Source organism: Bradyrhizobium sp. 141 (assembly GCF_023074055.1).
GTDB lineage: Bacteria > Pseudomonadota > Alphaproteobacteria > Rhizobiales > Xanthobacteraceae > Bradyrhizobium.
Genome location: NZ_JADPKR010000019.1, coordinates 1 through 51,858, shown reverse-complemented (window position 1 = coordinate 51,858; position 51,858 = coordinate 1). Strand labels below are relative to the sequence as shown.

Genomic DNA, 51,858 nt, shown 5'->3' with positions numbered 1-51,858 from the left:
CTTGGCACCGTCGGGGCGAGCCCGCGCGAGACCAGGTTGTCCAGCAGGGCCTGAACCGTTGCGGCATTCTCGGTCGCCCCTTCCACCAGCGCCAGCGGACGCTTGTTGCCTTCGCCGTCAACCCCGATCGCGGCGACCAGCACGAGATCGTCGCCGAGATGCAGCCCATCGATTTGGACCACCAGAAGGTCGAGCGCGGACAGGTCGGCAGCCATGAAGTCGGCCAGCCGCGCCGCCGACAGCGCTACGAACCTCCGCGAGGCCGCCGACTTCGAAACCCCCGATCCGGGCGGTGCCGGCACGTCACCCTCGCCAAGGCCGAACACGACGAGGCCGGCGCCGGGCCACAAGATCTATCCCTATCTATTGCGCAACTTGCCGCGCGGCAATTTGGGTGGAAGCTCCCCACCCAGATTGTCGCGCTATACGCAACTTGACGATCGACCGGACAAACCAGGTTTGGGCGGCCGACATCACGTATCTGCCCATCCGCCGCGGCTTTCTTTATCTCGTCGCCATCATCGACTGGGCGAGCCGTGCGGTTCTGGCGTGGCGATTGTCGAACACCATGGACGTCTCGTTCTGCGTGGCGGCTCTGGACGAGGCGCTAACGAAGTACGGCACGCCGGAGATTTTCAAAACCGACCAGGGCAGCCAGTTCACCAGTGCGGCCTTCACCGGCGCGTTGGCGGGTGCACGGATCAAGATCTCCATGGATGGCCGCGGTCGTTGGATGGACAACGTCTTCATCGAGCGGCTGTGGCGGTCGCTCAAGCATGAGGACATCTATCTCAAGGGCTATACCGACGGCCGCGAGGCCAAGGCAGAGATCGCGAGCTGGATCCGCCTTCTACAAATGATCGTCGCCTTCATCAGGCGCACGGCTATCGCACGCCGATGGCGGTCTGGCGCGAACGGATGCGGGCTGCGACGGCTGTGGACATAATGATCAACCCTGATGCGTTGACCACATGCCCATCTGTGGACGCCCCGGTGGATGCGAGAAGAATCTTTCAATCAGGTGTTGCGCGTAGTCGGGTGCTGACATCTGTCCGGCCTTTATTGCGACCGTCATATGTCGCGGGCCTGTTGGGAGTTCGCGGATCAGGTCCATATCACAGCGGCGTACTTGGAAGCACCTGGGCATGTACTGGTTTTCCTGACCCCGTCTCATCGACTGTTGCGCCGTACCTTCCGTTTGACCTTCCTACCTCCTCGACGACCTCTGGTCGGGCGGACTAAGCGATTAAGCCGCTGCGACCGGAGCTTTGTAGACCCCCGCCGTTGACGATCAACGCCCAAACGGTACGGGCCATCTTGTTGGCAAGAGCCACCGCGACAAGCATGGGCGGCTTACGAGCGAGCATGCGCTCCAGCCATCTCCCTTGCGATGCACCGCGTCTGCGAGCCAGCTTCACCACCGCGCTCGCTCCGATGATGAGGAGACGCCGTAGTGTTCGCTCACCCATTTTGGTATTTGGCCGAGCTTCTGTTTTCCACCAGTGGAACGTTGCAGCGGCGTCAATCCCAACCACGCGGCGAAATTCCGGCCACGTTTGAAGTTTTCAGGGTCAGGCGCTAGCGCCATCAGAGCCGTCGCCGTGATTGGGCCGATGCCAGGAACCGTCATAAGCCGCCGAGCAACTTCCTCCTCTCGGGCTCGTCGCGTGATCTCAATATCGAGCTGCTTGATTTGCTCTTCAAGCACCCTCAGCATCTTGACAAGGATATCGAGCGTCGCGTGCGCCGCTGTTGGCACGCTGCTCCCGGAAGCTTGCGCGTGCTCAACCAGCGCGGGGACATTGGACGTCCCCTTTGCAACGACTAGGCCGTATTCGGCGAGGTGACCTCGCAACGCGTTTATGATCTGAGTACGTTGCCGGACCAAACGATCGCGAGCGCGAACCACGACCGCGCTCGCTTGCTGGTCCTTACTCTTCACGGCGGCAACGCGCATGGTGGGGCGTTGGGCCGCTTCGCAAATCGCTTCTGCATCGGCCAGATCGTTTTTCTGGCGCTTAACAAAGGGTTTTACATAGGAGGTGGAATCAGACGCACTGTGTGACCCAGCTTGCCAAGCTCACGAGCCCAGTAATGAGCGCTGGCGCAGGCTTCCATCGCTACCAGGCACGCAGGCTGCTGGGCAAAGAAACCCCAGCACTTTGTCACGACGCAGCTGTTTGCGGAAAACAACATCGCCGCCAGCGTCTGCGCCATGTGCCTGAAAAACATGTTTCGCCAAGTCTAGTCCAATCGTGCTAACTTCGTTCATGGACGCTTCCTCATTTGTGACGGTTCAACACCCTTCACTTTGGCACATCGAAGCCGTCGAGGGGCGTCCACATGGGGTAATCGCAGGAGCGAGTTGCCCTAAAGAGAATCAAAAGTCTTGGAGGGTGGCTGTTCCCCGATAGGATGGAATACGGGCTCACAACTGGACGCCGGGCCCAAGCATGGAATGGAGAACAGCCATGGAAGAGTATATCGGTCTCGACGTGTCGATGAAAGAGACGGCAGTCTCGATCCGTCGAGCAGGTGAACGGATCTGGCGCGGCAGGTGCGCATCTGATCCCAGTATTATCGCCGAGCTCATCCGCAAGCGGGCGCCGGCCGTGAAACGCGTGGTGTTCGAGACCGGACCGCTGTCGGTATGGTTCTATCATTCTTTGCGCACCGAAGCGGTGCCGGCGATCTGCATCGATGCGCGCCATGCTAAAGCGGCGCTCGATATGGCGGCGAACAAGACGGACGCGAACGACGCCGATGGTCTGGCGCAGCTCGCAGAAGTCGGGTTCTTTCGTGAGGTGCGCGTGAAGGGATTCGACAGCATGCTGACCCGCACACCTGTCGCGGCGCGCACGCGGCTGGTCCGGATCACCACCGAGCTTTCCAACCAGATCCGCGGCGTCATGAAAACCTTCGGTCTGCTTGTTCCCGCCGGAAAGGGAAGCACGTTCGAGAAGAACGTCCGGAACCTTCTTGCTGATCAGGACGGACTTGCATCCATCGTGCTCCCGATGCTGGAAGCCTGGCGTGGCATTCGCATCCGCGCCGCTGAACTCGGTCGCCAGTTGGTTCGGGACGCGCGCCACAGTCAGGCTTGCCGCATCCTCATGTCGATTCCGGGCATCGGTGCGATCACCGCAACCTCTTTTGCCACAGCTATTGAGGAGCCGGACAACTTCAGGAAATCCCGATCTGTTGGCGCGTGGATCGGCCTGACAACGCGCCGCTACAATCCGGAGAAGTCGATTATGACGGCCATATATCCCGACGTGGCGACCGCCATTTGCGAGGGCTTCTCTACGAAGCGCCGGTCATTCTGACGCGCAGCTCAACCGACAGCACTCTGCGCACGTGGGGACGGCAGCTCCGGGAGAGGATCGGCTTCAAAAGAGCTGCCGTGGCTGTGGCACGCAAACTGGCGGTGATAATGCATACGATGCTTAAGACCGGCGAGCTGTTCAATCCGAATGCCGGAGCCGCCGCATAGGTCCGGATAACGTTCAGAACCTGAAAGCCTAAGGTGTCCCTGCCGGGACGTGAGCCGAGCCATTTCGCTAATGGGGTTGCACTGCTGATTCAGCAAAGTGCGTCGTCCACATTGAAGGCTCGTCCCGCGAAGCTCCATCATGCGGCGGCCAATGTCGACCGCGAAGACAACCATGCACCCGGCAGCGTCTCTTGACGAAACTAAATGCTTGACGTCCCAGCAGCGATTAGACAACCCCATCACAGCAGCTGCAGCAGACAGAGTCTGTGGCAGCGTGATAGAAAGGGATCAGGAGCAGTCAGTTTCCACCTAACAAATCGGTTCAAGCGGTCCCGCTCCGCGGGTCCATTTCAAATATCAAGGGCTCCGGCTCCGGAAGATCACCTGTCTGGCTTTCGAAGATACGCTTCAGTATGCGATCGGAATAATAACGGACCTTATGCAGTTGCAGAGGTGGCTGACCCTTAATGAGAACGATCTGGCGCTTGTCATCGAGCAGGCGCACTTGTTCGGCGCGCAATAGAGGTGCTCCTTGATTAGATATCTGGATATTGTAATCGAACCTTCGCCATTCGCTATACGACGTCGAGCGCGCCTGAAACGTATGTTCACCGATCGCTTTCGAAATATAGGCAGGCGTTTCGTCATCTGCCGTAGCCATGAAGACTTGCAGACCGGTATTGCTAAGGAAGTTTTGCTTGCCTGCCTCCTCGTATGTTCCTGTCAGCGCCGAGAGCCCTTGGATAATGAACATAAAGCGGCCTTTATAGCCTGCGATGGTCGTAATCGCCGTCTCAACGGCATCCAACTTTCCCAGATGCTTGAATTCGTCGAGCAAGAACAGCACCTCGTGCGTCTCATCTTTGCAAGGCAGTGAACGCTGCAGAATGGAAATGACCTGCTGAAACAATAAGCGCATGAGAGGCGCAAGCACCTCAAGATCGTTTGGGCTGACGCACAGATAAACGCTGGTCATTTTACGGCGCAGATCGTACGTTGAGAAGTCTGATCGACTTGTCGCCGCTTTGACCAGTGGATCGGCCCACAAGTTGAGCCCGCCATCGCCTAACACTGAGGTGTACGACGTTAGAATCTTTGTATCGTTGCCCGCCATGTTGTCAAAGATGCGCTGAGCCTCGTTGTTCCGGGTCTCCTCCGCGAGTCGCGCGAAAAGATTGTACTTCTCCCCCGGCTGAGCAAAGAGGTCGTATACGGCTCCAATCGTTGGCGTGCCGCGCTCGATGCACGCAAGGATGCCGGCAACAAAAAGGTCTCGTGCGCCATCGACGAACCCCTCCGCGTTCTTCCCTTTGGTTGTAATCAGGTTCGCAGCCAGACGACGCGCCTCGGTGAATTGTCGCTCTGAGGGGCGCGCCACGATATCCAACACCGGGTTATAGCAATGCGTTCGCCGCTCTGGGTCTAGCGGAGCGAACTTGAACACGGCGTTGCCACAGACCTTGCGTGCTCTCGATGTGAGTTCAAAAAGCTCCCCTTTGACGTCGAGGGCTATGACTGAGCCCTTAAACGTCAGTAGCGTTGGAATGACGATACCCACGCCCTTGCCTGCGCGGGTCGGCGCGACAACGAGGCTGTGCGGCTGCTCGCCACTGGTCAGATAACGGCCACACCAGAAAGGGCCACGCGTCTTCCCAAATACTGGACCGCTGATGCGACTGTAGCGCTGAAGATAACCTGCGCGGCTCAATTCGTCGAACCGCGCCCACCGTGCTGTGCCATGATGTTCGCGATTGTGCGAGCGTAAGATCAGCTGAATTAGGAGGACGAGTCCCGCGCTTGAAACGACGACCACGGCTCCGCGATAGAAGACGGGCGTTGAGTAGCCCAAATAGAATGGTGTCTCGTACCAAAACGCGAGGACACTGAACTTCGCCACGGCTTCACCGCTGAGTCCGTGCCGGAACGTTGTGTACAGACTTGCTGCACAAGCGCCTGCGGCCAGCGAACAAATGATGCTCAGAATTGCGGTTAAGCGCGTCGTTTTGCTTGCATTCATCGTTCTACTGTGACTGGCTCGGGTTGTCGCGCCGTGCGCTAATCGTGTTCGTCCCGTCCATAATGTCCTTTACACTGCTCGCTTTCGGATGATTGCCTCCGCGTTCCACCCTGTCTTGAGGGTCGCGCACTAGTTTTGGTCCGCCCACACAGCTCGTACTCTCGCTCTGCTGAATTCCTCCATCATCCGAGACCCGCCCCTCTCTAAAGACAAGAGCCAACGATCCGGGGCGACACCAATTTCACGACAAGGTTATCGGTCCATGTCCGCACCTCGACCGCGCTGGCGGTCATCTCGCGTACGCCAGAACGCGTTCGTGTCATCGCGCGCGATGAACTTGGCAAAGGCTCCCTCTGCGCCTTCCGGCACCCTGCGATTATAAGCGCGCTCCGTCATATAGGTGTTGTCGGCACCCTTAAGCCACACTTTTTCTGCGCCGAATGTTCGCGTCAGACTCGTTAGCGTTGTTACGTTATTCAGTTTTGGCCAAATGCCCACAAAGCCACCGCTGTCATTTTGGATAAGAATGTCTGGATTGAAGGTACCTGCTTGTCGTGGGAATCTGTAGTTGTGGAGACAGGTTCTCCTCCCGCCTGGCATCTCATAAGAGAGTGGCCCGTCCGCTCTTCGTTCACTAAATGTTTGGTGAGAGAGTTCGCACATGTCCATTTTCTCGCCGTATCCCCGCGGTCCAAGTCGCAAATACAACTCGCTTCTGCGCACGTCGCTACTCCCAGGACCGCCTATCTTAATCAGCACTGACTTGATGTCGTACTCATTCTTGGTCAACCATCTTCCTGTCCTGCGATAATGCTGCTGAGGGGTTTCGAAGAGCATCGCGTGATTCCCTTTCGGCTCCGACTCGTGCCCAATCAGTAGATTGTCGCCGCCGATCTCTATGCATTCGATGGCCTGTCCTGTACTAGATCGAAGCGTTGCTTGGCTTGGTAGACCAGACGTGATGGCATCGGGCCTTTCCATTTGTCGTCGATTTTTGCTTTACCTTTATCGAAGGACCGCTGCGCTTCCACCTTCCTCAATAGTTCGTCGCACTCCGCCGAATCGGCGTCGGTGAAATCGCTGAGATAGTCATGATGCGCCTCTGACGTAGGCGTGCGACCGATATGGCTGGCGCCAGATGACGATGCCGCAACGGTGTTGGCCCCTTCACCTCGTCCGCTTGATCGAGGCGTTGCTTGTCCAGGCGAGTCAATGGTGATGGCGGCCCGTCTTTCCATTTGAACGTCGATTTTTGCTTTACCTTTATCGAGGGACTGCTGTGCTTCCACCTCCCTCAATAGTTCGTCGCACTTTGCCCAATCGGCGTCGGTGAAATCGCTGAGATAGTCATGATGCGCCTCTGACGCAGGCGCGCCACCGATATGGCTGGCGCCAGATGACGATGCCGCAACGGTGTTTGCCCCTTCACCTCGTCCGCTTGATCGAGGCGTTGCTTGCCCAGGCGAGTCAATCGTGATGGCAGACCGTCTTTCCATTTGAACGTCGATTTTTTGCTTTACCCTTATCGAGTGAAGCTGTGTTCAGCTCGTCCCACTTCGCCCAATCAGCGTCGGTGAAATTACTGAAGTAGTCATCAAGCATCGTCTCATCGAACGCTCGCACGCCATCAATACGGCTGTGCGCGCGTGGTGACGCCGCACCGGTGTTCGCCCTTTCACGTAGTCCGCTCGATAGACTCCCTTCATGGACGCTGGCACTCCCACGAGATTCGTTTTCCGACACACCCGCCACCTCCTCGTCATTCCTCGCTGGCAGCCCCACAGTTTCCGACGTGCGCCCCTTACCATCTCTCTGTTCCATATCGTGCGCCCAGCATGACTCAAAGGCTATATACCGTCGTGTTCTGATCAAGGTCGACATCACCGTTTCTTCGTTACATTTGCAATCAATGCAAACTCTATACGTCGCTAAACACAGTCAATTCCCACTCGCCTTTCGCTGCACAATACTTCAAACAAACGGATGTACGACACCACCCCTCCATCTTCTTTTCACGACAAGGGTCGGACGACACATGAAGCTTATAACGTGTTGCTCTTTCAAGGGAGGCGCAGGCAAGACGACAGCGCTCATGGGACTGTGTGCTGCCTACGCGAGTATCGGTAGACGCGTCGCCTTGTTCGAAGCCGACAACAACCGGCCCCTAACGCGATGGAAAGACAACGCACTACGAAGCAATGCCTGGGATCCGAGGTGCGAGATTTTCGTCGCAGACGAAATGTCGCTTCTCGAGGCCGCATACGAGGGAGCAGAACGTCAGGCTTCGACTATGCATTAGCCGACACCCAGGGCGGCTCTAGCGAACTGAATAACACTATCATCGCGAGCTCGAACTTTCTGTTGATTCCGACCATGTTGACCCCGCTGGATATCGACGAAGCGCTTTCCACCTATCGGTATGTTATTGAGCTTCTGATGGGCGAGAACTTAGTGGTCCCCACAGCCGTGCTGCGCCAACATGTACCGGTTGGTCGCCTCACCACCTCGCAGCGCGCGATGTCGGATATACGCATGCCTGTCACCGCGATCAGCCCGAACAAGGTATGATAGGTCCATCGGCGCAGCCCGTCCGCTGGCGGCAGAGCCAGCGCTGCCGTCAGCAACGCATCGATCTCCGCGTCGCTGTAGACATAGGGCTTGGCGCGCTTCCATCCGGGCAGCATGCCGACGGGCGGTACCTCCGTTCTCGGATCGAAGTTGGCGACATGGCGCGCGAACCCGCGCACGTCGCTCAATCGCAGCGCCCAAGATGCATGACTATCGGGCGGCAGCGTTGCCCATTCCATTGCCAGCTTCGTCGTGATGATCCTTGCTTTGCGCTTCTCCATGAAGGCGACGAAGTCGGCGAGCCGACAGGTCTGATGCTCGTACTTGTAGCCAAACCCCTTGCGCATGCTCAGGTACTTATCGAGTGCGGCGCGCAGATTGGTCATTGCACGCCTCCCGGCCAGGGCAGGCTCGATGTTCTCAACGCATCGATATCGACCTTCGCGTAAATCCGGGTAGTGTCGTGGTTCTCGTGCCGCAGCAACTGTCCGATCTCCGACAAGGTCGCGCCAGATCGGAGAAGCTCGGTGGCGAGACTGTGTCGAAAGATATGGGCGCCGCGGTGTGCGCAACCCTCGATTCCAACGCGATCGAGGGCGGTCTTGGCGATCATGGTGATCGCACATCCGGAAGCAAACCCGATGTGCGGCGCGAGTGTGCGGACGAACAACCGTCGGAACGCAGACTTTGGGCGGCCACTGCGCAGATATGCAACGATGGCCGCGCCAACGTCTGGCGGTATCGGCATCCGTGCACGCTGTCGGCCCTTGGCGCGAACGAGTATCGCCGCGCCGTCGACGAGACGGCCCGCGGGCTCTGCAAACTCTCCAGAACGATCTTGAGCTTCTCATCATCGGTCCACCGACGCCGTCGGCCAGTCTCGACAACCTCGAACCGCTCGACCTGAGCACTGCACTTATTGCTGTCCATAAGGGCTGTTACACAGCACTCGTCTCAACCTGACAAGGCGGCCGTCACCGGAGGGAGACTTCGATTCAAGATTTCGCCGATCGGCGGATCCGCTTGAAAGCTTCACCGGTTGCGTACCATCAGGTTCGGACTTATCTGTTCGAAGCTGCGAACGTCCTACTGACCGTTGTCAGGCGAGGTTCTGCGCTCAAGCGCTGGGGCAGCAAGCTGACTAAACGAATCGGCGCCAAAAAGGCGAAGGTTGCCGTGGGTCGCAAAATGGCCGTCATCCTCCATGCCATCTGGACCGATGGTACTGAGTTCCACGCAGAGATGGGCGCCGCATGAACCAGCCTTAAACTGACCCAGATCAGCCTTTGGCGGAAAAAGCGTCCCTGCCGGGACGAAGGTGTTGGCAATCTCGAAGTCGTTCCTGCGGGCGTTACGCACCGCGCTCTTCACATCGAGATGCACACCTCTTGAACGCCATCATGCGGATCACTTTTGTCTATCGGGGTTGACCGTGCCCGCGATTAAAGAACGAACGACTAACGATTGCCGCTCCGTGGGCATTGGAGCCGAGCCTTCTCTCGACGAGCGCTTGCGTTCGATCGAGCATCTAACTCCTCGTACTAGAGCCACATTGCCGAAAGCAGCATGTTGGATGCAATTGTTATGTAGGTCGCCAATGTGCTGCCGAGACAGACATCTACGTTAGCGTCGAAGAAATAGCCAGCACGGCGGGCAGTCTTAACCAGACGAGGGTTCGCGGGATCAGCCTCCAGCTTTCGGCGCAAGCGCAAAATGAGCACGTCCACACTCCTATCATACACCTCTTCTTCACGCACTCGGCTTGCAATCAAAAGCTGCTCTCTGGAGAGTACGTCACGTGGCTTTTCCAGGAAAGCGACCAAAAGATTGAACTCACCTGCCGTCAGCCGTACCTCGCCGTGCTGTTCTGACGTTAGTCGGCGTTGCCTAATGTTAAGCGTCCACCCGGCGAAATAAAAGCAACGTCGGTCTTTTGTTCGTAGACCGATGTGTGGCTCGCGTAGAGCTACACGAACGCGCGCCAAGAATTCACGCATGCCGAACGGCTTGGCAAGAAAATCGGTCGCTCCAAGCTCTAGTGCGACGACTTTTGTCGGCCTCCTCAAGACGATAGCCACTGATAATAACGATCGGAATATCGGATTTTGATGCCAGATCACGCACAATTTCGAGTCCATCCTCACGGCCTAAATTAAGATCGACGACCACGAGATCGACCACATCACACGAGAGCACGCGATTGAAGTGTCTATTATCTGCTACTGTAGTTACCTTAAAGGCATGTATCGTAAGATAGTCGGCGATTAGGTGCCGCATGGCGGCATCGTCATCGATGACAAGGACGTGTTTCAAAGACTCACCTCTCAAGATTGCGCGGCTTGCGCATCGCTTTGTCGACGAGCATCCTCGGGGCGCGTAAATCTGCGACGTTGTGGGCGTCGCTGCAATAGGGCGGCCCTCCCCGCCGCCTGGCATAGCGGGCGTTATAACGGCTGATGATCCCACCGATGACGGCGTGATAAGCAGCGAGACCATGGTATTCGGGAGATGCCGCCGAGGAGCACCGCATCGTCGATCCTCCGTTTGAGATGGCCGCGCGTACCTGAATTGCTCGAGTCTTGTGGGAGATCGCGATTGTTTGCGGGAACGGCTGCACGCCGTGGTGCTCTAGTGTTCGCCACCGTGGTGATATAGCCGCGCCGCCTAGTGTGGTGCAGGTCCACCATTTCCGGTCACACCGACTCCGTAATTTACATAGAACAGTGGTGAGAGTACTTGGTACATACAATGTGACGCTACGTGCGATTCAAGCCCTTTCGGGAGCTCGTCTAGTCGGCCGTTAAGAAGCCGGATTGAGCTGAGTTGGACAGTCCAGCGTCCGCCAGAGTGAGACCAGCAACAGGCACAAAAGTTCTCTGAGCCAGGCGAGGATGCGGCGAAAGTTGTGGCCGACGACTGAGAGGACGACGTTGGCAGCATCGCCGGCGCGGCCTTTGAGGTAGCAGCGGCCGAGGTGTCCTTCGGCCTTCAGGTGTCCGATGATGGGCTCGATGGCGGAACGGCGGCGCAGCTCGCGCTTGATGGCGCCGAAGACGCCGCGCTTCTGGCCGGCGATGAAGACGCGGCGGGGATTTTGCGCTTCGTGGCCGCGGCATCCCTTATCGACATAAAGCCGCTCGATCGCGCAGCCGGTGAGTGTCTCGGTGCGTTCAATGACGTCGCGTAATGTGTGACCGTCGTAAGGGTTGTCGGGCAGCGAGCTGGCGTGCAGCACGAACAGACCGCCGGGAGCCCGGCAATTGTTAGTGACGATCGAGGCCTTCACGCCAAACTCGTAAGGCGCGGCGGCTTTGCCGAGCACACGCATAGCAGTGGCGCGGGCTCTCACCAAGTCGCGCATGGCCTCATGCGCCGCATCCGGAACCCACACCGCCGTCAGCTCGCCGCTCCGGTGCAGCTTGGCCAGCATCGCCGCGTCGCGCCGGTCGGTCTTAACCCGATCCCCAGTCCCTTCAGTTGTCGATGCAGGCCATATCCGCAGGGGCCGGCTTCGTAGCAAAAACTTACCTGCCGGTCACCCTTGCCAAGCTTCTTCGCCAGCTTGTCGATCTGATCAGCGCGATTGGGGATGATCCCCAAGTTACGAACTTCCCCGCCGCGCATCCCATCGGTCACCGCAACCGAAATCGTCGCCTTGTGCACATCCAGCCCTACGAAAATGCTATCGTTCATCAGGCCCGCTCCCCATGCTTGAGGCTCGGCGCCGGACCATCCGGCGCAACCCTCGATAGGAGCTTGCCGCGGGCGGCGGGCCGCCCGACACCTCAGAGGGCGAACATAGGATCTAGTGCTGGTCAAGAAGATCGGCCACGGTCTCTCCTCGTCGGCGTGCGTCGGCTGCAAGCCAAATCTCGCCCACCTCGTAGACTGTGCCGTAGGCACGGAACGGCACAATGACATCGATAGCGGCTGACAGCATATCAATCAGCGTACGATCTTCTAGCCCAGCTCCTTGCGTGCTGCTCTTGACGAGCGAAAATAGCTTCTTGAATCCTTGGACTGGGTTGGCCCCATGGATCGTCGAAATTGATCCTGGATGGCCGGACACCACTTCGCTGAGATAGGCCCATGCGGCATCATCGCGCATCTCGCCGAGCAGTATTCGATCGGGCCGCATGCGGAGGCTGGCTTGGAGAAGTTGCTCTGCACTCACCGCACCTAGTCCGGCAGCATTCTTAGAATAGAGCAGCCTCACATGGTTCTCGTGCGGAATAACGAGTTCGAGCGTATCTTCGATGGTGATCAGCCTTTCCTGCGACGGGATGGCGCCGATCAAGGTCTTGCTCATCGTTGTCTTACCGCTACCCGTGTGGCCACAAAGTAGCATCGTCAGCCGGCCAGCGACGCATGCGTGCAGAAAGCCTTCCAGATCGCCCCGGTCGTAGTGCTGAAGGATCTTGTCGTCCTGCTGCGATTGACGTGTCTTGCGCGAGCCCCACTGGTTCCATCGCGACGCGTCATAGCGAGACGACACCTCTTTGAGCTGCGAAACACGGTTACCTGGACGTCGAATTGTCAAGCTGACGGTGCCTAGCGGCACCGTCGGCGGTAAACAGATTTGTAGCCGTTCTCCATTTGGCAGCTCGGTGGCGCAGAGAGGACTTCGTGGTCCAACATCTTGCTTTCGTAAGGCTCCCGCTAAAATGGCGATGTCTTCGAGATCATCGTAGGAGAGAGACAAGGGGCATTTTGTAAAAGCGCCGACCTGGCGGACGAACGCCTCTCCAGGTCTGTTAATCGCAACCTCTTCGGTCCTTGGATCGTCAAGCCATTCCAGAATTGGCTTCAGGAGGAGCCGCAATTGCGGATCTGCTTCGGTTTGCATTCAGGTCTCCGATCTTCATTTCCGTTCAGCTTACCTCGGCATGGAGTGTCGACTCCGCCCTGTCGGGGCCTGACCCATCATCCGGAGCTGGTATATATTTGAGAAATCGAGATCCTGTGCGACAAATATGGATACCGTCTCGCCCTGGTTTTTCTTCAGAGTTGGTGGAATGTTGATCGTTGTCCTTAGTGCCGTGTCTGCGGCTTGTTCACCATTGCTCTGGAAGCTGTTGAAGCTGGTCCCTCCACCTGTGTTGCCAGCATAACTACTGGCCGCCTGGAATGCACCCTGCATGACGCTCAAGAGCACAGCTCCACCAAAACGTTCCCATAGATGATTATCGACCGTGCCTGGCAGTCCCGAGCGGCCGAGTTCGTCAGCTCCCGGGGACGCGAGCGAAATTAAAGCATGGTCTGGTGTCTCGGCGCGAATCCAGAGCACAAAGACGCGCGCATCTCCCTGTTGCAGGCCACGCTGAATCTCTCCGACCACTGTCGTGCCACGATCCAAGAGCACAATGTGGTCTGTTGTCCCGCGCACATCCTGGGGCAGTATGCATTTCACATAGCCTGCTAAATTCGTATCGATCGCTGTTTGTAACACGCAGGAAATTATCGTTCCTTGGGTAATCATGAAGTCCGGGTGCGGCAGGAGTGTCGCCTGATTAGGCTGCAGCAGAGTTGGCTTCATGCGCATTGAAAGATCATTCTCGGTTGACGCCTGGCTCTTGGGGTTTTCCTTATCTCTTTCGTGCTCGCCGCGAATGCCCGCCTGCTGAACCGGCTTGCCGGCGCCCTGATCACCGCCGCTATAGGCAAAAATCGGCGTTTCTTCAGGCGGCGGGCCGTGGGGTTCCGGCTGGCTCGGTGCTGGTGCGGGCACTGCCGACTGCTGAGCCGGCGGTGCTGCTGGTGGACCAGGAACGACATCAATCGGCGCAGGGTTAAAAGGGTTGGTGTTGGTGGCGATTACGGTTTGTGGTGGAGAGACCTCGTGATCCTTCTTGGAAGGTCCGCCGAGCCAGATGAGGCTTAAGGATAGCGCAAGAATGAGGCCTGCAACGATTAGCTTTTGCGATCTTGGAAGACGTCGGCGATGCGCGCCAGAGACCAAGGATCCAGTTGCATCTACATCGTGCACCGATTGTGGTTTGACGTCCTCCATCAGCTTGCTCCCCTTAGAACGCGCCTGACGTCGGGTCTTACTGTCCCGGTATCTGGCTTTCGTCCAACGGGATTGTATGCGGTATTCCAGATGCACAAAACTGTGCTGCCGTCCCTCAGACGCCATTCACGAGAGACCACAGACACCTCGAGATAGTCCCCTTTGACCGAATAGTTCGCGGTTGCTTCCTTGCCATCTGGATTGATCGTGTAGATCGAGGGTATGCGCACGTTGCCCGGGAAGCGGAACACCGTGGTAAATCCATTATCAAATACCTCTATCGGTAACAGTGAACGGTCCCCCTGAGCCACATAGTGCCAATTGTCGCTGGCAGGATCGGCGGCCGGCCGCTTCAATACTTCCAGAGTTCTCTGTTGATACTCTACTTCTGCTCGGCGTCGACGGGTGGCGGCCTTTTGTTCTGCTTCCTTGCGGCGAGCAGCAGCCTCATCGTCCGGATAACTGAACTGTACGCTGTAGTAGAGATCCGGCTGCTCCTGATCGAGACGCGACATGGCCTTGGTCGAGATACTAAAAACGTAGCGTCGCATACCCGCATCGCTCGCAGTCAACACGATGACTGGTTGGGACGGGAGGATCTGGCTAGCCTTGAAGAAGAGATAATTGCCGCGCGGAAGCGCCGCGAGGTCCTTACTATTGGACACGGCGACCGCAGTCACAGTCTCACTGGATCCGAACCTAATAACCAATGTCGCTCCGACAGCGGTCGAAAGGCGCACCACCTGATTGGGGTCATAGGCGAGCGAGCGCATGCGCGGATCTAATTTACCAGCCGTCGGCGTGTCCTCCGCACGTACGCCAACTGCAAAGAAAAGTAACCAGGCCAGCGTCATAAAGCATTTCTTCGTCATTGTTCGCTGCGCCCCGCATTCGAAACGGTGTCTTCCGACGTACCGTAGGAGCTAACAACTAAGCCCCCGGGGTTGGTCAATCTCAATCGACCTGGCAGGCTATTCACCCTTTCATAGCGAACTGTCGCCGTCCAAGTCGTCACGACAGGTCTCTGCCCTTCCAGGATGAAAGAGCGTTTGTAGCGAATCTGTTGCACACCCGGCGCGATGTCATTTGAGGCGATGTGCTCAGCCTCTACCCGACCGCGCTTGCCAATTATAACTTGCGGTGACTGTGGATTCGGGTAATTGAAGAACTGCTGATACTCTTGCCGCACGATCGGCGCGCTGAAATTCGATACGAGATCATAGGCGTATTGAGCCGTGTCGGCCGTATAGCTTTCGCGCAGACGGACATATTCCCAGAGTGCAGCATTAACAACGGCCTTCTCCTGGGTTGCTGGCAGTCGAGAGACTGACACCTCGCTGTCGACGGTCCCATCCGGCCGTATCCAAAGATACACTGGAACAAGCTTGCTCAACGGCATCATGGTGGCGATCGTGAAGGCCTGCGCAACATTCCCCAATACAGCAACTGCGGCAATGGCGCCCGCGATCTTGGAAAGACGCCCCGCCGATCTCGCGCGCGCGATTTGAAAGGCTTCCACTTCCTTATAGTGATCCGCCAACGCTTCTCTGTTCACCAACAACGCGTATTCATGGCCTTTCATTAAGTGCTTCCGCATTTCTAAGCTGAAGATCGGATTGAGTGGGTTGCCATCGATCCACGTTCAACGGGAACACCGGCCCCTCGCAGCTCGCTAGCCTCTCGGTTGACTGGCAGGCGCCTAAGGCGAGGGTCAGCAATAAGAGACAATATTTCACCGGCTCTCTCCATCCCGTATCTTTTAGAGTGATCCTAGCGACGCACAATTTGGACGACTTGGCGATTGAGGCTTCTAGGCGCCTGGGTCATGCCGCTCCAATATGCGCCTCCAATATTGCCGGCGATCGCTGGTAGCGCGACAATTAACGCATCACCGGTCAGAAACAACATGTCGAGCTCGTACAAGCCGATGATCTTGGCCGCAGTCGTGCCAGCGAATTTGATTACGCCGAGTATCGCCAAAACACAGGCCGCTTCTGTCGCGACGACGATCGTCGCCACGATATTCAGCAAGAGCAGAAGTATCCCGTAGGTAAGGAGTTGTCCGACCCATTTCGCAGCGCTCTCTCGCGTGCGATCAAAGAGATATCCGACAAGGATCACCGGGCCGATCGCCAACAGCACTTTCGTCAGGATCGCGGTCCCATCGTAAATCGCGAACGCCGTCCAAAGCGTGCCGTACAAGACCCACTGAGCACCTTCAAGGGCAAGGATGTCTTGGCCGTTCATCGGCCCTATCTCGGACGCGACCCGCTGAAACGTCGCTTGAGCTGCGGCAAATATGAAGTCAAGTTTCATGGGAACATTAATCACCCCTGGACCACTGCCGCTGACCCCATGGACAAACTGTGGGATTGTGTCCTCGAATACCGAAACCACGTAATCATGATAGTTCGCCTGCCCAACGACGAGTGCAACGACGATTGATACCGTCATCACTTTCGTTATCCCAGCCCGAGCATCAATTGCACCACGCATCACCAGAATGCCCTGGACCATGATCCAAAGCGTGACACAGGTCACCAGAGGCGCACTAACTGCGCTCTGGATCTTCTCAAGGATAGTGCGCAATCCGACAGAAAAGGCGACATCGAAGATTTCATGTATCGCCGAAAATGGCGCGGGTATCCTGAGAGTCATTTGTTCTCCCTCTTGAGCACGCCTCTTCTTCGCCGGGCGTGGCGGCCACTTGTAGCGCTGCAGCACTTAGGGGCGGAATAGATCGGCGGTCGCCTGGTGCTCTCTTCGCTGGGCCACAGCCTCTTCTGCCTGATGGAGGCCTGCCTGTGCAACGGTCATCGTTAGCAAACTGGTCGCTTGGGCGTTCTGGATGACCGCATCGTGGATCTGCTTGAGAACGAGCCCGTTTGTAACCGTCGCATGCATAATGTTCCCTGAACGCGACAGCTGATTTGGCGTATTGGCATTCTCTGCCAGGCGATGATCCAACGCATTCAGATTGTTGGCAGCAAGACCCGCAGCATTAGCAGACCCTACAATCTGATCATGTAGCAGTGTCGCTTCCGCATCGCTGCCCTTCACCGTGCGACTCGCATCTGATACGATCTCATTCGCAGTGCCCGCGGTTGGTCGCTGCCCAGCAAACATCTGCCTTTCGAGCTGATTGCTGGCTGGGTACTGGTTTGGCTGATTAAGTGAGCCTAATAGGCCGGACACGCCAAATGACGTAGTCAGCATCGATACCATTGCAATTGTCTGTTCCAGGTTCGCTGCAGTGCTGGCTGCCACTGCGATTGTCTTTTCCAAGTTCGCCGCAGTATTGACTGCAGTTGCAGCCGTTTGGGCTTCCACCAAGACATCGCTAACCACGAACTGCGCTCGGGCCGGCCCCGATCCAATGACACAAATCGCCACTACTACTGCCTTGAGTTGAGTACGTTTCATTTGATTTCCTTGTCAATCTTGCGCTTCGTGGTAACGGACCATGAACTTGTCGAGCCACGCAGACGGCTCTTCTCCGTATGTTTCGCGCAGCTGATCGGCAAAGCGCACCGTATTGGCGCGGCCAGACAGCACCGCAACATACTCGTGCATCTCACGAAGATCGAATTCGCAGATCACGCTCCCGCTCTCGCGCTTGAGCAGAAATTTCCGCCTGCCAATCGTCATATCCTCGCGGATCGCGCGAAATTCCTGCTCGGTACATTTCAGGCCTTCGATATAAGCCGACCGCTCAGCCGTCGGGGATGGATAAAGGATTTTCGTCTTACATTGTGCCACGAGGCTGGCACCTAGGCTCGATTCCAGAACATGCTCGGGCTGCTGCGTTGCTAGTATCAACATCCCATTGTTCTTGCGAATGGTGAGCAAGAATTTGTCGACGATCGCCGAGAACCGTGGGTTCAGCAGATAGGCGCGAAATTCATCGCAACTCATGACGAAGCGACGTCCGTCGACTACAGCTCCGACTCGATGCAGTAGATATGTTGCGGCGGGTGCGCAGACCTCCTCGTACTCAAGGATATGCGTCATATCGATGCCCGTTATGAACGAATCGAGCTTTACTTCGTCACGCTCTCCATCGAATGCCCAGCCGAGTGCATTACCTTGGCACCAACGCTGCAGCCGCGCTCCAGCACCTTCGGACGGGCCATGCAACAGGAATTCGCGCAAGCCCGCGAGGGACCGCATATGTGGCTCGAACGAAAGCTGCCGACGAATACCGCGCTCTAGCCGCCGGTCCTCTTCCGGTGAAATGCCTCCACGTCCATCGCTTTCAATCAGCGCCACGACCCATTCGCGGAGAAAATCCCGCGAGGCTGCTGTATTGTCCAGCCCGCGGAGCGGCGCCAAGCCACTGGCCACGCCTCTTCGTAGCGTCAGGTATGTCCCTCCAGTGGCCCGTACCATCAACTCCCCACCACGGTCCTTATCGAAGAAGACGATCGCGCCGCTGCGGTCAGCCATGCTCTGCTCGAACATTGCAAGTATGAACGCCATAAGCGTCGTTTTGCCCCTGCCGATGGGCCCAAATATCGCCGTCATGCCGACGTCATTCTCATGCGGAACATAATCGAATGCGGTCCCACCGTTGCTGCGAAAGCGCGCAACTGCGTTACCCCAGTGACCGCTCATCTTGCCACTGGGAAAGTTCTCGAACGAGACCAACCCGGCGAAATTCCTTGAGGTGATCGCCCCCGGACGCGTGCGCCACTTGTTGTTGCCTGGAAGTTGCGACCAATAAGCAGCTTCCATGCCAATGCCTTCTTGGACTACGACGGCCCCTGCGTCCATCAATCGCGTGCGGGCGCGCGCACCGCGATCCGCGAGGCTGTTAAGATTGTTGGCGTAGACACAGAGGCTCAAATGATGCGAGCCCATGACAAATTCGTTGCTTGCCAGTGCATCCTCTGCCTCGGCTAGTTCCCCTATCTGGGTGATGGCCTTGTCACCGGCACTTGTCATCTGGCTGGATTTAAGGCTGAGCTTCGCATGAGCCTGCGCACGAGTAAGAAAGGAGAAGCTTTGGCTCAAGACGAGCGGAAAATCGGCAGACAATAGGGTGTTGAGCATGCCAGGCCTCGTCTTGGCCGGGTATTCGCGAAATGAAAACATCGCGCCGACGTAACTCACTTGTGGCGTTTGAATCTCTAGCGCCCGCTTGCCGCAAATGACTCGGTCAGTATAGATCGACGCTCCCAACGAGCCGCTAACAAGCGGTACTGGCGTGAAACGGCACGTCACCACCAGTCGGAGTGCTTCCCCGATCTCCGTGAAAAGCACATCATTCTTCTCGCGAAAGCCGAGGCGACGAAGACCATATGCCTCGAGCGCATCCGCCACAACTCGCCAGATGTCTTCCAGATTCCGGATCTGCTCCGCGAAATCCGGCTCTTGTCGTTTGAACAAATTGGCGAATCTGCCTCGGACGTTGCCGAGCGCGGTGCGGGGAAAGACGATCAGGGTAAGGAAGTGGTCGTTGCTGAAGAGCTTACCGGACAGCACACGCTGCTCATAGGCTTCGCTCAGGCTGGCCGCGAAAGCGCTACGAAACTGCCGCGCCGGCGGCGCCGGGACATCGTTGTGGCGCACGAGATGGGCATATATTGAGACATTATCGTCCGCGATGTTGCGGAAGAGCGTGTTGAATGCGCGGCAGCGCGCATTCCGCATCTCAGCGTCTTCCAGCTCAAACGCCACGCCACGGATATGTGCCATACTCATGATCGATCCGTCTTCTAGCAAGACAACGTGCTCACTTAGGTGTCCCACGTAGGGTAAATAGATCTCTCCAGATCTCTCGGACATGCCACTTGTGCCGAGCATCACACCATTCCTCTTCCCCGCTTCGGCACGGCAATCGGGTTTGGGGTGACGCTCGCGCCACCCCAACGAGCTCCGTCAACGCTTCTGCCGGCGGTCTGAAGAAAGAGGAGAACAACACTTGCGGCGTTATAGTCACGCTCCACCGTCAGCCGCGCCCCGTACCACAGTGGTACGAGAACCACTTCGTAGAGCGGGTTCTGGACGATAACGACAAGTAGGCCGGCTAGCATCATGAACAATCCCGCCAGAGTTAGTGGTACTCCGAGAAACAAAGCGGGCCGCGTTGCCGCCACATACAGCGTCGTTTCTTCCAGATGGGCACTCATCAGCCGTTCCCTATGAGGGCTCGCGCAAGAAAACTCGCTCCAAACATAATCACAACCCCTCCGACGACACCGGCAACGAGACCGAGCGATGCTCGGCCGAACATCCACGACACACCGATAGCCACAATGCCAAGCATTGCGAGCGACTTGCCGAACGGGCCAAGGATAAACTGGCATATGTTGTTGAGCATTGCAGCCGGATCGGCACCTTCAGCCGAGGCCGGCTCGATGGATAACACCATCCAGCCGACCGCCCCAATAGCGGCGGGCGCGTACCGGGCCGCCATTCGTAAGTACGCACGGCCATTGTCACAACAGGAATTCATGCAGTCCTCCATCATTCAGCCGGTTATGAATTGATCGTCGTCCCGAGTTGCCATTTGGCGCCTCGTGCAAAGCAAGTCCTATCGACAGCATTCCAGTGCTCCACTCCAGTCGGACCGGTGATGATCACGGCGCTCGTAACGACTTTCGATGTTGACCTTTTTTGCGTGTCGTTGGCGCGTCAGATGTCTTGCTCGCCGAACGATCATGACGCTCATACGAGCCCCACACGTTCCATGTTTCTTCCGGGATCGGAGTTTCAGCCGCTTCCTTCACCTCGACGAGCGACGGCACCATCTGTCGGGCGGCTAACTCGACCTTTCGCACATATCCATTCGTAAAGCCGCGGGTCGGATGACCGGTATTGTAGGCCGAGATCGCCCGCCGAAGCGCCAGTTGCTCTGCCGCGGTGGTCTTACCGCCGGCGTAGCGCTCCTCGAGCAAGTGCGCGGCCGCTGACAATGAGGTGCACGGCTGAAAGGCCTTGTCGGGCGTCAGACCCAGCATGGAAAAGTTTTTCGAATTGATCTGCACAAGCCCAACGTCGACTGAATGTCGTGCTTCAAGGCGCTTCTTAACGCTTTGACTCGCTTGCGCTTGATCGTTCCAGTGAAGGCTCTCGCCGGTGGTGTTGTCATATGCCGCAAGCGGATCGAAGTCACTTTCGACGTTGGCGATCGCCGCAAGCGTTGATGGGGCGACTGACGGAGCGCATTCGCGGGCGAGCTGATCGACTTCACGGACAGAGAGTGGCGCCGCCTCTGTCGACAGGCACATGAAGGTTAGTAAGACGATCGACAGCTGTCCTGTTGCCTTCGACATTCCCTATCTCCCCAATGCGCAATCATTTCCCGCTCGGTCGGAATGAGGCGCTGTCATCTGACACCTGCGCTTATCGGCCGAGACTGTTAACCTATGATTTTAGAGTTGCTCTCTTTGATTTCATCTGAAACAAAAGCCATCTTCATCGCGTCGGTGAGGGTTGAAGCGCGAAAGACGATCGAGTGGAGGCGCCTAATCAATCTCCGCGTCCAACCGCGCTAGCAGGCCATCGTGGAGATCAAATGGTATGCGTTGAGGTGAACGATCGACGTCTTCCAAAAGATACTTCTTCGCCGGAGCGATACGCTACGGGCGGTCGCCGTAGGGCGAAAAAATTGGACCTTCGCCGGGTCCGACGAGGGCGGCCGGCGTGCGGCCGTCATCTACAGCCTCATCGCCACCTGCCTATGCCGAGCGCGGCATAGGGCTGTTTGATCGGGATAGGGGGACGTCTCGCGACGCCACCCACCGGGTCACCGGAGGCGGTCGCCCGCCCCCGGTTCCTACAGAACGTGGCGTGCGGATTTCCCGCACCGACGCTCTTCGACAGTTGGTTCACAGCACTGCAAGCGCCTGCAGCTCCCGATAAGGGAGGCGCAGCTTAGGCTTCAGCAACGGTGTCCGTTCTTTGACTTGGTTGAAGGCGTCCCAAGTGAGGCGTCGGCCTGCCCAGCTGCGGCTGCGCAGCATTCCGCGCCAGTAACGCTCCACTGCCCGATAAACTTTTACGAGGCTCCGGAGATTTCCGGCGACGCCGTAATAGCCATAGTGGCCGCGCAGGACGACGTTGATTTCATCGGCCTGGTCACTGATCTTGTAATGCCGTATTCGCCGCATCAGCTCCTGCAGAGACATAAGGCTGCGCTTTAGCCGAGATTTCTCGGTACGCATCCCAACCTTGAAGTTGCCTCTTTGGTTTCGCGTGCAATAGAGCGTCAGACCCAGAAAGTAGATTGTTTCCGGGCGGTTTCTGCCGCGTTTGCCCGCGTGTCTTTGCGCGAACCGACCAAACTCGACCAACTTGGTCTTGGTCGGCTCTAGAGTGAGACCGAACTTCCCCAACCGGAGTTGCAGGGCCTCCTGTACGCGGATGGCGTCCGATCGATATTGGAAGCAGATCACAAAGTCGTCGATATAGCGCACCAGCCGGGCTTCGCCCCGCAACCGGCCCTTCACCACGCGTTCGAACCAGAGGTCGAGAACGTAATGAAGGTAGAGGTTGCTCAAAAGCACACTGATCGATCCGCCTTGTGGCGTTCCTTGTTCGCTCGGATACACCGCTCCGTCTTCCAAGACACCCGCTTTCAACCAGCGCCGGATCAAGCTGATCAGGCGCGGATCTCCTCGTCACCGCGCGCCGGTGCTTCACCCCACTCCTTCGGTTCCAAGGCCAGCGCTTGCTGGTTGTTCTGCCGCTTTCTATTCACGAGATACCAGTCCTACTTGCTTCTCTCGATCGTTCGGGCCTTCGGCCAAGGGGTCCGGAAACTCTCCCGCCAACATCTTATCCTTACTGAGCAGGCCGGCATCCTCGAGCGCTTCCATGTCCCGAAGATCGCGCAGCATTTCCAAGCCGAAGTGCGACAGGAACGCCTTGGTCGTCACATAGGTGTAGGGCGCGCCGGGTTGCGGGCTGCGCGGGCCGCTCGCGATGAACCCTAATCCGCGCAGACGGCCGATGGTATCGCGGCTGACCTCCTTGCCGAAGAAGCCTGACAATTCGCCGCGGGTGATCGGCTGGTAATAGGCGATGCAGGCGAGGATCAGCGCTTCGGCCTGCGACAACGCCCTGCCGTCACTGCCGGCGCCGATCGCCGAGCGGATCGCCTCGGCGAAGTTTTTCCGGGTGCGATGCTGCCAGCCACCGGCGATGGAGACGAGCTCGTAAGGCCGGCCGCGCAGCTCCTCACGGAGGTCGTCTATCAGAAGGTCGATGCTGCAATCGCGGCCGACCACGCGAGCGAGCGCCTCGCGCGTCACCGGCTCGGGCGAGGCGAAGATCACGGCCTCGACCCGACCCATCCATTCGCGCCAGCGCAGATCCGCTGGCAGGTCCGCCAGCTCGGTATCGAGACCCTCTTTCGGCCGCGCGCGCCGCCCCATCTCAGAGCCCGTACAATCGGAATGTCGGCCGGCCGGTCAGCTCGCGCACAGCGCCGAGCGAGACCAGCCGCTCGAACAGCCGCCGCGTGCTGCGATCGCTCGCCGTCTTGCCGGCGCCGGCGGGCTGGGCATCTTCCACCATCAGGATCCCCACCATGACGCCGGCGTCCTTGCCGCGCAATTTGGGCACAACCGTCAGCAGGCGTGTCGCCCGCCGTGCAAGATCACTGTAGAGGTCGATCGCGGCGACGGCGGCGTTCGTGTAGGCCGCACAGAGTGCGCTCATGAAGGCAGTCTCGCCCTCGAGATGCTGTGGCGCCTTGCGCAGCGCGCCGCGCGTCAGATGGGCCGCAATCAGCGGCATCGGTGCCGGCCAGCGGAGCTGATGGGCGAGGACCGCGTCCGCCAGCCACAGCGGCAGCGCCTCCTCGTTCGGGAGCACGCGCCTGCTCGCGGCGATGATCTCCGCGGCGGCGAGCACCGGCACGGCGTGCTCCCGCATCGTATGCCGGCTTGCGAGTTCGACGATCTCGCTCGGCAGCGAGCCCAGCGGATGGCCGAGCGTGGTCGCAAGGCCAAAAATCCATCCCTCCACGTCGCTGGAGGAGGCCCGTTCGCCGAGCTTGCGCCAGGCGGCGAGAATACGGCCGCCGGGGCCGGGGTCATCCTTGTCGCGGCGCAAATACCAGTGGTCGCGCAGCATCGCCTCGTCCTCCGTGCGCCCACCCCGGCGCGCGAGCGTGGCCGCGCAGGTGAGCGCGAGACGCTGGCGCCACAAGCTGCCGAGCGGGTGCTCGTCGCGGGCAATCGGATGCAGCGCCGCGAGCGCCGCGCCGGCATAAAACACCGCTTCCGTGACGATGTCGGGCGGTGCGCGACGCAGCCAGGCCGGCACCGGCGCGAAGGTTGGCGGGGGGTCGTAAGGAATGCTCGATATCGCCGCCCAGACCCCGGACAATCGCGCTCCGGACGCCTCCGCACCGCCGGACAGCCCGCCTCCTGGCGTCGATCTTTCCGCGGCGGAGGCCTCAGTCGCGACCCGCGGCGGCCTCCCCGCCCCGCTTCCGGCCGCCAGCCTGCCGGCGCATCTCGCGCGCCTGGCCGAGCGCGCCCCCCCCCCGCGGCTATGTCGACGCCGCGAGCTCGGCCAACACCCGCCGGGCCTATGCGTCGGACTGGAAGCACTTTTCCGCCTGGTGCCGGCGCCGGGGCCTCGAGGTCCTGCCGCCGTCGGCGCAAACCGTCGGCCTCTACATCACCGCCTGCGCCTCCGGCGCGGCGACCGCCGATCGCCAGGCGAATGCGGTCGCGACGATCGAGCGGCGGCTTTCGGCGCTCGCCTGGAATTATGCCCAGCGCGGGACGCCGCTCGACCGAGCGGATCGGCATATCGCGACCGTGCTGGCCGGCATCCGCAACACCCACGCCGCCCCGCCCCGCCAGAAGGAAGCGGTGCTGCCGGAGGACGTCATCGCCATGCTTGAGACGCTCGACCGTGGCACGCTGCGGGGCTTACGCGATCGCGCCATGCTGCTGATCGGCTTTGCCGGCGGCCTGCGGCGCTCGGAGATCGTCGGGCTGGATTGTGGCCGTGACCAGACCGAGGATTCTTCCGGCTGGGTCGAGATCCTCGACCAGGGCCTGGTTGTCACCCTGCGCGGCAAGACCGGCTGGCGCGAGCTCGAGATCGGCCGCGGCTCGTCGGATGCGACCTGCCCGGTCGTCGCCCTGCAGATCTGGCTGAAGCCGGCGCGGATCGGCCACGGCCCGCTGTTCCGGCGCGTGAGAGGCCAGGGCAAGGAGGTCGGACCCGATCGGCTCAGCGATCAGCAGGTCGCGCGGCTGGTCAAACGCGCGGCCCTGGCCGCCGGCGTCCGGGCCGATCTGCCGGAGGGCGAGCGGGAGACGAAGTTCGCCGGGCATTCGCTGCGCGCCGGCCTCGCCTCCTCGGCCGAGGTCGACGAGCGCTACGTCCAGAAGCAGCTCGGCCATGCCAGCGCCGAGATGACCCGCAAGTACCAACGCCGGCGCGACCGTTTTCGGGTCAATCTCACCAAAGCCGCGGGGCTCTGAAGCCAAAAGCGCCCCTCCCCCGCGCGAGCCAGGAACGTTGAGGGATGTGGCGCCGAGACCCCTCAGCCGTCCGGTGCGATCAGGTTTAATGACGGAAGATAGGTGCGGTAGCGGCCGACGTCGCGGGTCAGCAGCGGCAGACCGGCAACGGCGGCATGGGCGCCAATGAAGAAGTCGGGGAGCACGCCAGTCCGCGATCCGCCCGCTTTGCGATACTGCGCAAACACCTTGCCGGCCAGAAACAGCCCCTCGCGGGGAATCGGTGCGATGTCGAGACCGGCTTCGTCAATGAAGGCATCCAGACCCTCGATGCGGTTGTACCGGACCGCAAGCTCGGCATAGACGATATCGTTGATCAAGAGCGGTCCCTTGAGGCTCGCCGCCTCAAGCTGGGCCACCGACCAACCCGCCCAATTTGGATCATCGGTGACCAGGTCGAGCAGAACGTTGGTGTCGACGAGCGTCACCCTTCGCCACGCGTCAGCGCCATGATCGCGTCGGTATCAAGCCCTTTGCCGGCATGGCCACGCAGTTTGGCAAAGCGGCTCGCCGGCTGTTTCTTGTCAGCGCGCGCCAGCACCACACTGCCGTCGGCCGCACGCCGGAAATCGACCTTGCTGCCCGGCACGATGCCGAGAAGGTCGCGGACAGACTTCGGGATGGTCACCTGTCCCTTGGCTGTGACTGTCGTGGTCATGGACACAACGATTGTAATACCATATCTTCCAAGAGTATTACCACCAGCGGGGCTTTTCAAGGCCGCGTCGATCGAAATTGTCGCGATCGCAGGACATGCTGTCGGCGGCTTTGAGATCGAACCTTAGATGCCGGGCGGCCGCACCGTTCGCTGCTATCCTCATTGGTCCTCATTGGGACACCCGCGAAATCGAATTGGGACATTCAATAAAACGCCGCCTGCTCGAAATACCTTGCAGGCGGCGCTTATCCAGCCCCGGGAGGGTGATGCAAAATCCCGGCTCTCGTTAGTCTGCACAACCTATGCCAAGGTTTTGTGTCTCGGGGTGAGACGTTTGCGCAGCCGTTCTCTGACGCCGCGCCCTCGCCGCTTACGAATTCAAGCTCTGCCGACACATCAATTCAGGCGAAGCGCGCATGTTGCTCATCACCTCGCCCATCGCCATTCGGAGCTCGTCCTGGGCGTCATTCAGTCCGACATGGCCGGTATAGGCCGCGAGTGCCGCGAATTTCAGCGCGGCTAACATCGCAGCTTCGCTGCCCAGCTCCCGCGAGACGTGCTTGGCCGGATGCGTCTCCAGCACGGAAAAGGCCGACTGGATAATCGTTCGGCCGAGTTCATCGATCAGTTCGTCGAACGCGGCAAGCTCAAGATCATCTTCCAAGCGGCTCGGCCGCGGCACTGGCGGGGCGTTTCGGACGGCCAGCGTCACCTCGCCAACGACCTCGTCGACCAGGCCAACGATCTCGCCGGCACGCGCGTCGAGGGCGTCCCATGGGATGCAGCGTGTCCCGAGGCCTTCCTGGGCACGATGCTCCGCCGGCATTCGTGCCGCGATGCGGGCGTTAATCGTGAGACCTGAGCGATCATCGCCAAAGATCGTCATGATCCGCACGCGAGCCGGGCGGTCGCTGAGGCCGCGCAACTCCTCGGCCCGTTTGAGGGCGGCCGCGATCGCGCCGCCGACAGACGTTGCATCTCTGGTCAAGTCGTCCTCTCCCATCTTTTGTTAACCTTAAAATTTGGTAGCCGAGTCGTCCGCAACGACGGAGTCATTTCCCGCCCGTTTTGGATCATTTCGGCCGCTTGGCGAGAAGAGCCCGCAATTCGGCGCTCGGCTGGAGCCCGCCGCTCTCGGTCGGTTTTCCTGGCTCGGACCGGCCAGGGCCCTGGGTGGGCGGTGTGGTTGGCGGGTTCGATCCGTCGAGCTTGGCGCGCAGCAAGGCCATGATCATCGGCCACACGGAGAATTTCCCGTCCTTGGCACGGTCGGTCAGGCTTCGCAGATAGCCGCCGGCGCTATTGATCTGGTCCGCTTTCTGATGGATCGCGGCGAGCGTAATCGCGGCCTGCTGGTCGCCGAGGGCTTCTTGACAAGCCGCTGCGCAGCGCGCGAGTCTCTTCGGCGCTGGATTAAGACCTCGAGAACGAGCCCTTTCTGGTCAACAGCGCGCCAGAGCCAATGTTGTTCGGCCGCGTCGAGATAGCGATTTCGTTCAGATGCCATTTGTCGCCGCGCGCGGAGCGCGCTGGCGGATCCAAAAGGAGAACGCCTTGCCGAATTTGGTTCCCCGCTGGCGCACGGTTTAATAGGTCACGACAATGCCGCGCGCCGCCAGCATTTCCTCGACCATGCGCGAGCTTATGGAAACGGGAAATACATCCAAACGGCATAGCAGATCACTTCCGGTGGGAAACCATGACGGCGAGAAAGAACCCCGGGCGGTTGGCATGCCGCTCGTCTGCCCGCTCGGCCGCTCCAATTCGTTAACTTGACCGTGCCTTCCGCGCCCTCAACCCTCGGCTGCTCCGTCCTTTCAACGCCATGCAGCTGAAACACTACACTCTTCACGTATTCAAACCGATGCGAACAATTGTTTTCGCGGGCGTCTCCTTTCTTTGAGGTCAGCGACGACTCCTCATCTTGCCCCCGGAGTAGCGGAAAGGGCCGTCACACCCCAGCACGAGAGCCCGGTGCGGCTGGCCCGCACGCGTTTGGCCCTTTACACCGCATTCTGGTGCTCCAGGCCGGGAAGCCCAATCATTGTGGGGCGCTAAGCACGGCGCCGCAGACACTTACCGAAGCGATCGGCGACGGGATCTCGAACACAAATGCGCAAAACTGCTTCATTCACGATCTGAAGCATAGCCGGGTCCTAGGCTATTCGGACCCGGCCATCGCAAGCGCGGCGACAAGCGCCGCGATGCTGTTTTTCAAGCGAAAGGAAGTCGGGGTCTCCACGCTCCCGATCGAATTTCAGTCGGACCCCGTTGTCGATCTGTTCGAGGAGCCCGCGCCGGCTTCGAGTTCATCGAGGATTTCCTCTCGGTGATAACGGTCTGCTTGATGGTGTCACCACAGCGACGCTCTGGCGCGAGACACTCAGGTAACTACATCCTGAGGCGCGCGAACTGCATCGACGCGTGCTCCGCCTCGGGAAGGGAGTAGCATGGGGCGATGCTCAGCAACGACTTACAGAACGCAGGCGTGAGCTTGCCGCGGTGGATCACGACGTTCTTGTGCCCCGTGGCGGCTCGAGCGCTCTGCCATTGCCGATTGTAGCCGCGCTGTTCATTGGACTTCACGTGGCAAGCGGCGAAGTCGGCGCCGCCCAGCGTGGCCAACTGCCAGGCATGTACCGGCAGCTTGGTATGGATGTGCACCCACATCGGACTTGGCATCCTACCACTGCGCAACGCCTTGGGCTGCAGCTTGATCTCGAACAGCGTCGTTGGCTCGATGTTCAAGGCGTGGGGTGGATCCACAGACGCAAGTTCTTCGGCCGCCCGCAACTGTTCAAGGTACGTCTGCGACGGAAACGCGTAGGTCTTCATGCAATCGATCGTGATCGCCGCCTTTCGCGCGTTCAATGAGTTTGCCTGTCCCTGAACCTCGGACAACATCGCCTTAAGCCGGACTAATTTTTCGTGCACTTCAGTCACTTGCGCAGGCGTGAGTAGGCGACGGCGCTCCTCCAGCGCGGCTACACAGGTCTTAATCTCGGCGGCCTGCGTCTGCAGGCGCTTAAGGACGAGATCCACGACGTGGTCGGCGTCCTCAGGCTTCATCTGGCGCGCTTGCGAGACGGCGCTTTGCTGAGCCGGCAGATCGAACTGCAGCAGCTCGTCCAATCGCTTGAGTAATCCCGTCAGTGCGTTCATGGAGGGCGGAGCCTGCCACATCGCCAGGTGCCCGGTCGCCGATGATGACGCCCTCGCGCGTGCCTCCTCTGCACTCGCGAGCTTCTTTGTACCCAGATCCGAGAGTACGATAACCTTGGCAGTCGGGGCTGAGGCAGCATTGGGCCTAGCGAGCTGCGGCTCGCGCAGCCCGGCCGTTGAACTCCTCTCGCCTCCGGCCGGTGCGCGCTTGCCTTTCCCCTTCCTGCGCGCCGCGTGGCTCTCAGCCGCTAAGTCGGTCTTTCCCGATATCGCAGGCTGGGCAGGCGGTTCAATCAGGACCGGGCTCTTTGGCTGCGCTGCCAAAAGTCGCGTGACTTGGTTCGCGGCGACCCATGCACCTTCCACGATCTGGTCCAACTGTTCCAATGGAAGGTCGGCATCCGTTCCAGCATCCCTTAGGCTGGCAACGATGCGTTCCACCCCTGAGGCAAATTCCGAATGCCGTTCCATGACTCCTTCCAGAACGGTGCAGTGCTCCGCGTCGAGTGGCTCTCCGTGCTTGTTCAGAACGGCGTCGTACGTCGAGAAGAATGCCGGAAGAGCATCATCGACATAGGTCCCGAGCAGACGCACCTGCCCGTTCTCATCCATGAGGGCGTCCCTGACGGCTGGTTCAAACCTGCTCGCCTTAGACTCAATCCGAAGTTTCGCGAGCGCAATCCGCGATTCCAGACACATGCACGCCGTATAAAGTGCCCAGCCGGTTTGCACGCGTAGTGTGGCCTCTTCGAGTTTCCGCATCTCGGGCGTCGTGCTTGGCAAGTTGGCAGTGGCCTCCCAGGCGGACCGCATTCGTTCCTTGCACAACATCTTCTTTCCCCACCACTCGATGCAAGGCGCGAGGTGCTTCGCCAAACTGGAAGCCACTCGGCTCAGCTGGTCGGGGGTAGCGTTGGATTTGAGCATCCCCTCGAACAGGTCTACCATACGTTGCTTGCCGTCTAGCAAGGCGTCGGAACCCTCTGCAGCCTTTGCGTCGCATTCGCCGCTCGCTTCGAGCACGAGATCGCGGTAATGACGGGCCTTATCGTCGGACAAAATGCTCGGCGCCACGGCCGGGCGCAGGCTCGCGTAGTAGTCCAGAACTGCCGAGCCTGCTTCGGCGAACCGCTCGGTCAGCTCTTGCACCTCCTCCAAGTTCCGGGCACGGGTGCCCGCATGAGCGCATGCGTCAAGTTCCTCACGCAGGCGGCGCATGTGTCGCTTTGCTGTGTTGATTTCTTCCTCTGACGAGGAAATGGGGACTGCCACACCGGAAGTTGGCGGCTGGCTGGCGACCGGCGCCGTTTCTCCACCCTCCGACACTGAGGGAAAGCCGCGCCGCCGCGCAGTGGCTCCACGTGGCGCAGCGGCTGCACGTGGCGCAGCGCCTAAGATTCGATCTGGGCCAACGGACGGACCGGAAGACCTGTCGCCAAAGGCATCGCCGGCACCGCGCGCCATGCTAGCGGAGGACGTCCCTCTATCTTGGGGCCCAGAGCGCATCCGCTCCACGACGGAATCGAACGATTGACTGCCTCCCCCAGGGGCTAGACTTGAGTGCGAGCGTGAACTGCTCGATCCGGCTCCAGCATCTCCAGTGCGCGATCTTCCAGATCGGCCAATGCCCGTCATATTCCATCTCCAATCAAGTCGAGAATGCGCAGCCTGTCTGGATAGACAGGCTGGCTGACGAGTAGCTGACGAAGGGCGTTTTTCCGGTTGCACAGGAAACCCACATCGCCGTGGATCGTGATCGAGTAGCTCGGCCATTTGGCTTTGCCCCTCACAGATCCGGGCAGACGGCTTTGGCTAGTAGGCCGGCGGAATCTCACCGCCGGCCGCTCATGGATCCTAGCGTGAGACTCTCGCGTCACTGGGCTCCCATCAGGCGAACGAGCCGCGTATGCCGATCTTCCATTGTGCGAACAACCCGGGACGTTCGCGAGATAGTCGTTCGAGAACGCGGCCGGTCTTGGCCTTGCGACCCATAAAGCGTTTGAACTTCCGCATCATCCAAGCCTCGATTGTCTGATTGACGTATCGAAGGATTGACCCAGAGGCGCTCGCCTGAATCGACCGTAATACACAATCCCCGCCCGCAGGAGGGGATTGAGCTGCCGAGCGATGTCAGCCATTGACACATGGGTCCGTTTTCGGAGGTTCAAATCCCGGATTGCCGCCCGCATAACCTTCAGCGCCGAAGCGCTGAGCCGAGGCAGAAAACTGCAAAATGCCGAGGCGTTTTGTGAGTTCTTTGCCCGTCGCGGCCGGAAGCAGTAGCCGAGGAAGTCAAACTTGACGTTCGAAACCGGGCATCTGTCACGCGCGAGGAGCACGATCCGCGCGAGCGCTTCCTTCAAGTTCACTACTGAGATGGCCCTGCAATAGCGAAATACCAGTCAGTTCCAGCCCGCTTTCATCATTCCGAATCGTCTTGTCCCACAGCCAATCTTCGAACAGTGCGCTCCAGGTAATACGAGGGATCATCGTCAGACGAATCCGTCTCGCAGCTCTCTTGACTATCGCTATCCTCGACTTTGGAAAGATACTTTGTAGGCCTGTCTACTCGGTGCCACTGGTCGTTCTCGTTCTTCGTCCACACTTTGGGATGCTGTTGAGGATCAAGCACCCAGTTATTGCGACCCACGTGAACAAAACCCCTTTCCGCTAGACGGGGTTTCATACCTCCTACGCCAGGACGTGATAAGACCAACGGATGATCGCCGTCCATTCGCAGTTCATGCTCCAGCAGGATATCGCCCGCGTTCTCGACGAGCGGATGAGTAACGCGTAGATCTACCACGGACGTGATATCGTTACGCCCGAACTGTTGGCGAAAATGGTCTCCCTTGATCCGGACCGAGCCTCCGGCTCCTAAAAGCCCTACAGTTTCGTCACCCAACCTGATAGCTGAAAAATCGCGCGGGCTTATCCGGATCACCGTAAGTACTGGAATAGCCTCCACCGACAGTTGCAGCCCGCTCGGCTTTCTCCGAACAAAATCCGAGTACTCCTGCGGGTTACTGACGATGTGCATGATGTCACTGGACAAGAATCTCTTCAGTTTGCGCATGAAAGATTCTCGGTCGACGATCTTGATAATGGGCGGATTGGAACGCAAGGAGTATGGCGACGCGCCCGCCGACGACGACCCACCTCGCTCCAGGCCGGCAACCGCTTCCGCAAAACGGATCCACCGATTCTGCCATACATCAGATCGCTCCCGCATTGGCAAAGTGCACGCGATTGAGCTCGTGCGCGGCAAGCTTTGCCAGGAGGATATATAACTTAGCTGACCACAACGTGACCAAAGCAGCTGTCCGCACTCCAATGCGCCTGCCAAGCACTCTGCGGAAGACTTATTGGCCGTCAAGCTCTCTAGGATCGGGGCGCTTCGGCTCAGACGGGACAACTTGCAGACGCGCGGTCATGCACCATGCGATTTCCTGAGCAAGTCGCCCACCGATTCCGAGATGCTGCACATTCTGATCAGACGTAGAATGTCGATCACAACAACATTTTTCCCACGTCCGGATGGAGCAGAACCGACATTGCTGGGCGAGTGACCATGACTGGGTTTGCTAGTCCAGAAGAGTCGGTGCCCAATGTGAGCCTTGCAGGAAGACGCCGTCATGCAAATCACCAAAATCATCGCTCACCCCACCAGAGCTGCCAGCGACAGATTGCGTTCGGTCATCAGAGCATCAGGTGCGACTACGAGACTGAGACACAGACCTCAGACGTGTTGTCACTATCCAGGGTGTGAATGCAATCTATCCAAAGAATTGATTTCACACTTCATGTGCCGCCGGGTAGTGAAAGCGCCGTGCATCACGCAACATCGTAGGTTTGCTGTCGGCAAAGCTGCGATGAGTACGTGATCATGGACACCGCGATCGGATTGTAGGCACGGTTTTGCCCGGTGCGGCCAAGTTCATGTCATCCCCCGTCTTTGGATTGTCCGGCCGTTGAGCAGTTCTTTCCACAGCGTCTCGGTGATTTTATAAAAGTCAAAAATAGGAAGGCGCGGCAGGACGGCCTCGTTATGGCGTTCTCCAGCTGAGCGTAGCCGCGCTTGGCCATCGCTGTCGCTCCGGTGATCGGAGCACGAAGGAGGCTCACCTTTTTGGCCGAATGAGGAAGTTCGTTGCTCAAGCACGGAACGCCTGCCGGCGTGTGAGGCTTTGCAAATTGAGGGCCGCGATGCAAATCGCATATCATCGCTGCTCGCCCATCAAACCTGCGGCCGTGCGGCTGCGCTCGCCATCGGAAGCATCGATCGTGATGAGGAGATTTAGGTCCAGACCATGGAACGGCATTGTCACTGATCGGCCATGTGAATGCATGGATCCAAACCATCGATTTCACCAATCAATGTGTTCTCGGCAATCATCTCGACTTCACGATGTCGGCGACAACTGCCGGGATTGTTCCGGCGCTGAGCGGGTGCTGCCCGCCTATCGATGCATTTGATTGATTGCCACCTATGTCCCGGTGGCAAGAGCACATTCGACGTCACCAAGATGCATGCGCGCCACGTGAGACAGTGAACAACGCCAGTCGAGCTTACAATGGAATCCCGATCCAGTATGCGATTCGCCAGTACCGCTGCTCTTCGTCTATTCCGGATTCCAACGCTTACGCGGAGGCCGGACTGTTCAATTCCGCTCGGGAGTGGTCATGCTCGAACGTGACGTGGTGGTTGTCTTGGGTGACTTGATAGGAGGTCGTGGAATGCGAACGCTACTCGTTGATCATGAGACGGACCCAGCGCGCGTTGTACAAGATGCGCTCTCCGATTGCGGTTTTGCCGTTGACGTAGCGTGCACCCTGGACGAGGCGGCCGCCGCTTTTTGTTGCGCCAGCTATGACATTCTCTTGCTCGAGTTGGTTCTACCGGATGGAGACGGCTTGGATTGGCTGAAGCAGTTGAGACGTGACGGACATTCGATGCCTGCCGTGATGATGAGTAACTTCAACGAGCTCGGTAGGCGGATAGCGCTATTTAATGGCGGTGCGGACGACTTCCTGCCCAAGCCCGTATCTACTGATGAACTCATCGCACGGATGCGCGCTACTCTGCGCCGATCAACGCAAATGACGGCCCCCATCGTTACCTTTGGCAATCTACGATTCGATTCGATCGGTCGGCAAGCATCGGTCAATGGTCGACCGCTGAAGATTGCCCGCCGCGAGGTGTGCATTCTCGAACATCTGCTCAGCCGCGCCGGCCGCACCGTGGCTCGCGCGTCATTGGAAGATAGCCTCTATGCATTTGACGACGAGGTCTCAACCAATGCGCTTGAGGTCGGAATCTATCGTTTGCGCGGTCATTTGAGTCGGTCCGGTGCGACCCTACGGATCAAAACCGCGCGCGGGATCGGCTACGTCCTTGAATTGAAAGGCGCGGCATCGACCGCGTAGTTAATTGAACTTGAAAGAAAAGACCATCTTGAGCATCATTCTTGACAAGCATGCCGGCGTCACTCGAGGATCGATCGCCGCCAACGGCCTTTCGTCCACCTTTCTTCCTTGTCTTTGGCAGCTTTTGTGCGTGGTCATCCTGCTATTCCCGGCTGCGGCCGTAGCTCAGATCAAGCGGGATGATGGAGGTGGGCCGCAGCGTACGGCTGCCGACGGCATTAGCGCAACGCTGACCCTTTCCTCTTCGCTAGGTAAGACGATTCACCTGCCAGCGCCAGCCGCGAGCATCTTTGTCGCAGATCCTACGGTCGCGGACTATCAGGCACCTTCGAACAGGACCATCTTTGTTTTCGGCAAAAAATCCGGGCGGACCACCTTGTTCGCACTGAACGAGGCCGGGGAGGCTCTCGCTGAGCTGCGTGTTGTCGTCACCCAGCCGATCGAGGATCTGCGCGCCACGCTGAAAGCCCAGGTCGGCGACTATCCCATCCAGGTAAGCTACACCCCGCGCGGGGCCATCCTTAGCGGTACGGCGCCCAATGCGGAGATCGTCGATATAGCGATGAAAGTGACCGAGCAGTTTCTTGGGTCTGGTGCGCTCGTCGTCAACAAGATTCAGGTGGCGGGGTCATTGCAGGTGAATCTGAGCGTGCGGGTGGCGGAGGTCTCCCGGAGCGCCATGAAGGAGCTCGGCGTCAACCTCTCCGCTTCCGGTCAAGCTGGCCCTTTCACTCTCGGCTTGGTCAGTGGCAGTGGTGGTGGATACGGCGCGGCGCAGGGCGGCGGTACGGCGAAGATGGGGGTCAACACTGGCCATGTGAACGTCAGCGCTATGCTCGATGCACTGGCTCACGAGCGCCTCGCTTCCGTACTTGCTGAACCGAACCTCACCGCAATGTCAGGCGAATCCGCCAGCTTCCTCGCCGGCGGCGAATTTCCCATTCCGGTGTTGCAGGACAATCGGCAGGTCTCTGTCGAGTTCCGTCACTTCGGCGTCAGCCTGGAGTTTGTGCCGACCGTTCTCAGTAACAATCAGATCAATATCCGCGTGAAGCCTGAAGTCAGCGAACTATCGTCACAAGGTGCTGTCAACATCAACGGCATCTCCGTGCCGGCTCTCTCCACCCGGCGTGCAAACACGGTTGTCGAGCTCGCCAGCGGCCAGAGCTTTGCAATTGGTGGGCTTATCCGGCGCAACTTCAGCACTGAGATCACGACTTTCCCTTGGCTCGGCGACGTTCCGATTCTTGGTGCGCTATTTCGCTCATCGTCATTTCAACAGGAGGAGACGGAACTCGTGATCATCGTCACGCCTTACGTCGTGCGGCCACGATCGAACTCGAAGCAGATGAGTGCGCCCACCGACCGCATCGCTCCGCCCTCAGACCTCGCGCGCAGTCTGACGAACACATTGGCAACGCGCTCGCCTGTTCGCAGTGCTCCCCCGATAAGCGTACCAGGCGCGATAAGGGGCACCGGCCACATCATCGAATGAGGATTCGACCAATGAGATTACGATTCGTGCGTCCCCTCATCTGTCTGACGGCCAGTCTAGGTGGCTGCGCAAGCACCGCGCCGACTTACCTCGAACCGACCGCGCAAGCGATCCTGGTTGAACAGGAGAAGAACGTCTTACTGTTACAGACCCTTGGAGGGCCCGAACGGCAGCGTCTGCGTTATTTCATAGCGAGTACCAGTCGCGGTCGGTATGACGCGCTCCATCTTGATATCGTCGGCTCACGTCGGCTCGGGGCGCAGATAGCAGCTGAGGCCCGCGCAGTGGGCGTCGACGCTCACAACATCCGCCTGTACGGTCCATTCATCGATAGGCGTGATGGCTCTGCCGCCCGAATCGAGGCGATTACGTACGAGGCGCACCCTCCCGTTTGTCCGTCGATTGCGATCGTCGGCCCTTCCGTGAACGACAATTCTTTCGATCCGACGCTTGGCTGCTCGATCCGCAACAACTTGGCGGGCATGGTCAACGATCCGCGCGACTTGATTGACAATCAGGCTGTTGTGCCGAGTGATGGCAATCGCGCGGCCATTCCCGTTGCCACATACAAAGCCTTCGCGACCGGCAATAACAGCAGCTTGGGTATAGCTAACAACAAGCAGCTATCAGATCCCACGTCTGCCGGCACCCAGACCGTGCAGCCGTCTCGATAGCGAGAACATCAGTCATTCGATGCGACCTCATTCACAACACGAACTAGACTTGGCCGGCGGCAAGGAGAGCTTTTGCGACAGCCTCGAAATACTGGACAGGAATGGAATTGCCAAGGCTAGTGTTGCGGATTAGCTCACGGACCAGGACGTGATCATCGACGATACTGAGACGAAGGCGCCTCGCTTCATCAAAGAGCCGTGAAGCCGCCTCGCCATCGCCGCGGCAAACCAGGACCGGGACGCCCGTTTCGCCACGGATGTAGCGTACCCCGACCAGCAGCTCGCGTCCAGTCAAGATCAATGTCGCGCGACGCACGCCGAGTGGAGACTCGCTCGCCTGCTCCCGCCGAAGGCGTCGGTGTTCGCGTTTCACCTCCGGACTGCCTTGCTGCTCCTTGTCCTCGCGCTTCATATCGCTCTTAGTCATGCGCATGCCGCGCAAAAACAACCAGCGCTGGACGAGGAGATCGACCAATCCGCCGATCAGAAATGCACCACTTGCAATCCCGATCAACAGTTTCACTTGAATGAACACGAACTCGAAGCAGCCCGTGCCGCAAACCGGCAGATAGACCAGTGTCTTCCACGCGCCGACAACGACGAGGAGAAAGATCGCGCCGAGGCAGAAGACCTTGAACAAGGTCTTGCCAAGCTCGATGAGGGAACGCAAAGAAGCGATGCGCTTCAGTCCGTTGATGGGATCAATGTTCTCGAATTTCGGCGTCATCGGCTCCGAGGAGAACACTAATCCACCATTGGCCAGGACCGTCGTCAGAATTGCGCAGGTGACCATACTCCCAAGAAGCGGGCCAACAATTCTCAGTGCAAGTTCGGGCAAGACGCCGAGCGCAAGATCGACCGCAATATTGAACGGCTTATCAAGCAGCTTGTCAGCCAGCATGAGCGCTTCACGACATTTGTCGTAGATGGAACTCGCTTCTATCCAGAGATAGCCGAGACCGGCGCAAGCGCTGAAGGCCCTGACTAGATCCGTGCTATGCGGAACCACGCCTTTCTTGCGCGAATCGCTTAGCTTCTTTTCAGTGGGGGCGAGCGTTTTCTCTTCGCTCGTGTCGCTCACTTCAGTTTCCTTTCAAGCCTCTCCAGCTCTCGGCTCGACTGAATGATTTCGGATTGCATGTATTCGATGAGATAGATCGTATAAGTGACCATGACGATCGCAAAGCCTATATTCTTGATCGTCAAAGATAGGTCCCGCGGGTTGAATTGCGGCGCAAAGCGCCCGAGCAGGAGCGCTGATATGTCGGCCAGCAAGAGGAAAGCTACCACCGGTCCAGAGACCAGGACGGCGGTACGTATGATGCTGTCGAGCACGCCCCACAACTCCAGTGTCCCTTGCATGCTCAGCGTGGGTCCAAGCTGATAAGCCGGCCAAACCAGATAGCTGCCGTAAAGTCCGCTGATCATGGTTTGCAGGCCGCCCGATACGACGAAGATGGTGATCGCGGTGGTACCGATAAGCAGTCCCGTCGCCGAAGCCTGACTGCGTGTCGCGGGATCGGCGGGAGTGACCACGCTGCTGATGCCCCTTTGCGCGTCGATGAACTCGCCGACGGCCTGAAGACTCCAGAGGGGAATACTGAGCAGGGCGCCGATCAGCAGGCCGACACACGTCTCCTTAAGACCGAGTAGCGGGATCTTGAGCAGACGGGTGTCCGGATCTAGCTCCTTCAGGCGATCGGCGATGTGCGCCAAGTATGGTAGTTCGAGCGCAACGGCCAGGCAACCGCGGATCAGGCCCCCGATCTGCGGACGCGTAAATACGGGAAGCACCAGCATAATGCCCACGGGGCGGGCCGCACCAAGGCTGGCAGCAACGACGAGATCGATGGTCGCCTGGATCAGACTTTGCGTGCCAGTGGTTGACAGATCATACATGCCGGCGCTGCTAGTAGCCCGTCGTGAGCGCGGGAAAATCAGTGAAGATCTGCTTGGCTTGTTCGATGAGCGGGACGCTGAGCACCGGAGAAAACAAAGCTATAATCCCAACAATGACCAAAAGCTTCACAGTCAGTGGCAATGTCTGATCCTGGATCTGCGTTGCCGCCTGGATGATGCCGATGACGGTTTCGGCGACCGCCGCTGCAATGAGCGGAGGCAGAACCCAGGTCATGAAAAGCACCAGTGATCGGCTCATATAAGGGAGAATAGTGGCCTCATCCATGCTCACCCTCCAGGTGTTGTATAGCTCAGCACTAGCCCGTGCATAAGCCGCGACCAGCCGTCAATCGCCACGAATAGAAATAGTTTGAAAGGAACTGAGATCACTGTCGGAGACACCATTGACATGCCCATGGCCATCAGAATGGTCGTTACGATCAAATCGATAGTGATAAACGGAAGGTATAGTAAAAACCCGATTTCGAAGGCACGCTTGAGTTCTGAGATTAGAAAAGATGGGACGAGAATGACAAAATCATCGGCTGTGGCTCTGCCGCGCATCTCTTCCGGCCAGACACGTTCGGTCGAGGACAGGAAGAAGCCTCGCTGTTCTTCATTGGTGAAGTTCTTGAGATAGCCTCGCAGCGGCTCCTGCCCCTCTTTCGCAGCGGCTACCCAATCCTCGAGCGTTTGATAGCGGAGCTGAAGATCGGCGACTCGATTGTAGCTCTGCTCAAAGACGGGGGCGCTCGTGAAGGCGGTGAGCATCAATGCTGCGCCGTATAGAACGATGTTCGGTGGAATCGACTGGGTCCCAAGCGCATTGCGAACGAGGAAGAGAACGACAGATACCTTTACGAACGCCGTCGTCGTGACGACAGCGAAGACCAACAAGCCGAGCGCGGCCGTGACCGCAAGAAGCGGCAGTATTGCTGGTTCAATGTTAGTCATTGCCCGCTAACCCGCCACGCAGTCTAACGCCGAGCTCGTCCCCAATACGTACTATGTCACCACTGCCGATACGTACGCCGTTTGCAAGGATATCGACCGGGCCATCGACCGGCCGGCCAAGTTCGAATACATATCCTTCGCTGATGCTTCTCAAGGCTCCCAGCGTGATGGGCCAGCGGCCGCATTCGAAGACAAGCGAAATCTCAATATCGTCGAGATCGGCTTCCGAAGGCGGCTGCTGTGAACCGGGTAGTGTCGTCATATGCGCATACTCCAGAGGGCGCGGCCGCAAGCGAAACGGTCCGTGCAGGATCAGGCGGTTGCCAGTGACATCTGCCGCGGTCCATAACCGGCCCGCAGTGAGGATGATCTGACCGCGGGCGAATGGCATTACATCCGGCAACAAAGCGTCGCCCTTACGCGTTTTGCGAAGAAGCGAGGCTGACGCCCGGAGGGAACCGATCTCTCCTGCAACTGTAACGGGTAACTGTGCGGAGACCTCACACAACTGTCGCGGCAATTGGCCGAGCAGCTCGCCTAAGGCGCGGAACGCCGGCGGTATCGGTCCATCAAGAGGCGAGAAAAGAAATAGGCGACCTTTGCCACTGACCGGACCGTAGATGATGTCGAGTTCGATATAAGGCCCGTTCTTCTCGGCCTTTCCAACATGAAGGAGTCGCAGTTGCTGCTCTGTCTCAGTCTCCAGGCGCGCGAGCAACGGTTCAAGTGCAAGTTCGAGAACCAGCGAACGACTTGGCTCGGAAAGTAGAACTAGGCCACTCTGTACTGTCGAGATCAAGGCCTCGGCAAGCGCATGCGGCATCGACAACACGAGCGCATCATCGCCGAGGCCCCAAGCGCAATCGAGCATCGACAGAGCCGGAGGCTCCCCCTGCCACACAACTCGTTCCAGTCGCACCGATAGCGGCTTGTCACAAAGATTACTCCGCAAAGAGGCGGAGGGCCGCACGTTTCTGTTGAGCCACGAGACGAGACTCTGCGTTAGACTCTGGCCCGGCTCGTACCTCACGTATGCGTCCGCGCGAGTTGCAGGAGGCGGCTGTACAGGGCAGCGCATTTGCTTCCCAACTGGACTAGCGGTCATCAAATTGAACCGCCCGCCACCGGCGCGGGCAAACCCCTCCCATGGCGAAGCAAGACTTCATCATCAGCCTCTAGCTCGGCTGTTATTTCCGAATGGGTATCGGCCGCACGCCGGACGTCGGTCTCGATCTGTCGCCATTTATGAGTCGCTGCGGAACGCTTCGCCCAGTGCGCACGCCTCTCGGATGCCGCTGTCTCGGCCTGCTTCTGAGCGATACGCGCCTCCTCAAGTGTGCGGCGTTTCGAGGTGATCTCAATCGCGAGCCTCTCAAGGGTGAGCTGGCAATGATCGAGCTCAACGACGGACAAGGTACCGACCGACATCAATTGTTGGTAAACCTCCGCCTGGGCCTCTGTATGATGCTTTTCAGCAATTGCAAGTTCCTGCCATGCGTGCTCCGCGGCCAAGGTCGCGATATGACGCTTGGCTTCCATATTGGACAACTCACTACGAGCACTACGCTCGCGCATATCCTTCACTTGCCGCAAGCTCGAAACGTGTATGCAACTCATGCGGTCAGACGGCACATCCATGTGACGGTTTCCTCAAAAGTGGACGCATCGTTTTCACCTTGGCGTAAAAACTCGCGCAGATCATCGATCGAAGCGACAGCTCGGTCCGTCAGCGGATCGCTGCCTTGCTTGTATTCGCCAACCTTGATCAAAAATTCGGCCTCTGCATGACGGGAGATAAGATCACGGAAGAGGGATGCTGCCTTGCGATGCGGTGCAGATACGACGGCATCCATGACGCGGCTGCGGCTCGACAGTACATCGATGGCGGGGAAATGCGCCCGCGCCGCGAGAGAGCGTGAAAGAACGATATGACCATCGAGAATGCCACGCGTTTCCTCGGCGATTGGATCGCCCGTGCCGTCACCTTCCACAAGCACGGTATAGAAGGCCGTGATTGAGCCACGCTCACTCATACCAGCGCGCTCCAGCAAACCTGGCAACATTGCAAAGACAGAGGGAGGAAAGCCCCGGCGGGTCGGTGGCTCACCGGCAGCAAGCCCGATCTCGCGCATAGCGCGGCTAAATCGCGTCAATGAATCCATCATCAGAACGACGCGCAGCCCTTGTTCGCGAAAATATTCGGCGAGCGCGGTTGCCGTATAAGCACATTGCGCCCGCTCCGTCGCTGAGCGATCGGAGGTCTCAACGACGACGACCGTGCGGCGGAGGGCTGTCTCCCCGAGATGCCGTTCGATGAATTCACGCACTTCGCGTCCACGCTCGCCTATCAGCGCAACCACGGTCACGTCAGCGACCGCGCCTTTTACGATCTGCGACAATAACGTCGACTTGCCGCCACCAGGCTCTCCATAAATGCCGATGCGCTGGCCTTCGCCGCATGTCAGAAGACCATCCAAGGCGCGAACACCGAGCGGCAGAGGGCGATCGATGATGCACCTCGTCATTGGATTTGGCGCTTTGCCGCGCAGCGGACGCGTCTCCACAGCTTTGACTGCGCCCTTGCCATCGAGGGGACGGCCGAAGCTGTCGATCACCCGGCCAAGCAAATTGGGGCCGACCGGCACTTCGTGCATTCGGCCAGTGGCAACGACTTCTGCGCGGCCGGACATGCCTTGCAGGTCACCGATCGGCGTCAGCAACACGCCGTCCTGCAAGAGACCGATCACCTCGGCCTCAAGCGACCATCCCGTGCGCGGATCCTTGAGCACACAAACTTCTCCAATACGAGCATCCGGCAAAACTGCATGGATCAACGTGCCGATCGCCCGCGTGATCCGCCCGCGTACGACACGCGTGTCCACATGCCTTGCCGTAGTTCGCAGACGAGCCAGCGCCGCGTGCAGAGTCCCATCTCCATCAGGACAGCTATGGTCTGGTCTCGGCGCCGTCACTATTCGCCTGCCTCATGATCCAACCCAAAGCCCAAACGCAGTGCGCGGAGCTGCGCGTCAAGTCCGAGATGGATATTGCCAAATTCGCTCCACAGCACGCATTCGTTCGCTGACAGCGCCGGATCCGGAATAATTCGGACCGCCGGCCGGTCCTCCCGTCCGTCGCAGGCAGCAAATTCGCGCGTAAGCACATCAGCATCCATGGGGGACGCATGAAGGGACAGTTTCGCCCCGCCATATCTGTGCGAAATCGTGTGACGAACCGTCCTCACCAACATCTCGCCGGGATCGAAATCGCCCAATAGATCAGTTACGATGTCCATCACGAGCGCTGACAGTTCCTGCTCCAAACGGACCCTTCGTCGTGCCACTTCCGAGGCAGCCTGCGCGACCAGCTGTGCCATTTCCTCGGCGCCGGCCCTCACCCCCTCGGCATGGCCGCGCGCACGCTCCTTCTGATAAGCTCTGCGCGCCCAGCCGCGAACCCGCTTCAGATTGCGCTCGGCTACGGCACGCGCCTCGAGGGCGCTCTGCCAAATCTCGAGATCCCTCGCCGCTATGAGTGGCCCAAGCGGGCGGATGTGCGGAGCGACGGGCGGCGCAGTTTCGTCGGCTGTCATCCCGCTGGGGCCTCCCTCGCCAATTGGGCCAACACCGGCGAAAACAATTGACCCGCGGCATCGCGGTGTTCAGTCGCAGGATTGTCGGCGGCCGTTCCGACAGCTAGGCGTAGAAGCACGCGGCGGCAATCAAGCGTTGGCGCTTCATCGAGCCAAGCGCCGAGGCAGGCATGTCCATCGTCTTCAATCTCTAGCGCGAGTTGTTGAGGATCAGCAATTAATCTGGTCGAAACCGCATGCGCTGCATGTCGGATCCCGAAAGCCTGCACCTCGGTGCCGACGCGCTCGACCAGAACGGCGACATCGTGCTTTGAAATCAGCCTTGTCAGCGAACGGGCATGCCAAATGCCGCCGGCGAGCAGGGCAGCCCTGCTCGGATCATGCCCGAGGAGAAGGTCTGGCCCGAAGTCACTTCCGTTCAAGCCCATTTCATCTTCAAGCAGCAACGCTGGCAGTCTTATCTGCAGCCTAGGACTCTTCTGCAGTCGCACCAACGTCGCGGCCGAGAGGTTCGCGTCAAGTCGCGCGGCAAGGCGGGTCGGATGAATCGTGGCAGCAAGCTTACGAATACCTACAGAGGCTAATTTCAGCAGATCATGCCGCTCGGCAGACGGATTCGGTCTCGTCATGTCGGATACCACACTACGCCGCATTAGGCTTAGTCGCTTTGCGAATCATCTCGATAGCAGAGACACCCGAGCGCCCACCAACAGCGCTAACTTTCTGAGATGATTGCCTGCGCTGACGCCCACGAGCGCTCAGCAAGACGCAGGATAGCACGCCGAATACAGACCCGCCGAGACCCATGCCAACCGCAACCAATGGCGTTGAAATGACTCCAGATGCTTGGGCGAAACCAGCCGCAGCCGCCGGTCGCGGCTCTAGTGCGGGCCGCTCGACTGAGACGAAAACAACAGCCACCTTGTCATAGGATAAGCCCTCGATGCTGTTGGCGACGAGCATTTTAATCTGCGGCAGCAAGATTGAGAGATTTGCCCTCGAGTCATGCCGGATGAAAACCGACGCCGAAGATGGCGTGGTGTCACGTCGCAACAGGTCGTTCTTTGGCAGAACAACGTGGACGCGCGCCGAGAGGACACCATCGATATCACTGATCGTGCGAGATAATTCCTCGCTCAGCGCATAGACGTAACGGGCGCGCTCCTCGATTGGCGAAGCAATCAGACCCGCCGCGCTGAACACTTCGCCGAGACTCTTGAAAGCGTGGCGCGGCAACCCTTCGCCATTCAGCAGGTCGATTGCGGAAGCAATCTGAGTCTGCTCGACCTGGATCGTGATAGTCCCGTCCTTAGCAGCAACGCGGAGCGCATCGACCCCGTTCTTGAGGAGGACCGCAAGCATCTCATTGGCCTCACGCTCTTGAACTTTCGTGTAGAGATCGGCTTTGCAACCAACCAGGGCAAGCAGGAGCGGCAGCAGAGCCAGAAGTTGAAGCCGCTTGCGGAATGGGCGCGCCTCACCGCTTTCGCGATAGATTAAACCAATCATTCGCCCCACTCAGCCCGCCGATATCAGCTTGTTCAGAGATGAACCGAGGCTACCGATGCCATTTGAAATGAGTGTTACCTGGATGACGCTGTCAGAAACACCCTTCAGATTCGCCAACATCGCCTCGAAGTCACCCGCGCCACTGGGGGCGCCCGGCACACCTGCTTCCGCTTTGCCCGGTTGCAGCAAAAGGGGCCCCGACGCCGGCCCGGTCTCCGCACCTTTTGGAACTGCATTGACCGGATACATCGCAGAAAGATTCTGGAGGATGCGATCGCCCAGCGGGCTCGCCTGTGTTGTTGCACGCGATAGCTCGGAAGTCGGCGGAACGGCCGCCGCTTCCGTTACTGGAGGCGCAAGGTCTTGAACCGAAGCCGCCTGCAAGAGACTCTGCTGAAATTGGACCTGCTCGTCGACCACTGTTGCCGAACAGGCCTTGGACAGGCCTTCTAGATTGTGAGAAATCGGCGCAGCGCCTAACATCATCATGGAAAGACTCGCTCTCATCGAGATGTGATACGACCAGCCGTTCAAGCCGATTAGCGGCTTAATGTCCTAGACAGGCCAGCTGACGACAAGCTGACGAGTTCGCCCGCACATCGTCATCTAAAGATCACGTTTCGCGTTCACGTACCAAACGTACTCCTGTTAGTTTAAGTCAAAGAGAACCAAGAATGCTCATCCGATCCATAATCCCGCACGTTTTGAACGGAGTTCTGTGTGTCGCCGTTTTCGTTTCCGGCGGAATACAGATCGCGCGCGGCGCTCCCCTGTCGCTGCCCTCGACCCCTTACCGGTATACGGTTCTGGATCAGGAGCTTTCTGCCGCCCTGCAGGAATTCGGCAACAACCTCAATATTAAAGTCGCCATCAGCGCCGAGGTGAAGGGTCGGATTCGCGGGCACATGCCGGACCTGCCACCGCGCGAGTTCCTTGACCATCTGACTCAGCTCTACAATCTTCAATGGTATTACGATGGGCTCGTGCTTTACGTCTCTACCGCAAAGGAAGCGCAAACTCGTCTGCTTCTCCTAACTTCAATCAGCTGCGACGCGCTCAAGGCAACCCTCGATGCGCTCGCCATTTCCGACGAACGCTACATCATGAGATCAGCTCCGGGAGATGGCCTAGTCCTTGCGTCCGGTCCACCACGCTTCATCGCACTCGTGGATCAGACGCTCAATGGTCTTGTGGCGGAGGCGCAGGCGCGACCTCGCTCCGTCGAGATGCCGTCCCGGGAATCTGTGCTGATGTTATATCGCGGCACCTCCGCGACGGTCGTTCGGGATGGGCGAACTGAAGGCCCGTACTCTTCAGACATGCCGCGCCAGGAGGGTGCCTTGCCTGCGCGAGGGCCGGCCCCAAGATGATACTGAGACGAGCTTGTTTTCGAATTCCTGTTAGCCGCGCTCCTCAATGAGTCCGTTGCGCGGGTCGTGCAGGGAGCCTGGACCGATCGTCCCGATCAGACGCCGTACAGGCATGCGAGACGTGCGTCTCGTAAATCGACTCCAGACCCACAAGAATTGCCGTTGCACCACCTTGTGTTCCAGTATGGGGATGGCCGGTCGCCGTCCGTGCCATGCGCCTAGGCTTAAGTGTCGTTGCACCGGCAGCGCGATGCTCCGGCCGGATTTGGTCCAAGCCAAGAAGTGCGGCCCCCTTCCGATGAGAGGCCTCGGGCAACCATTCACATCCATGAAGTGATGCAGTGAGATCTGCACCTGCGGTGTACGCATACGACGAAGACCTCATTGACGATGCGCGCGGCATGGCGAGCTCTATGATAGCGTTGGTGAAGGGCAGGCGACCTGCTGATCTGGCGGGCTGCGGCTTGGCGCGGGAGCTTCCATTCCCAGGGCAGCAGTTCGTGCAGACGTGATGCGGGAAGATCAGCGATAGGGGCGAGAACGCCGGCGAGCCAGGCCTTGGGATCGACTTCGTTGAGGCGACAGGTCGTAATCATCGTCAGCATGATGGCGGCACGGTCAGCGCCACCTGGCTGCCGGCGAAGGTCCAGTTGCGCCTTCCCAAGACGATGCCTCAGCACAATTGTTGGTCAAGCGGATCCTGCCATCGTCGACGTGCCTACAGCGGCACGCACAGTACTGTCGGGCGCTATCATTGCCGCCAACCCTGGTGGAGATCCGTGCATCTCATTCGGCGGTCTGCGCGCGGATCGCGCGATCAGCGCGGAGGTCATCGCGCGGCTGCAGCCGCTGGGTGTACAGGCGGCGCTGGCAGCCATGGAAGCGCGCGGGCGTGAACACGCCGACAAGCTGCGTCAGCTCGAGTTGACTCTGGAGCAGGCCCGCTACGAGGCAACTCGCGCTCGTCGGCGATACGAGGCTGTCGATCCGAACAATCGCCTTGTTGCCGGCGAGCTGGAGCGGCGCTGGAACGAACGCCTGGTCGCTGTCCGCGAGCTTGAGGACGAGCGCGAGACGTTGCTGGCTACGCCGGAGATGACGTAGATTGAAGAAAGCGGATTCTTGTTTCTTGTATTCACGTTCGCGCGGAAAAGGTGGATTCTTTTTCGCAATGGTCTGACCGGTTTGGCATTCCCTTCATTATGTTATCACGAGACAAGGCGAGCGCATCGAGACAGCGCTTTGATGCACTGCATGAACTCGCACACGTTTTACTTCATCGGAAGGTGACACAAGAGCATCTAAACAACCGCACGACTTATAAGATCTTGGAGAAGCATGCTGACCAGTTTGCAAGCTTTATGCTGCTTCCTGAGCGTGACTTCCTAGACGAGCTATACGCCCCAACATTGGATGGGCATGCTCAGTCTTAAGGAGAGATGGGGCGTTTCGGTCGGTGCAATGATAATGCGCTGCAAGTCGCTCGACATCTTGGATGATTTGTCGGCCAAGCGCTTATGGATGAATTACGCACGGCGCCGATGGCGCAAAGGTGAACCATTGACGGCAAAGTGGAAAATGAATCGCCTCACCTCATTCGGCGCGGCTTCGAAATGTTGCGTGAAGCTAATATCCAATCCATTACCGACATCAAAAACGCTCTGCCATTCCCTCTGGAGGACTTAGAGGAATTGGCAGACCTTGAACCGCCGGCATCTGCCTCGGACATCAGTGTATTTGGAGCGTTTTCGGCGGACGCGTCGTGCGCGCAGGTCTGCATGGACGGGCCTCGCATATTACCCATGACGGCCGGGGGCGCTTCACAGGACTCCCGTCCCCACTTTGCGTCGGCCGCTACCATTCTCTTGTCGTCGAGTTCGACGAGGTCTGCTCGCGGGATCTCATGGTGACAGCGCGTTCGGAAGAGGGCGAGGTCATGGCTCTCGCACATCGTTATAAACCAACTTACGGCCTGCCGTTTCACCCCGAATCCATACTTACGCAACGATGGCACGTGCTGCTCACAGACTTCTTACGGCTCGCAGAGACTTCCTGCCGATAAAACTCCCAGATCATTGCGCAGATGCGCAATTTAAACTTGCGGAGGCGGACGCGAGCACGAAAAGGGCCTCCGCGAGAAGCGCGCGATCGAAGTCGTCGAGGGTGGTGCTCGCAGGTACAGCTGGTTATGATCGGCGGAAACAGTTGCTGTGCAACGCTCCGGCAGCAGCCGTCACCTGTAGCGGGCAAGATCAACGCATGAACAGCACCTCTTCTTCACCAGTCAATGAGATCGCAGCCGAGCTTGGCGGCCTCGATCCCGCATACGCGCCGACGCCACTCCTGAACCTTCCGGCGCTGGCGGAGCGGCTCGGAGTGGCGCAGGTGCTAGCGAAAGACGAGGGCCGCCGCATGCTCGGCAGCTTCAAGTCGCTTGGTGGCACCTATGCCGGGTTGCGCGCGCTCGCCCGGGCCTCGCGCATGCAGGTGGCCGACCTTCTCGCGGCCCGACCTAAGGGGCAGCCGACCCTGGTCTGCGCCAGTGACGGTAATCACGGGCTCGCGGTAGCTGCCGCCGCGCGCTTTGCCGGGGCGCCCGCCCGCGTGTTCCTGCACGAGGGCGTGCCGAACGCGCGCGCGCGCCGCATCGAGAATCAGGGTGCCGCGATCGTGTGGGTGCCGGGCACCTACGACAATGCAGTTGATGCGGCCGCAGCCGCGGCCTGCCAAGGCGGCGGCATTCTTGTCGCCGACACGACCGACGATCCGAACGACCCCATCGTTTGCGACGTCATGGCGGGATACGGCGTCACGGCGGCGGAAATCCGCGATCAGGTGGATTTCGCCGGCCATGGGCGTCCGACACACGTCTTTATACAAGCTGGTGTCGGCGGACTCGCCGCTGCCATCGCCGAGGGCTTCTCGGGCTGGCTGGCACCTCCGGGATGCATCGTGACGGTCGAGCCGGAAACCGCCGCGTGTCTTGCGCCCGCGCTCGCGGCCGGTCGCCCGATTCGGGTGATGGGCGATCTCCGAACATCCGCGGAGATGCTCTCCTGCGGCCAGGCGAGTGCGCCCGCCGTTGCGGTGCTCAGGCGTCACGGCGCTCGGGCCATCACCGTGCCCGAGGCGGAATTAGTGGATGCTGTTCGCGTACTCTCCGCCCATGATGGCCTCGCCACCACGCCGTCCGGTGCAGCGGGCCTGGCGGGTGCCATGGCTGCCCTAGCAGACCCGAGCCATACAAGCGATCTCGGACTCGACCGGTCGAGCCGCATTCTCGTCCTCCTCACCGAACGCGCCTGGGAGGACCGAACGTGAGCACCGCGATCTTCGCTCCTAGTTCGACTTGCTTCCTCTCAGTGACGCCATGTCTGGCAGGCTCGAGGCTTCATGATTGGATCATCGGCGGTCCGTCTCCGGCTCGGGAACCAGCGGCGCGCCCCCGACGGAAACCGGCCCTTCTGGTTTAGGCGGGCGAGTGGCTCTAGTCGGCGTAGTCGGCTTTGAAGCGGCCTGGGCTGCTGGCGGACGAATATCTGCAGGAAGAGGCGCAGCAATGTTCTGCAGAGACTCAATTCTTGAGGTCAGGGCTGCGATTTGATCTAACATCCGTTTCAAATCGGCTTGCTGCGCATCGATGTTGCGGTTAAGCGCTGAAATCTCCTCGCTCACCTCCTGTTGCCCCGACCGAATCTCCGAAAGGGCCGCCTTGTCTTCAGGTGACAACGCCGGCATTGGGACGACTTCACGTGCCGCTGACGCCTCGATCATTCGGTCGATATGGGGCCAGTAAAATGCACCCCCAACGCATAGCCCGATGAAGACGGCGACAAATCCAAAAACCCACGGCAGGCGTCTTGATGACTTCTGCAAGACGGGCGGCAACTCCGAACCGTTCGCTTGATCAATCACATCCATCATTCTTTCTCTCGATCTATAATGGCTCTCGTTGCCGCGATAGTAGATGACGGTCAAGAGCGTCCATGCGAAAGTAATTGGTCATGCGCAGAAAGATATCGGGAAAGATCATGCCGCTTCAGCGTCCAACACGACTCTACTCGTTCAACGAATCGATGTTTTACCGCGCCAAAAGGCACTCGGCGCATTAACGCTGCACAGGCAATGAAAAAACGCACGATACGATCGCGGCCATAGCTCTCGCGATGGCGCGGGCTCCTCCGCACTGGCGGCAATCTGCGGGGCGCATTGTCGAAAGATAAACAAGCACGCTCGCAGAAGGCCAGAAGGCGGGCTCAGCTAGCTTTTCAGATCAACTCTGCGCCCGAATGGATGGCTTTAGGCAACGTTAAGCTAGCCGATTGAGAGATGACGAATCGCGATCTATAAGAACGGGCGTTATCTGCGCGAGTCTAACAGCGAGCCATTTGACCAGGATCATGAGCCAGGAGCCACGGCTCCCTACGCCGGAATTTACCGGTGCATGGGCTGGCATCGCGAGATCGGCATCGCAGCGGGCCACGTCTTACCGCCACAAGGACATCATACGCACGCGGTGCATTTTTCAAGCTGACCACCCGACAGTTCGCAGACTTACTCGGAAATACAAGGAATATTGATTTTTGACGACTGAGTGGGCTTATCTTTTCGACTTTGCAAGCCTAACAGCCTGCATTGAACGCGGCGGCAATTTCGCGGCGAGCTTAGAGCAAGCGCATCAGGTGTCAGCCGTTTCATAATTGCGATGGAGTTGGCGGGGAATTCGTCGGAATGCGTGGACTTCTGATCGTTTTTGTGGCGCTTATAATAGTGTTGGCAGCACGCGGCCGGCACCAAGATGGTTTTGTGCCGCGGCTGACCGCGTCCCTGCCGCCAGTCAACGTGCCCTAGTCTTATGATCGTGGTCGAGTAGCTCGGCCATTCGGCTTTGCCCTCACAGATCCGGGCGGGCGGCTTTCCCGCACCCGGCTCTTCCCGGGGGTAACCCGCGTCATATCCGCGCCTGTGCCCAAGTGCGAGTGATGCGTGGAACGAGCAGACGGAAGCTGCCGTCAGGGTGTCGAACTCGGACCAGCCCATGCGCCGACTTTTCTGGCTCCGCCGTCTCAGACAACGCAGCCAGGTCCGACGTACTTCGCGGTAGAAGCCGTTGAGCGCTGGATAATCGTGCGGCCTGCCATAGTAGCCATAATGCCCACGCAGAACGGCGGCGAACCGCTTATGCTGTGTGTGTGTGTTTCGGCATGGATGCCGATAAGGCTCCCGATCCAACGCCGATTGACAAGCGGCCTCCTAGGCCTTGTGCTCACGCGAGATCTTCTGTCGTCGCTTTCTTCCAATCATCCTTACGCTCTCCGGTGAGGCGATTTACTTCTGTTCTCGCACCATTGGATAGATAAAAATGACCTGGACAGGCAGTACCGCGCTCGGCCAAATCGGTTCTGTTTTGTGACAACAGCCGCTTTTTCACCGTTGTGAATCGTAAGCGCGAAGCCGATACCCTTGCTTCAGAATTCGAATGAACGTGCGAAGAAGCCTCCGGCTCTGGACGGAGGTTTGGGATGGGATTGGACAGCA

The 51,858-nt window shown here is 59.0% G+C and carries 46 protein-coding genes and 13 pseudogenes; 13 read left to right on the top strand and 46 right to left on the bottom strand.

The annotated features are described in order from the left end of the window. Nucleotides 1-287: pseudogene (locus IVA81_RS06785) on the bottom strand (IS256 family transposase); the annotation flags it as partial. A 28-nt stretch (nt 288-315) separates the two neighbouring features. On the opposite strand from IVA81_RS06785, the pseudogene IVA81_RS06780 reads away from it, so the two are divergent. Then, nucleotides 316-844, top strand: a pseudogene (locus IVA81_RS06780) (DDE-type integrase/transposase/recombinase); the annotation flags it as partial. 394 nt (nt 845-1,238) lie between these two features. Here the strand turns inward: IVA81_RS06780 and IVA81_RS06775 are convergent. Continuing rightward, a pseudogene (locus IVA81_RS06775) lies at nt 1,239-2,272 on the bottom strand (IS110 family transposase). Between the two features lie 199 nt (nt 2,273-2,471). On the opposite strand from IVA81_RS06775, the pseudogene IVA81_RS06770 reads away from it, so the two are divergent. Beyond that, nucleotides 2,472-3,493, top strand: a pseudogene (locus IVA81_RS06770) (IS110 family transposase). Between the two features lie 322 nt (nt 3,494-3,815). On the opposite strand, the gene virD4 reads toward IVA81_RS06770, so the two are convergent. The 4 genes from virD4 to IVA81_RS06750 form a co-directional block, all read right to left on the bottom strand. After that, nucleotides 3,816-5,510 (bottom strand): type IV secretion system ATPase VirD4, encoded by a 1,695-nt coding sequence (virD4, locus tag IVA81_RS06765; RefSeq protein WP_247314017.1) that lies wholly within the window; start codon nt 5,508-5,510, stop codon nt 3,816-3,818. A 252-nt stretch (nt 5,511-5,762) separates the two neighbouring features. Continuing rightward, on the bottom strand, nt 5,763-6,347 hold the full coding sequence (locus IVA81_RS06760; protein WP_247314015.1) for a hypothetical protein: 585 nt from the start codon (nt 6,345-6,347) through the stop codon (nt 5,763-5,765). Nucleotides 6,348-6,406: 59 nt separating this feature from the next. Next, nucleotides 6,407-7,006 carry a hypothetical protein gene (locus IVA81_RS06755; RefSeq protein WP_247314014.1) on the bottom strand — a complete coding sequence of 200 codons (600 nt, stop codon included), beginning with the start codon at nt 7,004-7,006 and terminating at the stop codon, nt 6,407-6,409. Continuing rightward, a complete protein-coding gene (locus IVA81_RS06750; protein ID WP_247314012.1) occupies nt 6,978-7,331 on the bottom strand; it encodes a hypothetical protein in 354 nt (117 codons plus the stop codon). Before IVA81_RS06750 ends, IVA81_RS06755 begins: the two co-directional genes overlap by 29 nt. Before the next feature lie 214 nt (nt 7,332-7,545). On the opposite strand from IVA81_RS06750, the pseudogene IVA81_RS06745 reads away from it, so the two are divergent. Further along, nucleotides 7,546-8,039 (top strand): annotated as a pseudogene (locus IVA81_RS06745) (conjugal transfer ATPase VirC1); the annotation flags it as partial. Here IVA81_RS06745 and IVA81_RS06740 read toward each other — a convergent pair. Both IVA81_RS06740 and IVA81_RS06735 read right to left on the bottom strand, forming a co-directional pair. Then, on the bottom strand, nt 7,922-8,464 hold the full coding sequence (locus IVA81_RS06740; protein ID WP_247314027.1) for a hypothetical protein: 543 nt from the start codon (nt 8,462-8,464) through the stop codon (nt 7,922-7,924). The pseudogene IVA81_RS06745 and the gene IVA81_RS06740 overlap by 118 nt on opposite strands. Beyond that, a complete protein-coding gene (locus tag IVA81_RS06735; RefSeq protein ID WP_249812601.1) occupies nt 8,461-8,826 on the bottom strand; it encodes a tyrosine-type recombinase/integrase in 366 nt (121 codons plus the stop codon). Before IVA81_RS06735 ends, IVA81_RS06740 begins: the two co-directional genes overlap by 4 nt. A 308-nt stretch (nt 8,827-9,134) precedes the next feature. On the opposite strand from IVA81_RS06735, the pseudogene IVA81_RS06725 reads away from it, so the two are divergent. Continuing rightward, nucleotides 9,135-9,335: pseudogene (locus IVA81_RS06725) on the top strand (IS110 family transposase); the annotation flags it as partial. Between the two features lie 284 nt (nt 9,336-9,619). Here the strand turns inward: IVA81_RS06725 and IVA81_RS06720 are convergent. From IVA81_RS06720 to IVA81_RS06640, 17 genes and pseudogenes are all read right to left on the bottom strand, one after another. Beyond that, nucleotides 9,620-10,391 (bottom strand): annotated as a pseudogene (locus IVA81_RS06720) (response regulator). Nucleotides 10,392-10,878: 487 nt separating this feature from the next. Beyond that, nucleotides 10,879-11,394 (bottom strand): annotated as a pseudogene (locus IVA81_RS06715) (IS5/IS1182 family transposase); the annotation flags it as partial. Between the two features lie 80 nt (nt 11,395-11,474). Further along, complete coding sequence (locus IVA81_RS06710) at nt 11,475-11,771, bottom strand: hypothetical protein (RefSeq protein ID WP_247314008.1); 297 nt, start codon at nt 11,769-11,771, stop codon at nt 11,475-11,477. 112 nt (nt 11,772-11,883) lie between these two features. Beyond that, nucleotides 11,884-12,924: a P-type DNA transfer ATPase VirB11 gene (virB11, locus tag IVA81_RS06705; protein WP_247314006.1), complete on the bottom strand. Its 1,041-nt coding sequence runs from the start codon at nt 12,922-12,924 to the stop codon at nt 11,884-11,886. Nucleotides 12,925-12,954: 30 nt separating this feature from the next. Then, nucleotides 12,955-14,088: a type IV secretion system protein VirB10 gene (gene virB10 / locus IVA81_RS06700; protein ID WP_247314004.1), complete on the bottom strand. Its 1,134-nt coding sequence runs from the start codon at nt 14,086-14,088 to the stop codon at nt 12,955-12,957. Then, entirely contained in the window at nt 14,088-14,960 is an 873-nt protein-coding gene (gene virB9, locus IVA81_RS06695) for a P-type conjugative transfer protein VirB9 (RefSeq protein ID WP_247314003.1), read from the bottom strand. The genes virB10 and virB9 overlap by 1 nt, the downstream gene beginning before the upstream one ends. Beyond that, a complete protein-coding gene (locus IVA81_RS06690) occupies nt 14,957-15,670 on the bottom strand; it encodes a type IV secretion system protein VirB8 (RefSeq protein ID WP_247314001.1) in 714 nt (237 codons plus the stop codon). The genes virB9 and IVA81_RS06690 overlap by 4 nt, the downstream gene beginning before the upstream one ends. Then, on the bottom strand, nt 15,657-15,824 hold the full coding sequence (locus IVA81_RS06685) for a type IV secretion system lipoprotein VirB7 (protein ID WP_247314000.1): 168 nt from the start codon (nt 15,822-15,824) through the stop codon (nt 15,657-15,659). Before IVA81_RS06685 ends, IVA81_RS06690 begins: the two co-directional genes overlap by 14 nt. 34 nt (nt 15,825-15,858) lie before the next feature. After that, nucleotides 15,859-16,746: a type IV secretion system protein gene (locus IVA81_RS06680; RefSeq protein ID WP_247313998.1), complete on the bottom strand. Its 888-nt coding sequence runs from the start codon at nt 16,744-16,746 to the stop codon at nt 15,859-15,861. Between the two features lie 66 nt (nt 16,747-16,812). Then, nucleotides 16,813-17,511: a type IV secretion system protein VirB5 gene (locus tag IVA81_RS06675; protein WP_247313996.1), complete on the bottom strand. Its 699-nt coding sequence runs from the start codon at nt 17,509-17,511 to the stop codon at nt 16,813-16,815. 12 nt (nt 17,512-17,523) lie between these two features. Beyond that, nucleotides 17,524-19,893 (bottom strand): VirB4 family type IV secretion/conjugal transfer ATPase, encoded by a 2,370-nt coding sequence (locus IVA81_RS06670; RefSeq protein WP_247313994.1) that lies wholly within the window; start codon nt 19,891-19,893, stop codon nt 17,524-17,526. Next, the gene (locus tag IVA81_RS06665) at nt 19,893-20,219 is read right to left on the bottom strand and encodes a type IV secretion system protein VirB3 (RefSeq protein ID WP_247313992.1); all 327 of its coding nucleotides are present in this window, start codon (nt 20,217-20,219) and stop codon (nt 19,893-19,895) included. Before IVA81_RS06665 ends, IVA81_RS06670 begins: the two co-directional genes overlap by 1 nt. Next, nucleotides 20,219-20,545: a pilin major subunit VirB2 gene (gene virB2 / locus IVA81_RS06660; RefSeq protein ID WP_247313990.1), complete on the bottom strand. Its 327-nt coding sequence runs from the start codon at nt 20,543-20,545 to the stop codon at nt 20,219-20,221. Before virB2 ends, IVA81_RS06665 begins: the two co-directional genes overlap by 1 nt. Before the next feature lie 124 nt (nt 20,546-20,669). Beyond that, entirely contained in the window at nt 20,670-21,365 is a 696-nt protein-coding gene (locus IVA81_RS06655; RefSeq protein WP_247313988.1) for a type IV secretion system lytic transglycosylase VirB1, read from the bottom strand. A 555-nt stretch (nt 21,366-21,920) separates the two neighbouring features. Then, nucleotides 21,921-22,688 (bottom strand): reverse transcriptase domain-containing protein, encoded by a 768-nt coding sequence (locus tag IVA81_RS06650; protein WP_256469314.1) that lies wholly within the window; start codon nt 22,686-22,688, stop codon nt 21,921-21,923. Between the two features lie 96 nt (nt 22,689-22,784). Further along, on the bottom strand, nt 22,785-23,468 hold the full coding sequence (locus tag IVA81_RS06645; protein WP_247313983.1) for an SMC-Scp complex subunit ScpB: 684 nt from the start codon (nt 23,466-23,468) through the stop codon (nt 22,785-22,787). 1 nt (nt 23,469) lies between these two features. Beyond that, complete coding sequence (locus IVA81_RS06640) at nt 23,470-24,426, bottom strand: DUF1403 family protein (protein ID WP_247313981.1); 957 nt, start codon at nt 24,424-24,426, stop codon at nt 23,470-23,472. Here IVA81_RS06640 and IVA81_RS06635 point away from each other — a divergent pair. Next, nucleotides 24,395-25,541: pseudogene (locus IVA81_RS06635) on the top strand (site-specific integrase). The gene IVA81_RS06640 and the pseudogene IVA81_RS06635 sit on opposite strands and share 32 nt — an antisense overlap. Nucleotides 25,542-25,603: 62 nt before the next feature. On the opposite strand, the gene IVA81_RS06630 reads toward IVA81_RS06635, so the two are convergent. The 7 genes and pseudogenes from IVA81_RS06630 to IVA81_RS06600 all read right to left on the bottom strand — a co-directional run bounded on the left by IVA81_RS06630 (nt 25,604) and on the right by IVA81_RS06600 (nt 32,476). After that, nucleotides 25,604-26,008, bottom strand: coding sequence for a type II toxin-antitoxin system VapC family toxin (locus IVA81_RS06630; protein ID WP_247313979.1), 405 nt, complete (start codon nt 26,006-26,008; stop codon nt 25,604-25,606). Beyond that, a complete protein-coding gene (locus IVA81_RS06625) occupies nt 26,005-26,238 on the bottom strand; it encodes an AbrB/MazE/SpoVT family DNA-binding domain-containing protein (protein ID WP_247313977.1) in 234 nt (77 codons plus the stop codon). The genes IVA81_RS06630 and IVA81_RS06625 overlap by 4 nt, the downstream gene beginning before the upstream one ends. A gap of 370 nt (nt 26,239-26,608) precedes the next feature. After that, on the bottom strand, nt 26,609-27,226 hold the full coding sequence (locus IVA81_RS06620; RefSeq protein WP_247313975.1) for a hypothetical protein: 618 nt from the start codon (nt 27,224-27,226) through the stop codon (nt 26,609-26,611). An 85-nt stretch (nt 27,227-27,311) separates the two neighbouring features. Next, nucleotides 27,312-27,602, bottom strand: a pseudogene (gene repC, locus IVA81_RS06615) (replication initiation protein RepC); the annotation flags it as partial. After that, nucleotides 27,578-27,971, bottom strand: a pseudogene (locus IVA81_RS06610) (DDE-type integrase/transposase/recombinase); the annotation flags it as partial. The pseudogenes repC and IVA81_RS06610, both read right to left, overlap by 25 nt. A 658-nt stretch (nt 27,972-28,629) precedes the next feature. After that, the gene (locus tag IVA81_RS06605; RefSeq protein WP_346659145.1) at nt 28,630-30,618 is read right to left on the bottom strand and encodes a hypothetical protein; all 1,989 of its coding nucleotides are present in this window, start codon (nt 30,616-30,618) and stop codon (nt 28,630-28,632) included. A gap of 1,204 nt (nt 30,619-31,822) precedes the next feature. Further along, entirely contained in the window at nt 31,823-32,476 is a 654-nt protein-coding gene (locus IVA81_RS06600) for a host specificity protein (protein ID WP_247313973.1), read from the bottom strand. A 1,245-nt stretch (nt 32,477-33,721) separates the two neighbouring features. Between IVA81_RS06600 and IVA81_RS06595 the strand changes: the two genes are divergently transcribed. From IVA81_RS06595 to IVA81_RS06580, 4 genes are all read left to right on the top strand, one after another. Further along, nucleotides 33,722-33,880 (top strand): hypothetical protein, encoded by a 159-nt coding sequence (locus IVA81_RS06595; RefSeq protein ID WP_247313971.1) that lies wholly within the window; start codon nt 33,722-33,724, stop codon nt 33,878-33,880. 257 nt (nt 33,881-34,137) lie between these two features. Further along, on the top strand, nt 34,138-34,827 hold the full coding sequence (locus IVA81_RS06590) for a response regulator transcription factor (protein ID WP_247314022.1): 690 nt from the start codon (nt 34,138-34,140) through the stop codon (nt 34,825-34,827). Between the two features lie 73 nt (nt 34,828-34,900). Next, nucleotides 34,901-36,322: a type II and III secretion system protein family protein gene (locus IVA81_RS06585; RefSeq protein ID WP_247314021.1), complete on the top strand. Its 1,422-nt coding sequence runs from the start codon at nt 34,901-34,903 to the stop codon at nt 36,320-36,322. Nucleotides 36,323-36,333: 11 nt separating this feature from the next. After that, a complete protein-coding gene (locus IVA81_RS06580; protein WP_247313969.1) occupies nt 36,334-36,996 on the top strand; it encodes a CpaD family pilus assembly lipoprotein in 663 nt (220 codons plus the stop codon). Nucleotides 36,997-37,039: 43 nt separating this feature from the next. On the opposite strand, the gene IVA81_RS06575 is transcribed toward IVA81_RS06580, so the two are convergent. The 11 genes from IVA81_RS06575 to IVA81_RS06525 form a co-directional block, all read right to left on the bottom strand. Then, nucleotides 37,040-38,077, bottom strand: a complete 1,038-nt coding sequence (locus IVA81_RS06575) for an EscU/YscU/HrcU family type III secretion system export apparatus switch protein (protein WP_247313967.1) — start codon at nt 38,075-38,077, stop codon at nt 37,040-37,042. Continuing rightward, nucleotides 38,074-38,895 carry a type III secretion system export apparatus subunit SctT gene (gene sctT / locus IVA81_RS06570; RefSeq protein WP_247313966.1) on the bottom strand — a complete coding sequence of 274 codons (822 nt, stop codon included), beginning with the start codon at nt 38,893-38,895 and terminating at the stop codon, nt 38,074-38,076. Before sctT ends, IVA81_RS06575 begins: the two co-directional genes overlap by 4 nt. A gap of 10 nt (nt 38,896-38,905) precedes the next feature. Further along, nucleotides 38,906-39,181 carry a flagellar biosynthetic protein FliQ gene (locus tag IVA81_RS06565; RefSeq protein WP_247313963.1) on the bottom strand — a complete coding sequence of 92 codons (276 nt, stop codon included), beginning with the start codon at nt 39,179-39,181 and terminating at the stop codon, nt 38,906-38,908. Nucleotides 39,182-39,183: 2 nt separating this feature from the next. Next, complete coding sequence (gene sctR / locus IVA81_RS06560; protein ID WP_247313961.1) at nt 39,184-39,849, bottom strand: type III secretion system export apparatus subunit SctR; 666 nt, start codon at nt 39,847-39,849, stop codon at nt 39,184-39,186. Continuing rightward, the gene (gene sctQ / locus IVA81_RS06555; protein WP_346659146.1) at nt 39,842-40,720 is read right to left on the bottom strand and encodes a type III secretion system cytoplasmic ring protein SctQ; all 879 of its coding nucleotides are present in this window, start codon (nt 40,718-40,720) and stop codon (nt 39,842-39,844) included. The genes sctR and sctQ overlap by 8 nt, the downstream gene beginning before the upstream one ends. Nucleotides 40,721-40,953: 233 nt before the next feature. After that, nucleotides 40,954-41,487, bottom strand: coding sequence for a hypothetical protein (locus IVA81_RS06550; RefSeq protein WP_247313957.1), 534 nt, complete (start codon nt 41,485-41,487; stop codon nt 40,954-40,956). Next, the gene (gene sctN, locus IVA81_RS06545) at nt 41,463-42,731 is read right to left on the bottom strand and encodes a type III secretion system ATPase SctN (RefSeq protein WP_276578594.1); all 1,269 of its coding nucleotides are present in this window, start codon (nt 42,729-42,731) and stop codon (nt 41,463-41,465) included. Before sctN ends, IVA81_RS06550 begins: the two co-directional genes overlap by 25 nt. An 89-nt stretch (nt 42,732-42,820) precedes the next feature. Continuing rightward, complete coding sequence (gene sctL, locus IVA81_RS06540; RefSeq protein WP_247313955.1) at nt 42,821-43,441, bottom strand: type III secretion system stator protein SctL; 621 nt, start codon at nt 43,439-43,441, stop codon at nt 42,821-42,823. Then, the gene (locus IVA81_RS06535) at nt 43,438-44,070 is read right to left on the bottom strand and encodes a nodulation protein NolU (RefSeq protein WP_247313953.1); all 633 of its coding nucleotides are present in this window, start codon (nt 44,068-44,070) and stop codon (nt 43,438-43,440) included. Before IVA81_RS06535 ends, sctL begins: the two co-directional genes overlap by 4 nt. 13 nt (nt 44,071-44,083) lie before the next feature. Then, nucleotides 44,084-44,950 carry a type III secretion inner membrane ring lipoprotein SctJ gene (gene sctJ, locus IVA81_RS06530; RefSeq protein WP_247313951.1) on the bottom strand — a complete coding sequence of 289 codons (867 nt, stop codon included), beginning with the start codon at nt 44,948-44,950 and terminating at the stop codon, nt 44,084-44,086. Nucleotides 44,951-44,959: 9 nt separating this feature from the next. Then, nucleotides 44,960-45,439, bottom strand: coding sequence for a nodulation protein NolB (locus IVA81_RS06525; RefSeq protein ID WP_247313949.1), 480 nt, complete (start codon nt 45,437-45,439; stop codon nt 44,960-44,962). A 185-nt stretch (nt 45,440-45,624) separates the two neighbouring features. Here IVA81_RS06525 and IVA81_RS06520 point away from each other — a divergent pair, with 185 nt between their 5' ends. Further along, nucleotides 45,625-46,320, top strand: coding sequence for a nodulation protein NolW (locus tag IVA81_RS06520; RefSeq protein ID WP_247313947.1), 696 nt, complete (start codon nt 45,625-45,627; stop codon nt 46,318-46,320). Between the two features lie 455 nt (nt 46,321-46,775). Here IVA81_RS06520 and IVA81_RS06515 read toward each other — a convergent pair. After that, nucleotides 46,776-47,040, bottom strand: a pseudogene (locus IVA81_RS06515) (transposase domain-containing protein); the annotation flags it as partial. Between IVA81_RS06515 and IVA81_RS06510 the strand changes: the two are divergent. From IVA81_RS06510 to IVA81_RS06500, 3 genes and pseudogenes are all read left to right on the top strand, one after another. Next, nucleotides 47,035-47,424 (top strand): ATP-binding protein, encoded by a 390-nt coding sequence (locus IVA81_RS06510; RefSeq protein WP_247313945.1) that lies wholly within the window; start codon nt 47,035-47,037, stop codon nt 47,422-47,424. The pseudogene IVA81_RS06515 and the gene IVA81_RS06510 sit on opposite strands and share 6 nt — an antisense overlap. A gap of 607 nt (nt 47,425-48,031) precedes the next feature. After that, nucleotides 48,032-48,382 (top strand): annotated as a pseudogene (locus tag IVA81_RS06505) (aminodeoxychorismate/anthranilate synthase component II); the annotation flags it as partial. A 197-nt stretch (nt 48,383-48,579) separates the two neighbouring features. Then, on the top strand, nt 48,580-49,641 hold the full coding sequence (locus IVA81_RS06500) for a pyridoxal-phosphate dependent enzyme (protein ID WP_247313943.1): 1,062 nt from the start codon (nt 48,580-48,582) through the stop codon (nt 49,639-49,641). A gap of 81 nt (nt 49,642-49,722) precedes the next feature. On the opposite strand, the gene IVA81_RS06495 is transcribed toward IVA81_RS06500, so the two are convergent. Beyond that, the gene (locus IVA81_RS06495) at nt 49,723-50,298 is read right to left on the bottom strand and encodes a hypothetical protein (RefSeq protein WP_247313940.1); all 576 of its coding nucleotides are present in this window, start codon (nt 50,296-50,298) and stop codon (nt 49,723-49,725) included. A 1,288-nt stretch (nt 50,299-51,586) separates the two neighbouring features. Continuing rightward, a partial coding sequence (locus IVA81_RS06490; protein ID WP_247313938.1) for a hypothetical protein occupies nt 51,587-51,858 on the bottom strand: 272 nt, incomplete at its 5' end.

Coding starts and splice junctions, on each gene's coding strand:
- IVA81_RS06680 (WP_247313998.1), bottom strand. CDS start 16,746: ATGACTCTCAGGATACCCGCGCCATTTTCGGCGATACATGAAATCTTC.
- IVA81_RS06525 (WP_247313949.1), bottom strand. CDS start 45,439: ATGATGATGTTAGGCGCTGCGCCGATTTCTCACAATCTAGAAGGCCTG.
- IVA81_RS06535 (WP_247313953.1), bottom strand. CDS start 44,070: ATGACGAGACCGAATCCGTCTGCCGAGCGGCATGATCTGCTGAAATTA.
- IVA81_RS06520 (WP_247313947.1), top strand. CDS start 45,625: ATGCTCATCCGATCCATAATCCCGCACGTTTTGAACGGAGTTCTGTGT.
- IVA81_RS06500 (WP_247313943.1), top strand. CDS start 48,580: ATGAACAGCACCTCTTCTTCACCAGTCAATGAGATCGCAGCCGAGCTT.
- sctJ (WP_247313951.1), bottom strand. CDS start 44,950: ATGATTGGTTTAATCTATCGCGAAAGCGGTGAGGCGCGCCCATTCCGC.
- sctR (WP_247313961.1), bottom strand. CDS start 39,849: ATGACTAACATTGAACCAGCAATACTGCCGCTTCTTGCGGTCACGGCC.
- IVA81_RS06675 (WP_247313996.1), bottom strand. CDS start 17,511: ATGAAACGTACTCAACTCAAGGCAGTAGTAGTGGCGATTTGTGTCATT.
- IVA81_RS06645 (WP_247313983.1), bottom strand. CDS start 23,468: ATGGGGCGGCGCGCGCGGCCGAAAGAGGGTCTCGATACCGAGCTGGCG.
- sctQ (WP_346659146.1), bottom strand. CDS start 40,720: ATGCTCGATTGCGCTTGGGGCCTCGGCGATGATGCGCTCGTGTTGTCG.
- IVA81_RS06735 (WP_249812601.1), bottom strand. CDS start 8,826: ATGCCGATACCGCCAGACGTTGGCGCGGCCATCGTTGCATATCTGCGC.
- IVA81_RS06550 (WP_247313957.1), bottom strand. CDS start 41,487: ATGGATGTGCCGTCTGACCGCATGAGTTGCATACACGTTTCGAGCTTG.
- IVA81_RS06590 (WP_247314022.1), top strand. CDS start 34,138: ATGCGAACGCTACTCGTTGATCATGAGACGGACCCAGCGCGCGTTGTA.
- sctL (WP_247313955.1), bottom strand. CDS start 43,441: ATGACAGCCGACGAAACTGCGCCGCCCGTCGCTCCGCACATCCGCCCG.
- virB9 (WP_247314003.1), bottom strand. CDS start 14,960: ATGACGAAGAAATGCTTTATGACGCTGGCCTGGTTACTTTTCTTTGCA.
- IVA81_RS06665 (WP_247313992.1), bottom strand. CDS start 20,219: ATGAGTGCCCATCTGGAAGAAACGACGCTGTATGTGGCGGCAACGCGG.
- IVA81_RS06690 (WP_247314001.1), bottom strand. CDS start 15,670: ATGAAAGGCCATGAATACGCGTTGTTGGTGAACAGAGAAGCGTTGGCG.
- IVA81_RS06710 (WP_247314008.1), bottom strand. CDS start 11,771: ATGAACGATAGCATTTTCGTAGGGCTGGATGTGCACAAGGCGACGATT.
- IVA81_RS06740 (WP_247314027.1), bottom strand. CDS start 8,464: ATGACCAATCTGCGCGCCGCACTCGATAAGTACCTGAGCATGCGCAAG.
- virB2 (WP_247313990.1), bottom strand. CDS start 20,545: ATGAATTCCTGTTGTGACAATGGCCGTGCGTACTTACGAATGGCGGCC.
- IVA81_RS06655 (WP_247313988.1), bottom strand. CDS start 21,365: ATGTCGAAGGCAACAGGACAGCTGTCGATCGTCTTACTAACCTTCATG.
- virB10 (WP_247314004.1), bottom strand. CDS start 14,088: ATGGAGGACGTCAAACCACAATCGGTGCACGATGTAGATGCAACTGGA.
- IVA81_RS06750 (WP_247314012.1), bottom strand. CDS start 7,331: ATGGAACAGAGAGATGGTAAGGGGCGCACGTCGGAAACTGTGGGGCTG.
- IVA81_RS06565 (WP_247313963.1), bottom strand. CDS start 39,181: ATGGATGAGGCCACTATTCTCCCTTATATGAGCCGATCACTGGTGCTT.
- IVA81_RS06670 (WP_247313994.1), bottom strand. CDS start 19,893: ATGCTCGGCACAAGTGGCATGTCCGAGAGATCTGGAGAGATCTATTTA.
- IVA81_RS06600 (WP_247313973.1), bottom strand. CDS start 32,476: ATGCGCAAACTGAAGAGATTCTTGTCCAGTGACATCATGCACATCGTC.
- IVA81_RS06605 (WP_346659145.1), bottom strand. CDS start 30,618: ATGCGCCGCCTGCGTGAGGAACTTGACGCATGCGCTCATGCGGGCACC.
- IVA81_RS06760 (WP_247314015.1), bottom strand. CDS start 6,347: ATGCTCTTCGAAACCCCTCAGCAGCATTATCGCAGGACAGGAAGATGG.
- IVA81_RS06755 (WP_247314014.1), bottom strand. CDS start 7,006: ATGGAAAGACGGTCTGCCATCACGATTGACTCGCCTGGGCAAGCAACG.
- IVA81_RS06625 (WP_247313977.1), bottom strand. CDS start 26,238: ATGACCACGACAGTCACAGCCAAGGGACAGGTGACCATCCCGAAGTCT.
- IVA81_RS06580 (WP_247313969.1), top strand. CDS start 36,334: ATGAGATTACGATTCGTGCGTCCCCTCATCTGTCTGACGGCCAGTCTA.
- virD4 (WP_247314017.1), bottom strand. CDS start 5,510: ATGAATGCAAGCAAAACGACGCGCTTAACCGCAATTCTGAGCATCATT.
- sctT (WP_247313966.1), bottom strand. CDS start 38,895: ATGTATGATCTGTCAACCACTGGCACGCAAAGTCTGATCCAGGCGACC.
- virB11 (WP_247314006.1), bottom strand. CDS start 12,924: ATGCAAACCGAAGCAGATCCGCAATTGCGGCTCCTCCTGAAGCCAATT.